Source organism: Streptomyces sp. NPDC021012, assembly GCF_044333355.1.
GTDB lineage: Bacteria > Actinomycetota > Actinomycetes > Streptomycetales > Streptomycetaceae > Streptomyces.
Genome location: NZ_JBIRQU010000002.1, coordinates 450,936 through 507,810, shown reverse-complemented (window position 1 = coordinate 507,810; position 56,875 = coordinate 450,936). Strand labels below are relative to the sequence as shown.

Annotated in this window: 51 protein-coding genes and 1 pseudogene (2 of these 52 only partly in view); 33 read left to right on the top strand and 19 right to left on the bottom strand. The window is 73.2% G+C overall.

Annotation, left to right across the window (positions count from 1 at the left end; genetic code table 11):
- The 9 genes from ACH4TP_RS07665 to ruvB form a co-directional block, all read left to right on the top strand.
- Positions 1–607, top strand: partial view of an MFS transporter gene (locus tag ACH4TP_RS07665; protein WP_398436361.1) — the final stretch only. It extends 677 nt beyond the left edge of the window; the window shows 607 of its 1,284 coding nt (coding positions 678–1,284); its start codon lies off the left edge, out of view; it ends in the stop codon at positions 605–607.
- A gap of 145 nt (positions 608–752) precedes the next feature.
- Complete coding sequence (locus tag ACH4TP_RS07660) at positions 753–1,358, top strand: hypothetical protein (protein ID WP_398436359.1); 606 nt, start codon at positions 753–755, stop codon at positions 1,356–1,358.
- A gap of 66 nt (positions 1,359–1,424) precedes the next feature.
- Positions 1,425–2,345 (top strand): RecB family exonuclease, encoded by a 921-nt coding sequence (locus tag ACH4TP_RS07655; RefSeq protein ID WP_398436358.1) that lies wholly within the window; start codon positions 1,425–1,427, stop codon positions 2,343–2,345.
- A gap of 222 nt (positions 2,346–2,567) precedes the next feature.
- Positions 2,568–3,560 (top strand): ATP-binding protein, encoded by a 993-nt coding sequence (locus ACH4TP_RS07650; protein ID WP_398436356.1) that lies wholly within the window; start codon positions 2,568–2,570, stop codon positions 3,558–3,560.
- Entirely contained in the window at positions 3,557–4,072 is a 516-nt protein-coding gene (locus ACH4TP_RS07645) for a hypothetical protein (protein ID WP_398179455.1), read from the top strand. Before ACH4TP_RS07650 ends, ACH4TP_RS07645 begins: the two co-directional genes overlap by 4 nt.
- Positions 4,069–4,932 carry a hypothetical protein gene (locus ACH4TP_RS07640; protein ID WP_398436354.1) on the top strand — a complete coding sequence of 288 codons (864 nt, stop codon included), beginning with the start codon at positions 4,069–4,071 and terminating at the stop codon, positions 4,930–4,932. Before ACH4TP_RS07645 ends, ACH4TP_RS07640 begins: the two co-directional genes overlap by 4 nt.
- Positions 4,922–5,425 carry a single-stranded DNA-binding protein gene (gene ssb / locus ACH4TP_RS07635; protein ID WP_389237179.1) on the top strand — a complete coding sequence of 168 codons (504 nt, stop codon included), beginning with the start codon at positions 4,922–4,924 and terminating at the stop codon, positions 5,423–5,425. Before ACH4TP_RS07640 ends, ssb begins: the two co-directional genes overlap by 11 nt.
- A 61-nt stretch (positions 5,426–5,486) precedes the next feature.
- Positions 5,487–6,698: a recombinase RecA gene (recA, locus tag ACH4TP_RS07630; protein WP_398436352.1), complete on the top strand. Its 1,212-nt coding sequence runs from the start codon at positions 5,487–5,489 to the stop codon at positions 6,696–6,698.
- Between the two features lie 44 nt (positions 6,699–6,742).
- Entirely contained in the window at positions 6,743–8,020 is a 1,278-nt protein-coding gene (gene ruvB, locus ACH4TP_RS07625; RefSeq protein ID WP_398436350.1) for a Holliday junction branch migration DNA helicase RuvB, read from the top strand.
- On the opposite strand, the gene ACH4TP_RS07620 is transcribed toward ruvB, so the two are convergent.
- The 4 genes from ACH4TP_RS07620 to ACH4TP_RS07605 all read right to left on the bottom strand — a co-directional run bounded on the left by ACH4TP_RS07620 (position 7,983) and on the right by ACH4TP_RS07605 (position 11,878).
- Positions 7,983–9,335: a rhodanese-like domain-containing protein gene (locus tag ACH4TP_RS07620; protein ID WP_398436348.1), complete on the bottom strand. Its 1,353-nt coding sequence runs from the start codon at positions 9,333–9,335 to the stop codon at positions 7,983–7,985. The genes ruvB and ACH4TP_RS07620 overlap by 38 nt on opposite strands.
- A 17-nt stretch (positions 9,336–9,352) precedes the next feature.
- Complete coding sequence (locus ACH4TP_RS07615; RefSeq protein WP_398436346.1) at positions 9,353–10,498, bottom strand: molybdopterin-dependent oxidoreductase; 1,146 nt, start codon at positions 10,496–10,498, stop codon at positions 9,353–9,355.
- A 211-nt stretch (positions 10,499–10,709) separates the two neighbouring features.
- Positions 10,710–10,946 (bottom strand): hypothetical protein, encoded by a 237-nt coding sequence (locus ACH4TP_RS07610; protein WP_389237169.1) that lies wholly within the window; start codon positions 10,944–10,946, stop codon positions 10,710–10,712.
- Positions 10,947–11,137: 191 nt separating this feature from the next.
- Entirely contained in the window at positions 11,138–11,878 is a 741-nt protein-coding gene (locus ACH4TP_RS07605) for an SDR family oxidoreductase (protein WP_398436344.1), read from the bottom strand.
- Positions 11,879–11,949: 71 nt separating this feature from the next.
- Here ACH4TP_RS07605 and ACH4TP_RS07600 point away from each other — a divergent pair, with 71 nt between their 5' ends.
- Entirely contained in the window at positions 11,950–12,882 is a 933-nt protein-coding gene (locus ACH4TP_RS07600; protein ID WP_398179479.1) for a LysR family transcriptional regulator, read from the top strand.
- Positions 12,883–12,935: 53 nt separating this feature from the next.
- On the opposite strand, the gene ACH4TP_RS07595 is transcribed toward ACH4TP_RS07600, so the two are convergent.
- From ACH4TP_RS07595 to ACH4TP_RS07575, 5 genes are all read right to left on the bottom strand, one after another.
- Positions 12,936–14,291 carry a jacalin-like lectin gene (locus ACH4TP_RS07595; RefSeq protein WP_398436342.1) on the bottom strand — a complete coding sequence of 452 codons (1,356 nt, stop codon included), beginning with the start codon at positions 14,289–14,291 and terminating at the stop codon, positions 12,936–12,938.
- Positions 14,292–14,328: 37 nt separating this feature from the next.
- Positions 14,329–16,494 (bottom strand): glycoside hydrolase family 9 protein, encoded by a 2,166-nt coding sequence (locus ACH4TP_RS07590; RefSeq protein WP_398436340.1) that lies wholly within the window; start codon positions 16,492–16,494, stop codon positions 14,329–14,331.
- A 277-nt stretch (positions 16,495–16,771) separates the two neighbouring features.
- Positions 16,772–18,811 carry a fructose-specific PTS transporter subunit EIIC gene (locus ACH4TP_RS07585; RefSeq protein ID WP_398436338.1) on the bottom strand — a complete coding sequence of 680 codons (2,040 nt, stop codon included), beginning with the start codon at positions 18,809–18,811 and terminating at the stop codon, positions 16,772–16,774.
- 121 nt (positions 18,812–18,932) lie between these two features.
- Positions 18,933–19,892 (bottom strand): 1-phosphofructokinase, encoded by a 960-nt coding sequence (pfkB, locus tag ACH4TP_RS07580; RefSeq protein ID WP_389237157.1) that lies wholly within the window; start codon positions 19,890–19,892, stop codon positions 18,933–18,935.
- A complete protein-coding gene (locus ACH4TP_RS07575) occupies positions 19,889–20,650 on the bottom strand; it encodes a DeoR/GlpR family DNA-binding transcription regulator (RefSeq protein ID WP_389237155.1) in 762 nt (253 codons plus the stop codon). Before ACH4TP_RS07575 ends, pfkB begins: the two co-directional genes overlap by 4 nt.
- Before the next feature lie 334 nt (positions 20,651–20,984).
- Here ACH4TP_RS07575 and ACH4TP_RS07570 point away from each other — a divergent pair, with 334 nt between their 5' ends.
- Together ACH4TP_RS07570 and ptsP are read left to right on the top strand one after the other, a co-directional pair.
- Positions 20,985–21,257 (top strand): HPr family phosphocarrier protein, encoded by a 273-nt coding sequence (locus ACH4TP_RS07570; protein ID WP_398436336.1) that lies wholly within the window; start codon positions 20,985–20,987, stop codon positions 21,255–21,257.
- Positions 21,254–22,915 carry a phosphoenolpyruvate--protein phosphotransferase gene (ptsP, locus tag ACH4TP_RS07565; RefSeq protein WP_398436334.1) on the top strand — a complete coding sequence of 554 codons (1,662 nt, stop codon included), beginning with the start codon at positions 21,254–21,256 and terminating at the stop codon, positions 22,913–22,915. Before ACH4TP_RS07570 ends, ptsP begins: the two co-directional genes overlap by 4 nt.
- A 149-nt stretch (positions 22,916–23,064) precedes the next feature.
- Here ptsP and lanL read toward each other — a convergent pair whose 3' ends face one another.
- Together lanL and ACH4TP_RS07555 are read right to left on the bottom strand one after the other, a co-directional pair.
- Positions 23,065–25,656 (bottom strand): class IV lanthionine synthetase LanL, encoded by a 2,592-nt coding sequence (lanL, locus tag ACH4TP_RS07560; RefSeq protein WP_398436332.1) that lies wholly within the window; start codon positions 25,654–25,656, stop codon positions 23,065–23,067.
- 2 nt (positions 25,657–25,658) lie between these two features.
- Positions 25,659–25,841 carry an SflA family class IV lanthipeptide gene (locus ACH4TP_RS07555; protein WP_389237147.1) on the bottom strand — a complete coding sequence of 61 codons (183 nt, stop codon included), beginning with the start codon at positions 25,839–25,841 and terminating at the stop codon, positions 25,659–25,661.
- Positions 25,842–26,345: 504 nt separating this feature from the next.
- Between ACH4TP_RS07555 and ACH4TP_RS07550 the strand changes: the two genes are divergently transcribed.
- Positions 26,346–27,497, top strand: coding sequence for a tetratricopeptide repeat protein (locus ACH4TP_RS07550; protein WP_398179498.1), 1,152 nt, complete (start codon positions 26,346–26,348; stop codon positions 27,495–27,497).
- A 95-nt stretch (positions 27,498–27,592) separates the two neighbouring features.
- Complete coding sequence (locus ACH4TP_RS07545; protein ID WP_398436858.1) at positions 27,593–28,657, top strand: polyprenyl synthetase family protein; 1,065 nt, start codon at positions 27,593–27,595, stop codon at positions 28,655–28,657.
- Between the two features lie 129 nt (positions 28,658–28,786).
- On the opposite strand, the gene ACH4TP_RS07540 is transcribed toward ACH4TP_RS07545, so the two are convergent.
- From ACH4TP_RS07540 to ACH4TP_RS07525, 4 genes and pseudogenes are all read right to left on the bottom strand, one after another.
- A complete protein-coding gene (locus tag ACH4TP_RS07540; RefSeq protein ID WP_398436329.1) occupies positions 28,787–30,538 on the bottom strand; it encodes a glycoside hydrolase domain-containing protein in 1,752 nt (583 codons plus the stop codon).
- 193 nt (positions 30,539–30,731) lie between these two features.
- Positions 30,732–31,466, bottom strand: coding sequence for a D-Ala-D-Ala carboxypeptidase family metallohydrolase (locus ACH4TP_RS07535; RefSeq protein WP_398436327.1), 735 nt, complete (start codon positions 31,464–31,466; stop codon positions 30,732–30,734).
- 198 nt (positions 31,467–31,664) lie between these two features.
- On the bottom strand, positions 31,665–32,231 hold the full coding sequence (locus ACH4TP_RS07530) for a DUF998 domain-containing protein (RefSeq protein WP_398436326.1): 567 nt from the start codon (positions 32,229–32,231) through the stop codon (positions 31,665–31,667).
- Positions 32,232–32,885: 654 nt separating this feature from the next.
- Positions 32,886–33,430, bottom strand: a pseudogene (locus tag ACH4TP_RS07525) (molybdopterin-dependent oxidoreductase); the annotation flags it as partial.
- Between the two features lie 220 nt (positions 33,431–33,650).
- Between ACH4TP_RS07525 and ACH4TP_RS07520 the strand changes: the two are divergent.
- The 4 genes from ACH4TP_RS07520 (at position 33,651) to ACH4TP_RS07505 (ending at position 36,417) form a co-directional block, all read left to right on the top strand.
- Positions 33,651–34,901, top strand: coding sequence for a cytochrome P450 (locus ACH4TP_RS07520; RefSeq protein WP_398436324.1), 1,251 nt, complete (start codon positions 33,651–33,653; stop codon positions 34,899–34,901).
- A 156-nt stretch (positions 34,902–35,057) separates the two neighbouring features.
- Positions 35,058–35,210 carry a hypothetical protein gene (locus ACH4TP_RS07515; protein WP_398436322.1) on the top strand — a complete coding sequence of 51 codons (153 nt, stop codon included), beginning with the start codon at positions 35,058–35,060 and terminating at the stop codon, positions 35,208–35,210.
- 41 nt (positions 35,211–35,251) lie between these two features.
- Positions 35,252–35,638 carry a hypothetical protein gene (locus tag ACH4TP_RS07510; protein ID WP_398436320.1) on the top strand — a complete coding sequence of 129 codons (387 nt, stop codon included), beginning with the start codon at positions 35,252–35,254 and terminating at the stop codon, positions 35,636–35,638.
- An 83-nt stretch (positions 35,639–35,721) separates the two neighbouring features.
- Positions 35,722–36,417, top strand: a complete 696-nt coding sequence (locus ACH4TP_RS07505) for a DUF6766 family protein (RefSeq protein ID WP_398436318.1) — start codon at positions 35,722–35,724, stop codon at positions 36,415–36,417.
- A gap of 202 nt (positions 36,418–36,619) precedes the next feature.
- On the opposite strand, the gene ACH4TP_RS07500 is transcribed toward ACH4TP_RS07505, so the two are convergent.
- The gene (locus tag ACH4TP_RS07500; RefSeq protein WP_389237127.1) at positions 36,620–36,850 is read right to left on the bottom strand and encodes a DUF6480 family protein; all 231 of its coding nucleotides are present in this window, start codon (positions 36,848–36,850) and stop codon (positions 36,620–36,622) included.
- A gap of 346 nt (positions 36,851–37,196) precedes the next feature.
- Here ACH4TP_RS07500 and ACH4TP_RS07495 point away from each other — a divergent pair, with 346 nt between their 5' ends.
- The 7 genes from ACH4TP_RS07495 (at position 37,197) to ACH4TP_RS07465 (ending at position 44,142) form a co-directional block, all read left to right on the top strand.
- Positions 37,197–37,550 carry a hypothetical protein gene (locus ACH4TP_RS07495; RefSeq protein WP_398436316.1) on the top strand — a complete coding sequence of 118 codons (354 nt, stop codon included), beginning with the start codon at positions 37,197–37,199 and terminating at the stop codon, positions 37,548–37,550.
- A gap of 281 nt (positions 37,551–37,831) precedes the next feature.
- On the top strand, positions 37,832–39,448 hold the full coding sequence (locus tag ACH4TP_RS07490; protein ID WP_398436314.1) for a purple acid phosphatase family protein: 1,617 nt from the start codon (positions 37,832–37,834) through the stop codon (positions 39,446–39,448).
- A 133-nt stretch (positions 39,449–39,581) separates the two neighbouring features.
- Positions 39,582–39,785, top strand: coding sequence for a DUF6229 family protein (locus ACH4TP_RS07485; protein ID WP_086827200.1), 204 nt, complete (start codon positions 39,582–39,584; stop codon positions 39,783–39,785).
- A 141-nt stretch (positions 39,786–39,926) separates the two neighbouring features.
- Positions 39,927–42,776 (top strand): type 2 lanthipeptide synthetase LanM family protein, encoded by a 2,850-nt coding sequence (locus tag ACH4TP_RS07480; protein WP_398436312.1) that lies wholly within the window; start codon positions 39,927–39,929, stop codon positions 42,774–42,776.
- Positions 42,777–42,883: 107 nt separating this feature from the next.
- Positions 42,884–43,123 carry a hypothetical protein gene (locus tag ACH4TP_RS07475; RefSeq protein ID WP_398436310.1) on the top strand — a complete coding sequence of 80 codons (240 nt, stop codon included), beginning with the start codon at positions 42,884–42,886 and terminating at the stop codon, positions 43,121–43,123.
- Between the two features lie 125 nt (positions 43,124–43,248).
- The gene (locus tag ACH4TP_RS07470) at positions 43,249–43,437 is read left to right on the top strand and encodes a hypothetical protein (protein WP_398436309.1); all 189 of its coding nucleotides are present in this window, start codon (positions 43,249–43,251) and stop codon (positions 43,435–43,437) included.
- Between the two features lie 375 nt (positions 43,438–43,812).
- The gene (locus tag ACH4TP_RS07465) at positions 43,813–44,142 is read left to right on the top strand and encodes a hypothetical protein (protein WP_389237119.1); all 330 of its coding nucleotides are present in this window, start codon (positions 43,813–43,815) and stop codon (positions 44,140–44,142) included.
- A gap of 348 nt (positions 44,143–44,490) precedes the next feature.
- On the opposite strand, the gene ACH4TP_RS07460 is transcribed toward ACH4TP_RS07465, so the two are convergent.
- From ACH4TP_RS07460 to ACH4TP_RS07450, 3 genes are all read right to left on the bottom strand, one after another.
- Positions 44,491–46,296 (bottom strand): SulP family inorganic anion transporter, encoded by a 1,806-nt coding sequence (locus tag ACH4TP_RS07460; protein ID WP_398436307.1) that lies wholly within the window; start codon positions 46,294–46,296, stop codon positions 44,491–44,493.
- A gap of 566 nt (positions 46,297–46,862) precedes the next feature.
- Positions 46,863–47,273 carry a three-helix bundle dimerization domain-containing protein gene (locus ACH4TP_RS07455; protein ID WP_389237114.1) on the bottom strand — a complete coding sequence of 137 codons (411 nt, stop codon included), beginning with the start codon at positions 47,271–47,273 and terminating at the stop codon, positions 46,863–46,865.
- Positions 47,274–47,892: 619 nt separating this feature from the next.
- Positions 47,893–48,276: a hypothetical protein gene (locus ACH4TP_RS07450; protein WP_389237112.1), complete on the bottom strand. Its 384-nt coding sequence runs from the start codon at positions 48,274–48,276 to the stop codon at positions 47,893–47,895.
- 260 nt (positions 48,277–48,536) lie between these two features.
- Here ACH4TP_RS07450 and ACH4TP_RS07445 point away from each other — a divergent pair, with 260 nt between their 5' ends.
- The 8 genes from ACH4TP_RS07445 to ACH4TP_RS07410 all read left to right on the top strand — a co-directional run.
- Entirely contained in the window at positions 48,537–50,237 is a 1,701-nt protein-coding gene (locus ACH4TP_RS07445; RefSeq protein ID WP_398436305.1) for an enoyl-CoA hydratase-related protein, read from the top strand.
- 56 nt (positions 50,238–50,293) lie between these two features.
- Positions 50,294–51,376 (top strand): hydrogenase expression protein HypE, encoded by a 1,083-nt coding sequence (locus ACH4TP_RS07440; protein WP_362564614.1) that lies wholly within the window; start codon positions 50,294–50,296, stop codon positions 51,374–51,376.
- A 91-nt stretch (positions 51,377–51,467) separates the two neighbouring features.
- Positions 51,468–53,252, top strand: a complete 1,785-nt coding sequence (locus ACH4TP_RS07435) for a nickel-dependent hydrogenase large subunit (RefSeq protein ID WP_389237107.1) — start codon at positions 51,468–51,470, stop codon at positions 53,250–53,252.
- Positions 53,249–53,806, top strand: coding sequence for a hypothetical protein (locus tag ACH4TP_RS07430; RefSeq protein WP_398436302.1), 558 nt, complete (start codon positions 53,249–53,251; stop codon positions 53,804–53,806). The genes ACH4TP_RS07435 and ACH4TP_RS07430 overlap by 4 nt, the downstream gene beginning before the upstream one ends.
- Positions 53,803–54,462: a DUF5947 family protein gene (locus ACH4TP_RS07425; protein ID WP_389237103.1), complete on the top strand. Its 660-nt coding sequence runs from the start codon at positions 53,803–53,805 to the stop codon at positions 54,460–54,462. Before ACH4TP_RS07430 ends, ACH4TP_RS07425 begins: the two co-directional genes overlap by 4 nt.
- Positions 54,459–55,097 (top strand): DUF6084 family protein, encoded by a 639-nt coding sequence (locus ACH4TP_RS07420; protein WP_041127340.1) that lies wholly within the window; start codon positions 54,459–54,461, stop codon positions 55,095–55,097. Before ACH4TP_RS07425 ends, ACH4TP_RS07420 begins: the two co-directional genes overlap by 4 nt.
- Complete coding sequence (locus tag ACH4TP_RS07415) at positions 55,094–56,491, top strand: hypothetical protein (protein ID WP_398436300.1); 1,398 nt, start codon at positions 55,094–55,096, stop codon at positions 56,489–56,491. Before ACH4TP_RS07420 ends, ACH4TP_RS07415 begins: the two co-directional genes overlap by 4 nt.
- On the top strand, positions 56,488–56,875 hold the 5' portion of the coding sequence (locus tag ACH4TP_RS07410) for a hydrogenase maturation protease (protein WP_398436298.1). 143 nt of this gene lie beyond the right edge of the window; only the first 388 of its 531 coding nucleotides appear in the window; its start codon is at positions 56,488–56,490; its stop codon lies beyond the right edge, outside the window. Before ACH4TP_RS07415 ends, ACH4TP_RS07410 begins: the two co-directional genes overlap by 4 nt.

Here is a 56,875-nt window from a genome sequence, read left to right as displayed (position 1 = left end):
GGACACGGGCCTGAAGGCCGCCTTCGCCCGCACCTCCTGGCGCGACCGCTCCCTGCGCGGCGCCAGTCAGGCAGGCCTGGTGAACAACCTCAACGACGGTCTCACCTGGGGCGTCTTCCCCCTCCTGTTCACCGACCACGGCCTCGGCCTCGCCGCCGTCGGCCTGATCAAGGGCCTGTACCCGATCCTGTGGGGCCTCGGGCAGATCCCCACCGGTCATCTCGCCGACCGCATCGGCCGCAAACCGCTGATCGTCCACGGGATGCTCGTCCAGGCCGGCGGTTTCGTCATCGCCCTCGCGCTGCTGGACCGGCCCCTGCTCGCCGGCGTCCTCTCCGCCGTCGCACTCGGCCTCGGCACGGCCATGGTCTATCCGGCCCTCATCGCCTCCGTCTCCGACCACGCCCACCCCGCCTGGCGTGCCAACGCCCTCGGCGCGTACCGCTTCTGGCGCGACATCGGCTACGCCGTCGGCGCCCTCGTCGCCGGCCTCCTCGCCGACCTCCTCGGCCTGAACGCCACCGTCATCGCCGCCGCCCTCCTCACCGCCGCCTCCGGCCTCCTCGCCGCCCACTGGATCACCGAGCACCGGTCCGGCCCCGGCTGAACCCCCCGGCCCGCCCGCCTCACGCCTCGTTCGCCCGAACGGTCCGTCCGCGTTGCTCCCGGCCGCGCGGGCGTCTCGGATGGGAGTGGTGAGGACGAGACCGCCGTCCCGGCGGGCGTCGGCCCGATGAACAGGAGCGCACCCCATGTACGTTCGCACCATCTACGCCATCGGTGATCCCGCCAGGATCGACGCGTGTGTGGACGCACTCCGCGAGGAGGCCCCCAGGGCGTTGGCCGGCCAGCCCGGATACCGGGGCTTCGCCCTGTTCGTCGACCGCGAGCTCGGCAAGGTCCTCACGGGTTCCTGGTGGGAGGGCGAGCGGGCGATGCGGGACAGCGACGACCAGCTCAAGGAGCGGCGCGCGACGATGCTGGCGCCGTTCGCGAACACCGTGACGGTCGACGGCTGGGAGGCGGCGGTGTTCGCTTCTCCCGCGCAGGTCGGAGCCGGCGCGGGCTTCCGCCTGACCCGGTTCGAGATCGACCCGTCCGGCGCCGACCTGCTGGTGGAGACGTTCCGGAACGCCACGCTGCCCAAGCTGCAGGCCATCGAGGGCTTCGAGACCGCGGCGATGCTCCTCGACCGGACCAGGGGCCGGGGCAGCGTGGGTGTGGTCTACGCCGATCAGGCCGCGCTGGCGGCCTCCCGCGGCAAGCAGTCGGCGGCCCGCGGCGAAGCGGTCACGAAGACCGGGGTGGCCATCTGCGGCCTTGAGGAGTTCGAGGTGGTCACGCTCGAACGCCGGTAGGCCGTCCACGGGGGAGCGGGTGTCGGAGTACGGCGCGGCGCCGGCCTCCGGCGTAAGGTCGGGAGCGTGCGGCCGATCGACACATCCGGCGCACCGGCCCCGCCCGCAGCACCCCGGCCCGCCGCGCCGCCGTCGTCGCTGTCGCCTTCGCGGGCGGGCGACTTCATGCGGTGTCCGCTGCTCTACCGGCTCCGGGTGATCGACCGGCTGCCGGAGAAGCCGAACGCGGCGGCGACCCGGGGCATCCTGGTGCACGCGGTGCTGGAGCGGCTCTTCGACCTCCCGGCGGCGGAGCGCACGGCCGCCAGGGCCCGGGCCATGGTGACGGGCGAGTGGGAGCGGCTGCTGGCGGCGCGGCCGGAGCTCGCGGAGCTGTTCGAGCGGGACGGGGACGGGGCGCCCGCCCCGGAACGGGTCGCGGAGTGGCTGGCCACGGCGGAGCAGCTGGTCGAGCGGTGGTTCACCCTGGAGGATCCGACCCGGCTGGAGCCCGCGGAGCGGGAGCTGTCCGTCAGGACCACGCTGGACTCCGGGCTGAGGCTGCGCGGGATCATCGACCGGGTGGACGTGGCGCCGACCGGCGAGGTGCGGATCGTCGACTACAAGACCGGCCGGGCGCCCCCGCCCGCGTACGCGGCGGACGCGCTGTTCCAGCTGAAGTTCTACGCCCTGGTGCTGTGGCGGCTGCGCGGCACCGTGCCACGCGGTCTGCGGCTGGTCTACCTGGGCAGCGGGGACGTGCTCACCGACGACCTGACGGAGGCCGATCTGCGGGCAGTGGAGCGCAAGCTGCTGGCGCTGTGGGACGCGATCGGGCGGGCGACGCGGACGGGCGACTGGCCCCCGAGCCCGAGCCGACTGTGCGACTGGTGCCCCCATCGGGCGCTGTGCCCGGCCTGGGGCGGCACCCCGCCGCCCTATCCCCTGACCGTCGCCGCGGACCCGGCCGCGGGGGAGGGCGAGCGCCCGGCCGACGGCGCCGGCTGAGACCGGAGGCGCCCGACACCCGCATGCGTGCGGGAGGGCATTATACGCTTCTCTGCTGACATTTCCTCCCTTTCTGGATTTTTCTCACCAAAAAGGGTGGATTGTTCCCCCTTGGGTACCTAGGCTGGATACAGGTAGTAATTCGAATACACATTCGATACGAGGGCGGTCGTGCGGGGCACGTCCTGCCGGAACCGCCATCGCAGACGCCAGGAGAACGGCGTGAACCTCACCTTCACCCCCGCCACCAAGGAACAGGCCAAGGCCCGCATCGCGCTCGCCGGCCCCACCGGGTCGGGCAAGACCTACACCGCCCTGGTCACCGCCACCGGACTCGGCGAGCGGGTGGCCCTGATCGACACCGAGCACGGCAGCGCCGCCAAGTACGCCGACGAGTTCGCCTTCGACACCCTCCCGCTGACGACGTTCCAGCCCACCACCCTCGTCGACGCGCTCGCGGTGGCCGCCCACGACGGCTACGACGTCATGATCGTCGATTCCCTGAGCCACTTCTGGTCCGGCACCGGCGGGATGCTGGAGCAGGTCGACAACGCGGCCAAGCGCCTCGGATCGGGCGGCAGCTTCGCCGGCTGGAAGGAGGCCCGCCCCCAGGAGCGGGCGATGATCGACGCCCTGCTCGCCTACCCCGGCCACCTCATCGTCACCATGCGCACCAAGACCGAGTACGTGGTGGAGGCCGACGAGCGCGGCCGCAAGGTGCCGCGCAAGATCGGGCTCAAGCCCGAGCAGCGGGAGGGCATCGAGTACGAATTCGACATCGTCGGCGATCTCGACCACGAGAACACCCTGGTGATCTCCAAGTCCCGGGCGAAGCCGCTGTCGGGGACGGTGCTCCACGCGCCGGGCCCGGAGTTCGCCGAGGCCGTCCTCAGCTGGCTGGAGGCCGGCAAGCCCACCCTCTCCGTCTCCGACTACGTCACGGCGGCCACCGCGCCGGGCGCGGGCCACGAGGAGCTGCGCGCCCTGTACGAGGAGGCCCGCCGGCACAACCTGCTCGGCGCCGCCGTCCTGGACGACGCCGGGGAGACCTGCACCCTCGGCCAGCTGATAGTGCGCCACGGCACCGCGGCGGCCAGGAACAGGGTCGCCGAGGACGTCCAGTCCGGGGCCGGAGCCAAGCGGGAGAACGGGACCGAGCGGGAGAACGGGACCGAGCGGAAGAACGGGAACGAGCGGAAGGGCGCGTCCGCATGAGCCTGAAGGAGCACGCCACCCGGGTCGCCGTCCTCCGGGTGCTGCGCGACGCCGTCGACACCGAGTACCGGACCGAACGCCACGAGGTCCTCGAAGGGCTGCGTGCCGCCCGCGCCGAGCTGAACCTGAAGTCGGTCCGGGTGACCCTGCCGGACGACACGCCGATCGCCACCCTCACCCTCGTCGACCCCGGGCCGACGGTCGTGGTCGCCGACGAGGAGGCCTTCACCGCCTGGGTGGCCGACAACCACCCCGGCGAGGTGGAGACGCTGGTCCGGGTGCACCCCGGCTGGCAGCGGCAGTTCCTCGCCCGGCTGACCTGCCTCGACCCGGTCGCCGACCCGTACACCGGCGAGGCGATCCCGGGGCTGGGCGTGCTGTCCTCCTCCGAACCGCGGTCGTTCAGCCTGCGCCCCCTGCCTGGCGGACGGGAACGGATCGCCCGCGCCTGGCGCACCGGCATGCTCGACCTGAGCCGTCTGCTCCCCCTCGGGGGCGGTGAGGACCCATGACCGCCGTCACCGCCCACTCCGACCGGGACACCCTCGGCACGGTGTGGTTCCTGGTCTCCCGGGCCGGTCACCTCGATTGCGGCCGTTGGACGCTCGAGGACGACAAGCGGCTGCGGTGCGCCTGCGGGGCCGTCCTGTACGTGTACCGGCAGCCGGTGGAGGCGGGGGGAGGCGGCGCGCCGGCGCCGGCCGGGACGTCCCCCCGCGGAAGGGAAGAACGCATGCTGCCGGCCGAGACGGCCGAACTCGTCGCCCTCGTCGCGGCGATGTGCCCGTCGATGCACCTGGAGGACACCACGACGGACGCCTGGCACCTGCTGCTCGCCGACCTGGACGTCGCCGATGTACGGGCGGCCGTGACCAGACTGGGCAGGCAGCGGTCCCGTATCGCAGCCTCCGACATCCGCGCCGAGGTACGGGCGATCCGGGAGGAGCGGCTCGCCCGCAACCCGCTGCCGCTCCCGGACAGCGACCCCGACGACCCCCGCCGTTATCGCGCGGAACTCCTCGAACTGGTGACCGCGATCGCCTCGGGGCGGCGGACCCCGGGGCGGCGAGCCGAGCGCGTACCCGCCGCCCCGGGCGGCCCGCCCTCCCACCTCACCGGCCCGGAGCACGACCCGCGCGTCCGCGTCCTCCGCGTGCCCTGTCCCTGGTGCGGGGCCGCCGCGGGCCGTCCCTGCGTCGTCCCCGGGCTCGGCATCCCGCTGAGGAGGGCCCCCGCCCACCGGGCACGGCTCCTCGCCGCCGGGCTCCCCGAACCCCCGCCGAGGCAGGAGCACGAGGCCACCCGTCGAACTCGCACAGGCACGGGTGAGGAATCCCCCGTCGCACGAGAGGAAAGCCACCATGGTCGGTGAAACCGTCATCACCGTCGTCGGCAACCTGACCGACGACCCCGAGCTGCGCCTCACCCCGTCCGGCGACACGGTCGCGCACTTCACCGTCGCGTCCACACCCCGCACCTTCGACCGGCAGAGCAACGAATGGCGGGACGCCGAGACGATGTTCCTGCGCTGCTCGGTCTGGCGGCAGGAGGCGGAGCACGCCGCCGAGTCCCTGACCCGCGGCACCCGCGTCATCGTCCAGGGACGGCTGCGCCAGCGGACGTACGAGACCCGGGAGGGCGAGAAGCGGACCGTCATCGAGCTGGAGGCCGACGAGATCGGCCCGTCGCTGCGGTTCGTCTCCGCGACGATCACCAAGCCCCCGCACACCGGCGTCCCCGCCGGTTCCCGCGGCGGCACCCGTCCTTCCGCCGAGGACCCGTTCACCCGGCCCGACGGCGACGAGCGGCCGGTCCCCGCCGGGGACGGACGACACGCCCCCCGCGAGGAGACGCACCCCTTCTGACGGGCCGGCGCACCCGTGCGCCGGCCGCGACCCCACACCGCACCCATCCGAGGCGGACCCCATGAAGGAACAGGACCGCGAGGAAGCGCTCGAAATCGCCCTCGCCCAGATCGAAAAACGATTCGGCACGGGCTCGGTGATGCGTCTGGGGGACGAGCCGGAGGTCCCCGTCGAGGTCATCCCCACCGGCTCGATCGCCCTGGACCTCGCCCTCGGCGTCGGCGGCCTGCCGCGCGGCCGCGTGGTGGAGATCTACGGCCCGGAGTCCTCCGGCAAGACGACCCTGGCCCTGCACGCCATGGCCAACGCGCAGAAGGCGGGCGGGACCGCGGCGTTCATCGACGCCGAGTACGGCCTCGACCTCGACTACGCCAGGAGGCTCGGCGTCGACACCGACGCCCTGCTGGTCTGCCAGCCGGACAACGGCGAACAGGCCCTGCAGATCGCCGACACCTTCATCCACTCCGGCGCCCTGGACCTCATCGTCGTCGACTCCGTCGCCGCGCTGGTGCCGCGCGCGGAGATCGAGGGCGAGATGGGCGACCCGCACGTCGGCCTGCAGGCCCGGCTGATGAGCCAGGCGCTCCGGAAGATCGCCGGCGCGCTGGGCCACGCCGGAACCACGCTGATCTTCATCAACCAGCTGCGCGAGAAGATCGGCGTGATGTTCGGCTCGCCGGAGACCACCCCCGGCGGCCGGGCGCTGAAGTTCTACGCCTCGGTACGGCTCGACATCCGCCGCATCGAGACCCTCAAGGACGGCACCGAACCGGTCGGCAACCGCACCCGCGTCAAAGTGGCCAAGAACAAGGTCGCCCCGCCGTTCAGGCAGGCCGAGTTCGACATCCTCTACGGCCGGGGCATCAGCCGCGAGGGCGAGCTGATCGACCTGGGCGTCCAGCAGGGCCTCGTCCGCAGGTCCGGCACCTGGTACACGTACGAGGGCGACCGGCTCGGCCAGGGCAAGGAGAACGCCCGCAACTTCCTGAAGGACAACCCCGACCTCGCCGCCGAGATCGAGAAGAAGGCCAGGGAGAAGCTGGGCATCGGGACGAAGCCGGAGGCCCCGGCGGCGGAGCCCCGGGCGGGCACGGCGAACCGAGCGGCCGCACCCGGCGGCACCGCGCCGTTCGACCTGGCCGCGACCGGTCGGCGCCTCACCGGGTCGACCCCGCCGGCCCCGACCGGTCGGCGCCCCACCGGGTCGACCCCGCCGACCGCGAGCGGCCCGGCCCCCCGCGTCCTCCTCGACGGCACCCCGGCCGAGCCGTGAAGACCAGCCCGCCGCTCCCTCACCCCGGCGCGAGGCGGACGCCGGTGGACCGGGGCGGCACCGTGTTCCCCGGCACCGCCCCGCCCAGGGACGCCCCGCCCAGGGACGAGGCGCCGGCCCCGGGCAGGACCGCCCTCGGCCGGACCGTCGCCGCGGAGCGGGCCCACCCGCCGGTCGCGGCCCCCGCCAACGGCGAGGACCGGGCCACCGAGGCGGCGTTGCGCCCCAAGGACCTGGACGGGTTCATCGGCCAGGAACGGGTCCGTGAGCAGCTCGACCTCGTCCTCAGGGCCGCGCGGCAGCGGAGCGCCACCGCCGACCACGTGCTGCTCTCCGGGGCCCCGGGACTCGGCAAGACCACCCTGGCGATGATCATCGCCGCGGAGATGGGAGCCCCGCTGCGCATGACCTCCGGCCCCGCCATCCAGCACCCCGGGGACCTGGCTGCGGTCCTGGCCTCGCTCACCGGGGGCGAGGTCCTCTTCCTCGACGAGATCCACCGCATGTCCCGGCCCGCCGAGGAGATGCTCTACCTGGCGATGGAGGACTTCCGCGTCGACATCGTCGTCGGCACCGGCATCGACGCGACCGCCATGTCCCTCGAACTGCCCCCGTTCACCCTCGTCGGCGCCACCGTCCGGGCCGGCATGCTGCTCCCGCCGCTGCGCGACCGCTTCGGCTTCACCGGGCACATGGAGTTCTACGAGCCGGCCGAACTGGAGCGCGTCATCCACCGCTCCGCCCGGCTGATGGAGGTGGAGATCGAGCCCGCGGGCGCCGCCGAGATCGCCGGCCGCTCCCGCGGCACGCCCCGCATCGCCAACCGCCTGCTGCGCCGGGTACGGGACTACGCCCAGGTCACCGCGGACGGAGTGGTCACCCGCGAGATCGCCTCCGCGGCCCTGGGGGTCTACGAGGTCGACGGCCGGGGCCTGGACCGCCTGGACCAGGCCGTGCTGCACGCCCTGCTGAAGCTGTTCGGCGGCGGACCGGTGGGCCTGGCCACCCTCGCGGTCGCCGTGGGAGAGGAGCGGGAGACGGTGGAGGAGGTCGCCGAGCCGTTCCTGGTCCGGGAGGGGCTGCTGGCCCGGACGCCCCGGGGGCGGGTCGCGACACCCGCCGCCTGGGCCCACCTCGGGCTCCTACCGCCGCCCGGACCGTCCTGGACCGCATCCCCGGCACCCCACCGGAACGGCGATTCCGCACAGGACGGCCCGCCCGGAGCCCGCACCGGACCGACCGCCTCCCCGGCCGCCCCCCGGCCCCCGTCTGCGCCCTTCCCCGTCACGCAGGTGCCGTCAGGTCCCCCACACCACCCCTGACCACCGCCGTCACGGAGATGCCCGCCCGGTCGAGGAGGCTCGCCGCGAGGGCGGCCCGGCGCCCGCTCCCGCAGACCGTCCATATCTCGCGGTCCCGGGGCATCTCGCCGAGTCGCCCGGGCAGTTCGGCGAGCGGCACGGCGAGCGTGCCGGGAATCCCGCCCTCGGGGCGCTCCGGGCGTACGTCGAGCACCCGCCTCCCGGCGACGCGCCCGGCCAGCTCGGACGCGTCCGCGGTGCGGAAGGCCCGCAGCGGGCGGCCGGCGGCGGCCCAGGCGTCCGTACCGCCCGCCAGATACCCCGCGACGTTCTCGTACCCGATCCGCAGCAGCTGGAGCACCGCCTCGGCGGCCGCCTCCCCGGCGGGTTCCGGCAGCACGAGCACCAGGCGCGTACCGAACGGCACGACCTCGCCGACCAGGCTCGCGAAGCGGTCGTCCAGCTCGTCGCAGAGCGAGCCGGGCAGATGGGCGGCGGCGAACGTTCCGCGCTCGCGACCGTCGACGATCTGCGCGCCGCCCCCGGCCAGGCCCTCCACCGCGGCCGGCGTGAGCGGCCGGAGCACGGGCGGGCCGCCGAGCACGTCCGGCCCGGACCGGTTGATCCCCGCCATGTACCGGTAGTAGGCGGGGTACGGCGGCAGGTCCGTCATGCGCCCGCTGACGAACTCCTCCTCGTCCCGGGTGGTCAGCGCGGGGTTGGCGCGCCGCTCGGCGCCCATGACGGTCGTCCTGGCCCCCGCCACCGGGCCGGCCGCGCAGGAGCTCCCCGCTCCGTGCGTCGGCAGCACCCGCGTGGCGTCCGGCAGCAGCGCCAGCCGTCGGAGCGAACGGAACTGCGCCCGGGCGAGCTCCTCCGTGCGGTCCTTCCCGGACAGGTCGGTGCGGCCGGCCTGGCCGACGAGGAGGCTGCCTCCGGTGAAGACGGCCGTCGGCGGCTGCCGCGTGTCGTCGAAGACGAGGTACGAGGTGTGCTCCGCGGTGTGCCCGGGCGTCTCCATCGCCCGTACGGTCACGTCGCCGAAGACGATCTCGTCCTCCTCCGCCAGCCCCAGGTGAGCGAACGCGTACGCGGCGCGGGCAGGGCCCGCCACCGTGGCGCCGGTCGCCGCACGGACCTCCAGAGCACCGGAGACGTAGTCGTTGTGCACGTGCGTCTCCAGGACGTACCGGATCCGTACGCCCCTGGAGGCGCAGGACTCCATCAGCCCCCAGCTGTCCCGCTGCGGGTCGACCAGCGCGGCCTCGTCGCCGCTGACGAGGAGGTAACTGGTGTCACCGAGCGGCACGGTCGTCATGATCTCGATCTCGCTCATGCCGTCTCCCGGGGCCCTCACACGACGACCACCCCGACGGACGCCACGGGGTTGCAGCCGTAACCCCCGGCGTTCCACGGCGCCCGGGCCGGCTGGGTGTCGCCGTGCCCGTCGGTCGCGCGGGCCAGCAGCCGGTACGGGCCGGGCCGGCGGGGCGTCCACCGGTACGACCAGCCGGTCCAGGCATAGGGCCCGGACGGCGGCTCCAGGACGGCCTCGTGCCACTCCTCGTCGCCGACCCCGCCGTCGCCGGAAGGGCCTTCGCCCCCGAGGCCGTCCTCACCGCCGGCACCGTCCACGTCCTCGTACGCGGCCCGTACCTCGACCCGCCGCACGGGAACCCCGTCGCCCGACCAGGCCCGGCCCCGCACCAGGGTCTCGTGGCCTCGGCGGACCGCCGCGTCGGGTTCGGGGGCGGTGATGAAGGACTTGACCCGGAGGGTCGTCACGGGCCCGTCGGGGGTGCCGCGCGACGCGCGGTAGACGTACTCCTCGGCCTGGAAGACCCCGGCGAAGGGCTCCCTCACGGCCCGCGCCTCGACCAGCCACTTCACGTCGGCGACCGCGTACCGCCCGGGGACCACCAGCCGGACCGGCGCCCCGTGCTCGGGCGCGAGCGGCTCGCCGTTCATGTGGGTGGCGAGCAGGGTGTCCGGGTGGAGGGCCACGGCGAGCGGGAGGCTCCGCTCGAAGACCGCCCGGCGGCCGTGCACGGTGCCGGAGTCGGCTCCGGCGAAGACGATCTCCGCGGCCGCCCGGTCGATCCGGGCCAGGGCGGCGAGCCGCTGGAAGGGCACCCCCGCGAAGCGCGCGCATCCGACGGCCCGCTGCCCCCAGGGCAGCCCCGGCGGCCGGGGCGACATCTGACCGCGACCGTTCCCCGCGCATTCCACGACGACGTCGAACTCCCGGCGCTCCATCGTCAGCAGCTCGTCGTAGCCGATGTCGAACGGCTCGGCCACGGCTCCACGGAGCCGCAGCCGCCACCGACGGGGTGCCGTCCGCGGGATGCCGAAGTGGTCGCGTACGAAGAGGGCGCCCACGGGGGTGACGGGCTCGGCGAGCGCGGCCCACGGGGTCTGGGCGTTGTACGGATCGGCCGTGACCGTCTCGGGTGCCCAGACCGTCGCACCGGGCCCGCGGAGTATGGGCCATGTGGTCACGGCGCCCCCTTCCGTCGGGCTCCTGCCGGGCACGACGCGGGTCGCTTCCAGTTTACGTCCGGGCCCCGGTTCCCGAGAGCCTTCCCATGACGTCCGGGAGGGGGGCGGTCGGGTGCGCGCCGGTCCACAGCCCGGCCGACGGACCGCCGGCCGGGCGGCCGAAGCCGCCGGGTTCCCCCGGCACCGTCCCCCGGCCCTACCCCTACGGCGATCACAGCCAGCCGGCCCAGCCGAAAGCGAGGAGGTAGGCGCGCGTGACCGCGGCCCGCCCGCGGCGCCCGCCACCGACCACCAGGATCAGGGCGGCGGTGAACCAGAACACGACCGCTCCACCGACGACCAGGGCCCACACGGCGCCGCCGACGGCGGCGAACAAGGCCACGACGAGGATCGCCAGGGCGAGCCCGGCATGTGCGCCGCCGACACTCACACGGAGCATCTCGCGCACGACCCGACGGTCCTCCGCGAGAACCCGCTCATACGCGTTCAACTCCCGCCCTGGACCGCCCTGTTCCTCCACGCCCCGCCCCACAAGCCCCCCTCGCCACAGCTCGGCCGAGCCGAGTCCGACATTCGTGTGGACGCACCGGCCCGCCACGACGTTGCCTCTCAGCGGCTTTCGCAACACGGCTCACGGTCTCACCAGGGAATCGGCCCGTCCTCGGCCAGGAAGGCGCCCGTCGGGCCGTCCTCGCCCGCAGTCGCCAGGTCGACCGCGACGGCCGCGCCCTCCTCCGCCGTGCGCATCCCGCTGTGGCGGTTGAGGTCGGTCGCGCAGTAGCCGGGGCTCACCGCGTTGACCAGGATCCCTTCGGCGCGCAGTTCCTCGGCGTAGAGCACGGTGATCGCGTTCAGCGCGCTCTTCGAGGTGCAGTAGGGGAGGAGGACCGAGGAGTAGGCGGACCACGGACTGCCAGGGTCGGCCAGGTGGGTGAGGGAGCCGAGTTCGCTGGACATGTTGACGATGCGTGCGGCGGAGGAGCGGCGGAGCAGGGGGAGCATGGCGTGGGTCACCGCGATGACGCCGAACACGTTGGTCTCGTAGACCTGCCGGACGGTGGCGGCGGGGGTTTCACTCGGCTTCTGCTGTCCGGTGGCGATCGCGGCGTTGTTGACCAGGATGTCGAGGCGGCCGAACGTGGCGTCGATGTGCTTGGCTGCGGCCTGGACCGAGAACTCGTCGGTGACGTCCAGCGGTACGAACCGCACGTCGGCACCGTCGGCGCGAAGCTCCTCGGCCGCCGCCTCGCCGCGCTCGGCGTCGCGGGCGCCGATCAGCACGGTGATGCCGAGGGCCGCGAGCCCGCGCGCCGTTTCCTTGCCGATGCCCTTGTTCGCGCCGGTGATCAGAGCGGTCTTCTGCGAAGTCGAAGTCGTCATGGCACCCAGCCTCCCCTCACCCACGGGCGTCGGGGAAAGACCAGAAGGCTCTGGATCTATAGTCCACAGATATGAGTGAGTTGGAGGTACGGGAGCTGAGGTACTTCGTCGCGGTCGCCGAGGAACTGAACTTCAGCCGGGCCGCGCAACGCCTGGGGATGGCGCAGCCCCCGCTGTCGAAGGCGATCGCCCAGATGGAGTCCCGGCTCGGGGTACGCCTCCTTGAGCGCACCACCCGGCAGGTGAGGCTGACCGACGCCGGTCAGGTGCTGCTCGACCAGGCCCGGATCGCGGTCGACGCGGTGCACGCGGCGGCCCGGCGCGCACGCCGGGCCGGTCAGCCGACACCCCAGCTCGTCGTGGCGGTCAAGCCGGGAGGCGACGCCGGGCTGCTGCGGGAGGTCCTCGCCGCCTACCGGGGAGCGGGCGCGCATCTGCCGCCGCCCGAAGTCGTCGTCGGCGGCAGCGGAGAGCCGATCGCCATGCTGCGGGACGGCCGCGCCGACGTGGCGCTGCTGCGCAGCCCGTTCGACGGTCGGGGGCTGGATTCCCAGACGCTCGTGGTCGAGCCGCGACTGGCCGTCCTCCCCGCCGCGCACCGCCTGGCCGGACGCCGGCGACTGCGGCTGACCGACCTCAAGGGCGAACCGATCCCGCGCTGGAAAGGGGCCGTCCCCTCCGCCACCGCCTACTACACAGGATGCGACGGAGCGGAAGCAGACGATGGCCGCACCGACGCCCCCGAGGGGCCGCTCGTGGCCAGCGTCGAGCAACTCCTGGAGGTGGTCGCGCTGGGCCAGGCGGTGGCCTTCCTGTCCCTCTCCACCACCAAGCTGCACCAGCGCCCGGACATCGCCTACCGGCCGGTCACCGGCCTCACCCCCAGCACGGTCATGGTCGCCTGGCCGGAGACCTCACGCTCCCCAGCCGTCGCCGCCTTCGTCCAAGCCGCCCACGACGTCGCCGCCCACCACCCCGACCACATGACCGCACCGACCTACTGACCGACGGCACCCCTCGCGAGGAGTGCGCGGGCCGGCCGCTGCGGGCGTCGTCGTCAGCGGTGGGTCTGGATGAAGCCGATCTTGTCGATCTCGTCGCCCGCGCGGCCGTGGAAGCCGGTGATCTGCCAGCCGGGGGATGCCGTGCGGGTGACGCAGTCGGGGGTCGTCGTGCCGCCGGTGAGTGTGCGGCCGTGGTTGGTGGTGAACCTGGCGTAGAAGATTCGGGTGTGGCCGTCCTTCTGGGCCTGGCACAGGGACGCGGTGGTCACGTATTCCTCGCTGCCGAGGGTGAGGGAGGAGGGGGTGCCTCCGGTGCCGCCGTGGGTGAGGGTGGTGCCGTTGTCGAGGGTCAGGCTCAGCCGGTCGACGCGGGAGCCTGCGCTCAGGGTGATGGTGGTGGCGCGGGAGCCGGTGGGGATGCGGTCGATGTCGTTGAAGGGGGCGCCGTGCGGTCCGCCGAACTGCTCGCTCAGTCGGAAGTCCGGGTTGAGTGACCAGGAGAAGCCGACCGTGAGGGGGTCGTGGTCGGAGAGCATGAGTCCGTCGCCGTTGAGGAACGCGGAGTGCTCGTTGTCGTAGGAGGTGGCATGGAGCGAGACGAGCTTGCTGCCGCGGTAGAGGACCTTGTCGACGACTTCGCAGGTGTTGGGCACGGTCGGCGGGGACTGGTCGCAGAGCAGGGGATCGCTGCCTTTGGCGGGCGCGGTGCCGCCGCGGATCAGCTCGACCCAGGCGTCGGTGAGGCCGCTCGCGGCGGCGAACTCGGCGATGGTGTCGCCGGTGCGGGTGTAGCGGGTGTTGGTGTCTCCCATGACGACGACGGCGTTGCCCGCCGAGTGGGTCCTGATGAAGGCGGCGAGCTGGTTGAGGTTGTCGGCCCGTGCCGCCAGGTCCCCGGCGTTCGTGCCCGCGTTGGTGTGGAGGTTGTAGAAGTCGATGTAGACGCCCTCGGCGAGGCGCTGCCGGGCGTAGGTGAAACCCTTGGGGGTGAGGCAGTCGCCGGAGTCGTACTGGCAGGCGTTCCAGCGGACCCGCTCGAAGTCGTCCACGTCGTACGGGGTCTTCGACAGGGTGTTGAGCCCGCTGCCGATGCCCGCCCCGCCGCTGGTGGGGGTGCGGGCGGGGTGGGTGGTGTCGGCCGCGTACAGGAGGGCGTGGTAGTTGAAGTCCTCCTGCACGTGGACGATGTCGTACGGAGCGATCCGTCGGCCGATCTCCGTCGTGCTGGGCTCACGTGGTGTCGGGGCACTGGAGATGCTCTCGGGCAGGCCGGCCACGTTGTAGGTGAGCACGCTGAAGGTGCCTGAGTCGGAGGTCGCCGCCGCCGCTGTCGCCGTCGCCGACGGCGCCATCGCGGTGAGCCCGGCCAGAGCGGCCGCCGCCGTCAGGCAGGCGAGGAGTCTGCGCATCGTTGTCTCCTGAGGGGTGGAGGGGTTCGGCGGTGGATCAGGCGCAGTCGCTCGCGTTGAGCGTGAAGGCGGTGGGGGAGGGGTTGGTCCCGCTGTGGGTGCCCTGGACTCCGAAGCTCGTGGTCGCGCCGGGGGCGAGGGTGCGGTTCCAGTCGGCGTTGCGGGCGCTGACGGCGGTGCCGTTCTGGGTGACGGTGGCGTTCCAGGCGCTGGTGACGCGCTGGCCGCCCGGGTAGGTCCAGGCCAGCTGCCATCCGTCGACGGCCGTCGGCCCGGTGTTCTTGACGGTGACGGTCGCGGTGAAGCCGGTGGTCCAGACGTTGTCCACCGTGTAGGTCACCGCGCAGGCCGAGACCGGCTGTTCGCCGGTGGCGGACCGCTCGGCGGTGTACGCGGCCAGCCACGCCAGCGGGGCGTTCCAGTTGATCGCCACCTCGTTGGTCGAGTACGAGCCGATGTCGTCGACGTAGCAGGCGGCGGGGGCGCAGCCGGCCAGCTTCTCCTTCGCCACCGGGTCCTGGAGGCCGCTGTTGGGACCGCCCGCGAGCGAGCCCGCCGGCGGGTGGGGCAGTGAGGCGTCCAACTGGTGTGCCCAGAAGCGGTGGTGCTGGTTCTGGGAGGACGTCTCGCCGTAGCCGGTCACGTAGGACCGGCCGAGGGCGTTGCGGCCGAGCAGGTAGTCCATCGCCTCCAGCGCGCCGGCCCGGTAGCGTCCCTCGCCCGTCAGCTCCCCGGCGACGGCCATGACGATCGCGTTGTCGGCGACCTCGCTGTTGGAGCCCCAGAAGTAGCCGTCCGCGGGGGCCGGCACCGCGTAGCCCTGGGCGGCCATACGGGACAGGTGGCCGTCCGCGGCCGACACCACCGAGGCGCGGACGCGGGCCAGGTCGGTGGCGGGCAGTCCGTTGGGCACCGTGGCCAGGGTGAGCCGGCCGAGCGCGGCCGTGTCCGCCCAGCCGAAGCCGTACGGGCTGAAGGCGTCGGCGGAGGTGTGCCAGGACGAGGAGGTGACCGCGTCCCGGTAGGCGCTCTCGCCGGTCGTCGCGTACAGCTCGGCGGCCGCCCAGTAGAACTCGTCGGTGACCCGGGCGTCCTCGTAGGCGCCGCCGCCCGTGCTGTCCGAGGCCGGCGCGTACAGGGCCGGGTTGGCCTGCGCCGCCGTCCAGGCCCGGCGGGCCGCCGAGAGGCAGCGGTCGGCGAAGGCGGGGTCGTACGGGCGGAAGACCCGGGCGCATTGGGCCGCGGCCGCCGCGAGGTTGAGGGTCGCCGCCGTGGACGGGCGGTGCAGCTCGCGGGGCTGCGCGTCCTGGTCGGGGCGCATCGGCATGCCGGTCCAGGCCGCGTCGTGGACCTTGTGGAAGGCCATGCCGGCGTACGGCTTGCCCTCGGGCACCTGCATCCGCATGAGGAAGTCGAGTTCCCAGCGCGCCTCGTCCAGGACGTCCGGTATGCCGTTGCCGCGCTCGGGGACGCGCAGGGTCGAGTCGCCGAGCGCCGCGTCCTTGCCCGCCCGCTTGGCCCGCTCGAAGGAGTTGACCACCAGCCAGCTGGAGATGCCCCCGTTCACCACGTACTTGCCCTGGTCGCCCGCGTCGTACCAGCCGCCCCTGACGTCCTGGGCGTAGTCGCACACGCCGGCCTGGCACGGGACGGACGTGTCGCCCTGGTTGGGCGCGATCCCGAGGTGGCCGGCCGGGCGGGCGTACGCGGTGCCCACGAGCGAGGCGTCGATGGCGATGCCGCTGCGCTGGTGGTGGAAGAACGCCATGGAGTCGGAACGCAGGGTGTCGTAGAGGTCCGCGCGGATGTCGAAGGGCGCGCTGTCGCTGCCGTCCACCGCCAGGACGTATCCCGAGCCGGTGCTCCGGTACGAGGAGAAGTCGGCCACCTGGACCGACTGCCCGGAGGGGGCGTCGGCGCCGCGCGGGACGGTCGAGCCGGAGGCGACCACGGTCCCGGACGCGTTCCGCAGCCGCCAGGTGAGCGCCTGCGCGGCCGTGGTGACGACGGTGGCGCGCTTGGGGCCGTCCGGTAGGTAACCGACCTGGTTGACCCGTACCGCCGTGGTCGCCACCACCGTGGTGGGGACGCCTGCGGCGGCCGGCGCGCTCGTGAGGCCGCCCAGGAGGAGGGCCGCCGTCAGGAGGGGGGCGGAGAGGCGTAACGGGCGCCCTCGCCCGCTCGATCGCAATGAAGTGCGCATGTCAATCTTCTCCTCGCCCGGCGGGTGTGCCCCGCCGTATCGACATCTCGATGGGAGCGCTCCCAAGGGGCGGAACGCCGAACGATGGTCAATGGGGTGGAATCTGGAGCGCACAGTAGTGACGCCCCTCGCCGCCGTCAACGGCGGACAGAAGCCGATCGACCCGCGCCGCAGCACGGAGTGCGAGGCCCGAAGGGCCGGGGTCCGGGACTCCCGGACCCCGGCGACCTCCGGTCTGCCGTGGCGGCATCCCGGAGGCGTCCCACGACCCGGAGGGTCAGACGGCGGCCGGCTGCTTCCCGGCGAGGGAGGAAGGAGCCGCCGGGGCGGTGGACTTCCGCATCCCCTTGAGCAGGACCACCACCGCCGTGGTGACCACCGTGCCCGCCGCGATCGCGACCAGGTAGAGGAACGGGCTGCCGATCAGCGGGAGCACCCAGATGCCGCCGTGCGGGGCCCGCAGCGTGGAGCCGAAGGCCATCACCAGGCCACCGGCGGTCATGCTGCCGGCGATGCCCGCCGGGATGACCCGCAGCGGGTCGGCCGCCGCGAACGGGATCGCGCCCTCGGTGATGAACGAGGCGCCGAGCACCCAGGCGGCCTTCCCGTTCTCCCGCTCCTCGGGGGTGAACAGCCCGCGCCGGACGACGGTCGCCAGGGCCATGCCCAGCGGCGGGGTCATGCCGGCGGCCATCACGGCGGCCATCACCTTGAGGCTGCCGGCGTCCGGGGTGGTGCCCGCGGTGGTGAGCACGCCGGCCGCGAAGGTGTAGGCGACCTTGTTGAGCGGACCGCCCATGTCGAAGGCCATCATCGCGCCGAGCAGCACGCCGAGCAGGATCGCGTTGGAGCCGGAGAGGCCGTTCAGCCAGTCGGTCAGGCCGTTCATCGCCGAGGCGATCGGCGAGCCGACCACCACGAACATCAGGAAGCCGACCGCGGCCACCGACAGCAGCGGGATCACCACGACCGGCATGATGCCCCTGACCGCCCGGGGCACGTTCCAGCGGATCATCCACAGCACCAGGAAGCCCGCGGCCAGGCCCGACACGATGCCGCCGAGGAAGCCCGCGCCGACCGCCACCGAGACGGCACCGCCGGCGATGCCGGCGGCCAGGGCGGCCCGGTCCGCGATCGCCCAGGCGACGTACCCGGAGAGGACGGGGACCAGGAAGCCGAAGGAGGTCTTGCCGGTCTGGAACAGCATCGCCGCCCAGCTGTGCGAGGAGGTCCAGTCGAAGTGGCCGAGCACGGACGGCGCGGAGGCGATCTGGTAGCCGCCGATCGCGAAGGCGAGCGCGATCAGCAGCCCGCCGGCCGCGACGAACGGGATCATGTAGCTGACGCCCGTCATCAGGTACGTGCGCAGCCGCTGCGCCCAGTGCTCGCCCGAGGGTGTGCTCGGCGCGGCGACCGGGGCGGTGGCGGTACGCGTACGCGCGCCGCCGGCTTCGGCGACCAGTCCGGCGGCCTGCGCGATCAGGTCGTCGGCACGGTTGACCCCGGCCTTGACGCCCACGTCCACGGTCGGCTTGCCGGCGAAGCGGGCCCGGTCCCGTATCTCCACGTCATGGGCGAAGATCACCGCGTCGGCTGCCGCGATGACCTCGGGGTCGAGCGGCGTCGTCCCGGCCGAGCCCTGGGTCTCGACCTGGATCCGCGCGCCCGCCCGTGCGGCGGCCAGTTCCAGGGCCTTGGCGGCCATGTACGTGTGGGCGATGCCGGTCGGGCAGGAGGTCACCGCGACGAGCCGCAGCTCGCCGTCGGAGGCGGCCGTCTCCGGAACGGCGGCCGTCCTCAGGTCCGCGACCGCCTCCGGAGCCCCGGCCGTCCCAGGAGCGGCGGTCGGCGCCTCCTCGCCGTTGATCCGCGCCGCGACCGCGCTCGGGCTCTCGGCGTCGCGCAGGGCGCCGGTGAAAGCGGGGTCCATGAGGCGGCGGGCCAGCGCGGCGAGGATTTGCAGATGGGTGTCGTCCGCACCGGCCGGTGCGGCGATCATGAAGATCAGGTCGGCGGGCCGTCCGTCCGGGGCGTCGAAGTCCACGCCCCTGGCGCTGCGGCCGAAGGCGAGGCTCGGCCGCGTGACGTGGGGCGACCGGCAGTGCGGGATGCCGATCCCGTCGCCCATTCCGGTCGGGGCCTGGGCCTCGCGGGCGGCGACGTCGGCGAGGAAGCCGTCGAGGTCGGTGACCCGGCCCTCGGCGACCAGCCGCTGGGCGAGGACGCGGAGGGCTTCGTTCTTGTCCTCGGGGGCGAGGTAGAGGTCGACGAGTGCGGGTGTGATCAGCCCGCTGGTCTCGCTCATCGTGTCGCTCATCGTGTCGATCCTTCGACTGGTTCCTGACAGTGTCCCTTGCCCCCGGGAATCGGTGCCCTTCCGTCCCACACGGTCGGGCGTACCGCCTCCTGAGGACGACGCCGTCCTCAGGAGGCCGTTCTCAACCGCGGAGCGGCCGGTCGAGCGGGAGGTCCGCCGTCACGACCACCGCGGCCGGGTCCAGATGGGCCGGGGTCGGCATGACGCTCCCCGGCAGTTGTACGGCGGCGGCGCCGTGCGCCAGGGCCGCCACGAGGGCCTCGGGGCCGGTGCCGCCGGCGCCGAGGAAGCCCGCGAGCGAGGCGTCGCCCGCTCCCACGTCGCTGCGGACGGCGGCGACCGGCGCGCTGCCGTACCAGCTTCCCTCCTCGGCGACCAGCAGCATCCCGTCCGCACCGAGGCTGGCGAGGACCTGCTGGGCGCCGCGCTCGCGCAGCTCCCCGGCCGCGTCCACGGCGTCGCCGACGGTGCGGACCGGGCGGCCCACGGCCTCCGCGAGCTCCTCCCGGTTGGGCTTGACCACGTCGGGGCGGGCCGGGAGCGCGGCAAGGAGCGCGGGACCGGAGGTGTCGAGGGCGATCCGGGCGCCGCCCGAGTGCACCTGGGCGACCACCTCCGCGTACCACTCGGGTGCGAGGCCGCGCGGCAGGCTGCCGCAGCAGGCGAGCCACTCCACTTCGCTCCCGGTGTCCTGTCCGGTCTTCTGGGCGTCGCGGACGAGCGCGAGCAGTGCGGCCGACTCGGCGGCGCTGAGCTCGGGGCCCACGGCGTTGACCTTCGTGAGGCTGCCGCCGTCCTCGGCGATCGAGACGTTGATCCGGGTGTCGCCCGAGATCGCGACCGCCGCGACGTCGATGCCCTGGCGGCGCAACAGGTCGGCGAGCAGCTGCCCGGAGAGGCCGCCCAGCGGGAGGACCGCGCTGGTGCGGTGGCCGGCGGCCGTGAGCGCGCGGGAGACGTTGACGCCCTTGCCGCCCGGGTCGAGCCGGTCGTGTGCGGCCCGGTTGACCTCGCCCGGGACGAGGGTTCCCAGTTCGTAGGTGCGGTCGAGGCTGGGGTTCGGGGTGATGGTGACGATCATGCGCGGATGACTTCCGGTCCGTGGTTCTCGATCTCGGCGGCCTGCTCGTCCGTCAGCCCGGTGTCCGTGACCAGCACGTCCACCTGGTCGAGCGAGCCGAAGCGGGCGAAGTGGCGGGCGCCGTACTTGGAGGAGTCGGCCACCAGGACCACCCGCCGGGCACCGGTGAGCATGGCCCGTTTCACGGCTGCCTCGGCGAGGTCCGGCGTCGAGAGGCCGCCCTCCGGGGAGAAGCCGTTGGTGGCGACCACCGCGACGTCCGCGTGGACGTCCGCCAGGTCGCGCAGCGCCCACGCGTCGACGGCGGCCTGGGTGCGGTGGCGCAGTCGGCCGCCCACCAGGTGGAGGGTGAGTCCGGGGCGGTCGGCCAGCCGGGCGGCGACCGGGAGCGCGTTGGTGACGACGGTGAGCCCGCAGTCGGCGGGCAGCAGGCCGGCCAGCCGGGAGACGGTCGTCCCGGCGTCGAGGATCACGCTGCCCTCTGCGGGCAGCAGGCCGAGGGCCGCCTTGGCGATGCGTTCCTTCTCCGTCGCGGCCGTGGAGTCCCGTTCGGCCAGACCGGGCTCCAGGTGCAGCGCGCCGGCGGGCAGCGCGCCGCCGTGCACCCGGTGCAGCAGACCGGCCCGGTCGAGGGCGCTCAGGTCACGCCGGATGGTCTCCTGCGTGACGCCGAAGTCCTCGGCGAGTGTCGGCACGTCCACCCTGCCCTGCTCCTGCGCGAGGCGGAGGATCTCTTGCTGCCGCTCGGGTGCGTACATGTGGGATTGGGTCCGTTTCATGTCTGTTCGCGCTTGCTTCTGGCCGACCCTACGCGCTCCGACCGAAAAAGCAAGAGGTCGTACGGGCTTTGCGCTCATCTTTGAGTTTGCCCGAATGTGTTGACATGGCTCGACGATCGGACGTAGAACCAATCGAAACAACGCGCTAACGGGCGTGAAACCACGGTCCGCCCGGTCCTCCGCCATCGCCCCCGTACCGCGGAGACCGGGCTCCGATCACCGTGGCCCACGCCCCGGCCGATCCGGATCCCACCCGGGTCGGCGCTCGTCTCCTCCGTTCGTCCCCTCCGCTCGTCTCCTCCAAGGACCTCCCATGCACTCGATCCAGGTCACCGTCGGCTCCCGGAGCGGCCTGCACGCCCGCCCGGCCTCGCTGTTCGTCCAGGCCGCCGCCCGCCAGCCGGTCAAGGTCACCGTCGGCCGCCCGGGGCAGACCCCGGTCGACGCCCGCAGCCTCCTCTCCGTCCTCGCCCTCGCCGCCGGCTGCGGCGAGGTCCTGGAGCTCACCGCGACCGGCGACCAGGCCCAGGACTCGCTGAAGGCGCTCGCCGACCTGCTCGCCTCCGACCTCGACGCAGCGGCATGAGCGATCCGATCCGCGGGATCGGCGTCGGCACGGGCAGCGCGGCGGGCCCGGTCGCCCGGATGGCATCCGTACCCGCGCTACCCGCACCGGGGCCCGTCGCCGACCCGGCCGCCGAGGCGGCGGCGGTCCGCGCGGCCCTCGGCGCGGTCGTCACCGATCTGGACGAGCGAGCCGCCCGCGTGAGCGGCCCCGGCTCCGACGTGCTCGCCGCGCAGGCCATGATGGCCGCCGATCCGGTCCTCGCCGACGCGGCGGCCGCCCTGGCCGAACAAGGCACCGACGGCGCCCACGCGCTCGCCACCGCCTTCGACGGATTCCGCACCGCGCTGGCCGCCGCCGGCGGTCACTTCGCGGAACGCGTCGCCGACCTGGACGACCTGCGCGACCGCGCGGTGGCGCACCTGCTGGGCCTGCCCGTGCCCGGTCTGCCCGACCCGGGACACCCGTACGTCCTCGTCGCCGAGGACCTGGCGCCCGCCGACACGGCGCTGCTCGACCCCGCCCGGGTGCTGGCCCTGGTCACCGTCCGCGGCGGGCCGACCAGCCACACGGCCATCCTCGCCAAGGCGCTCGGCGTGCCCGCCGTGGTCGGCTGCGCCGGTGCCATGGAGCTGGAGGACGGCCGGCAGGTCCTGGTGCACGGCGCGGACGGCGTGGTCGAGCCCGACCCGAGCCCGGAGTCGCTCGGCCGGGCCGCCGAACGGGAGCGCCGTCGCCGCGAGCTGACGGCCCGGGTCCAGGGGCCGGGCCGGACCGCGGACGGCCATCCGGTCGCACTCCTCGTCAACCTCGGAGCGCCGCACGAACTGGCCGGCGCGGCCGCGGCCGACGCCGAGGGAGTGGGTCTGTTCCGCACCGAGTTCCTCTTCCTGGACCGTGCCGAGGCACCGGGCCGTGCCGAACAGGCCGCCGTCTACCGGCAGGTCTTCGCGGCCTTCGCCGGCCGCCGGGTGGTCGTCCGCACACTCGACGCGGGGGCGGACAAACCACTGCCCTTCGCCACGGCCACCGACGAGGAGAACCCGGCCCTCGGCGTCCGAGGCCTGCGGACGGCCGTCCGCGACCCCCGGCTGTTGGAGACCCAGCTCGCCGCGATCGCCGAGGCCGCCGAGGACGGCACCGCACAGGTCTGGGTGATGGCCCCGATGGTGTCGGTCCCGCGTGAGGCCGCCGAGTTCGCCGCCCGGGTCCGCGCGCACGGCCTGCCGCTGGCCGGCGCCATGATCGAGGTCCCGGCGGCCGCCCTGCGGACCGATCGGCTGGCGGAGGTCTGCGACTTCTTCAGCATCGGTACCAACGACCTGGCCCAGTACGCCTTCGCGGCCGACCGCACGCTCGGCTCCCTCGCCGAGTTCCTCGACCCGTGGCAGCCGGCCCTGCTCACGCTGGTCGCCGCCGCCGCTCGGTCCGCGACCGAGCACGACCGCCCGATCGGCGTGTGCGGTGAGGCCGCCGCCGACCCGATGCTCGCCCTGGTACTGGTCGGCCTCGGCGTCACCAGCCTGTCGGCCGCGCCCGCCTCGCTCCCCGAGGTGCGCGCCGCACTCGCCGCCCACACCCTCGCGGAGTGCCGCGAACTCGCCGAGCTGGCCCTGCTCGCCGATGACGCCGCCGATGCCCGCGACAAGGTCCGATCGAGGGCCACGGGAGGCGGATGAGAAGCGGCGCGACTGACGCGGCCCCCGCAGCGGCAACGATGACGGATCGCGGGCCCGTCCACGGGACGGTGAACCGCAGCCCGAAGCGGCCGGCCGATCGCCGTGCCGTCGGCGGCAGCGGTCAGACGGCAGCGGTCAGACGGCAGCGGTCAGGCGACGAGGCCGAGCCGTGGGCCGCCCCGGTCGTGCAGTCGTCTGAAGAAGGCCAGCACGCCCGCGGAGCCGCCGGCCCAGGTGGCGCTCGACCGGGCGAGACCGGTGTCGGGGAACACGGGGCGGGACCAGGTGCCGCCGCTGCGGCTCAGGATGAGCAGGGCGACGGTTTCGGCCGCGTCCCAGAACTCCTCGGACGCGGAGGCCTCTGCGACGTCCACCATCAGGTCGCCCACTCCGGCCAGTCCGCAGCACTGCGTGACCAGCGGCATCCGCGGTGCCAGTGCGGCGCAGGCGCGCGCGGCCCGCTGGGCGAGGTCGAGGTACCCGGGCTCCTCAAGGCGTTCGGCGGCCCGGACGAGTACGGTCCCGATGCCGGCCAGGCCCCGGCACCACGAGCCGTAGCGGCGTGTCGCCCCCGGTTCGGCGGCCGCCGCGATGATGTCCGGTGTCACGGCGGCCAGGCGCGCGGCGGCCTTCTCGGAGCGGCTGATCGCGTCGGGGTCCCCGCTCGCGTCGCCGTACTCGAGCAGGAAGCAGGCGATGCCCGCCTCGCCGTGCGCGATGCCCTCGCGGAGTGCGGCGCTGCCGGCCGTGTCCGCACCGGTCGGGGTCAGTAGGGCGGCGCCCGACGCCAGCATCCGGTCGCAGTCGGCGGCGACGGCCAGGTGCCGGTCCGCGGCATGCCGGTGACCGGACCGGAGGGCGTGGCGGGCGAGCAGCAGCCGGCCGAGGCCGATTCCGGCGGCGCCCGCGATCAGGTCCGCCTCCGGCGGCCCGCCGTCCGGTGCGCGCTCCGGCAGGACGGGGTACCCGGACCGCGGGCCCGCGTACGTCCCCGTACCCGTCCCTGCCTCCGTACCCGTTCTCATCCCCGTACCCGCCCCTGCCCCCGTCTCCGCCTCCGCGAGGAAGAGTTCGACGCCGGTGCGCCCCGTGTAGAAGCCGGGTGGCAGGTTCCTGGACTGCTCCGCCGTCCACCGCGCCAACGCGGCGACGGTGGAACGGACATGGGGCCGGTGCACATGGTGGAGGAGTTCCAGTCCGAGTCCCGAACTGCCGCCGTAGACGTCGATCGAGGTCGGGACGTTCAACTGGGCGGCCTGCACCGGGTCCACGATCGCCCGCGCTTCACCGACGCAGAACGAGGTCGTGTGCTCGATGATCTCGTCCAGCAGGTCGCTGTCGATCCGGGGGCGCGCGGGCCGGGGCGCGGTGACGGCCGTACCGGTGCGCAGGCGGTCGGCGGCGGTGGTGCGTATGGCCGGGTCGAAGCTCAGGAGGCCGGTGATCGACGCCCGGATCTCCCGGTGGGCGCGCCCGGGCAGCGCCGATGCCAGGCAGGCCAAGGTACGGTCCCGGTTGACCTCGTGGTCGGTGTCGACGATCACCGGGTCCATGCCGGTGGCGGCGAAGAAGAGGGTCGCGCCGAGGGAGTAGTGGTCGTCGGCGGGGGCGGCCGGTCCGGTCGCGCGCAGAACCGGCTCGCCGTATCCGGGGGTCGCCCCGCCCGGCCCGGCGCCGTTCCACTCGCTGATCCCGAAGTCGATCACGTGGCAGTGGCCGGGGCCCGAGTCGTCGAGCACGACGTTGTCGGGCTTGAGGTCGCGGACGACCACGTTCCTGCCGTGGACCGCGTCCAGGACGCGCAGGAGCCGGGAGGCGAGGGCGGACAGGGCGCGCGCCGACCGGGTGTCGTCGTCCCGGTAGGGGCCGTTCCGCAGAACCTCCCTGCGCAGGTCCCGGTCGCCGCAGCTGCTCATCACCAGGTACTCGTCGGTCTGGTGAGCGAAGTAGTCCAGTGCGCGGGGCACGCCCGTGACGCCGTCGAGCGCGGTGAGGACCGTGCGCTCGTTGCGCAGCCGGTGGCGGGCGTCCGTACCGGCTTCGTCCTCGCCCACGAAGGCCCTCGCCTGTTTGACCACCACCGGCCGTCCGAGGGTGCGGTCGAGCGCGCGGTAGACGTTGCCCCGGGGCGTACGCGCGATGCCGGCGGTGACCGTGTAGCGTCCGCCGCCGAAGCCGGGAGCTGACGGCTCGTCACCGTGTCCGGAGTCGAGTGCGAAGGGGTCCTGGGCCCAGGGCGGACACCTGTAGCGGCCGACGGCCAGGCCGTCGAAGATCCGGCCGTCCGGCCCGGTCATGATGGATTCGAGCCGCCCGCTCCGGCCGGTCCGGTAGTCGCCCGTGAAGGGGCCGTAGCGGTAGTAGACCGGGGCCCTCGGGTCGACCCGCCGATCGCTGACGACCCGGGGGCCCTCCCGGTCGCGCAGTACGGCGGCGAGTTCCCGGCCGATCTCGACCACGGCGTCGGCCAGGGGGTAGACGGTGATCGCCTTGCCGACGGCCCCGGCGCTCACCACCCCGGAGTTGAGGCGGCGCAGCGTCTCGGGGTCACGGGCGAACTTCGCATGGCAGACGTGTCGGGACAGCACCGGCAGGACGAGCCGGGTCACGACGTCGAGGTCCCCGGGACGCGCCGATACGTGCAGTTTCCAGCCGTGTTCCATCACCGGCATTCGCGGATCGTTCAGATACGACCATGTGCCGTCGGACCAACCGCTGCGGCCGGTGATGGAAACGGCCACCGCTACGAGTTCAGGTCGCAGGCGAAGCGGGTGGTGGCGGTCACCCAGGGGTCGGAGAGACACGCCGAGTATTCACGGTCGCTGCGGTCGTCGTCCTCGAACGCGATCGCCTCGTCGTCGAGCTCCAGCGGACCCGCGTCGCGGAATCCGTCGGCTTCCAGAAGATCCGGCACGGCTAAGGGCATGTGACGCCTCCATGGTGTGTCGTGCACTGAGGAGCAGGTAAGGGCCGACGTGGGCCGGTGGGCCCGCCGGCCCAAGGACTCGCTGAACCAAGGTAGGGAGGGGTGGACCCGCTGACAAGGGGGCGGGCGGGCCTCCTCTAGAGAACTCCCGTCCTGGCCCCGAACCGGCCGAAGACCGCGCAACTCACCCTCGCCCAGCCCCGCTCAGCCCTCGGACGCGAGGAGACCGGTGACCAGGCGGACGACCACCGCCACGACCAGGTGGTGCTCCGGCCGGAACCGGTCGTTCGCCGTTCGGGCCTCACCCCGCGCCGACCGGACCTGCCGGTCCGGGAGACCTGCCGTACATCCCGCTGACGAGTCGTCGACGACCGCGTAGCACTTGAGGACTACCCCGCGTCCGTACGGAGGCGGACTTCTCGATCGAGAGGGAACCCCGGCCCGCGGTCGCCGTCTTGGTTCTCGTGTCGACTTGATCGTCGAGTCGACGCGAGGAGGGGTGTGATGGCAGGTCAGGTGCACAGGACGAGGCGGGCGAAGGCGTCGGCGCCGGAGTACCAGGGTGCTCTCGAATCGTTGTCGGTGAACGCCTCACTGCCCGAGGTGCTGGCCCGGGGCATGGAGGAGCTGCGGGCGGCGGAACGGGCCGGGGACCGGCGGGAGGAGGCGCGCTGCGGGCTGGCCGTGGCGGAGGCCTGCCGCCGGCTCGGGCGAATAGAGGAGGCCGACCGGGCGTGGAAGGCGAGCTATCGGGCGGCGCGTTCGGCCGGTCACGAGGGGGCCATGGCGTGGGCCCTGTGGAGCGGCGGCACGCTGGCCCGGCAGCGCGGTGCGTTCAGGCTGGCGTACCGGTTGCTGGGGCTGGCCGCCGAGACGGGCGAGCGGGGCGGTGACGTCGTCGTGCGCGGCTACTCGCTGGCCGGGCTCGCCGAGACCGGACGCATCCAGGGCGACTACGCGGCGGTGAGGAGGCTGCACGAGCAGCTGCTTGCCGAGGCCCGCCGCCGAGGCGAGGCCCGGCACACGGTGTGGGCCCTGGAGGGCATCGCGCAGATGCACCGCAACACCGGCGAATACGACGAGGCCCTTGCCCTGTTCGAGGAGGCGGCCGACACGGCGTCCCGAGCCGAGGACCGGCGCGGGTGGGCATGGGCGCTGCGCGGCATCGCGGACGTGGTGTCCGTGCGCGACGCCGACGTGGAACGCGCCCTGTCGCTGCTGTCCCAGGCCGAGGAGGCCTGCCGGGAGATGCGGCTGTCCAGCGCGCTCGCCTACAACCACAAGATGCGCGGCAACGTGCTGTACCGGGCCGGCCGCTACGAGCAGGCCCGTGAGATGTACGCGCTGGCCCTTGAGGAGTTCCAGGAGATGGACGAGCCGCGCGGGACGGCGCTGTCGCGACTGGGGCTGGTCAAGGCCTCCGCCCATCTGGGCCGCGACGCCGCGCACACCGCCGCTGACCTGGCCGAACTGCGCTCGACGCTGGACCGCATCGGGCTGCGGCATGCCCGGGACATGGTGGACAAGGCAGCGGCCGAACTGGGGGTCGGGCCGCTGCCGGACCACGGCGGCCGCGAGCAGGGCGCCGCGAGGCCCGTGCTGCCGGCGGTCGGGGCCGAGGCGCTTCGGGCCGCCGATGTGGAGGGCCTGCGGTGAGCGCCGTCCCGACACCGTTCTCGCCGGTGCGCTCGCCGGGCGCCGCAGTCGTGGCCACGGCGCGTTCCTCTCGTGATCACGAGGTCGAGCACCACATTGACCACGCCATTGATCGCGACGTCGATCACGACGCGGCGCCGGCCCGTGTCCTGGAGCGTTGCCGTGAACTCGTCCGGCCTGCGCTGGTGGAGGCGGTGGGCAGCCTCCATCCGTGGACCGGCGAGATGGCGGCGTACGCGCTGGGCTGGTCCGACACGGTCGGTACCCCGGATTCCGGCGGGTCCGAGGGCAAGGGAGTGCGCCAGGCGCTCGCCGTGCTCGGGGCGGAGGCGGTCGGGGCCGAGGGGGCGGAGGCCGTTCCCGGCGCCGTGGCCGTCGAACTCGTGCACACCTTCTCGCTCCTCCACGACGACATCATGGACGGCGACGCCCTGCGCCGGCAGCGGCCCGCGGCGTGGAAGGCGTACGGGACCGGCCCGGCCGTTCTCGCCGGCGACGCGCTTCTCGCCCAGGCCGTGACCACCCTGGCCGAGGCCCCGGGCCGGCACGCGGCGGCCGCGGTCCGCTGCCTCTGCCGGACCCTGAACGCGCTGGTGTCCGGCCAGGCGCAGGACCTGCGCTTCGAACACCGTCCGTGGTACGGCCCCGGCGCGGTCGTACCGGAGCAGTACCGGTCGATGGCCGAACACAAGACGGGCGCCCTGCTGGGCTGTGCCGTCGCGCTCGGCGCGGTCCTCGGTGGGGCCCCCGACCGGACCGTGGCCACGCTCGAACGGGCGGGCCGCCATCTCGGCCTCGCCTTCCAGGCGGTGGACGACATCCTCGGCATCTGGGGCGACCCCGCCGTGACCGGCAAACCCGTCCACGCCGACCTGCGCAGGGGCAAGAAGACCTACCCGATGCTCGCCGCGCTGGCCGGTGGAGGCAGGGCCGCGCACGAACTGGCGGCGCTGCTCGACCCTCCCCAGCCGCTCGACCACGAGGCCGCCGCACACGTCGCGGCACTCGTGGAGGAGCTGGGCGGGCGGACCGCGACCCGGGACGAGGCGCGCCGGCACCTGGACACCGCCCGCCGCGCGCTGCGCGACGCGTCCCTCGCGCACACCGCCGTACAGCAACTGGACAGGCTGTTCACGTACGTGCTCGACCGGACCAGGTGATCACTGTTCCGCCCTGGTGACCCCACCGAGGGCGAGGTGGCGGCGGGCCGCGTCATGGTGGACCGGCGCGCCGGTCAGCCGCTGTCGGCAGACAGGCCGCTCCGGGCGGGCGGTCTCACGAGGTCTTCCTCACCTTCCCGACTGGAGGGCGCCCCAGGTGCCGGAGCCGACGATGCCGTCGGCCGTCAGAGCGCGTGAGGACTGGTAGTCGCGCACGGCCTGGTCGGTGTCCGGACCGAAGGCGCCGTCGACGGCCACCGTCCGGCCGAGCGCGGCGGTCAGGGCACGCTGGAGCCGGGTGACGGCTTCTCCCGTCGAGCCGCTCTGGACGGTGGGGGCGGTTCCGCGGGACAGCAGGGCGGTCCAGGTCCTCGGCCCGATCACCCCGTCCGCGGTGAGCCCCGTGCCGCTCTGGAAGTCCTGGGTGGCGGTGGTCGTGGCGGGGCCGAACGCCCCGTCGGGGGTGCCCGGGTCGTGTCCGGCGGCTTCGAGCAGGCACTGGGCCGCCTTGACCTGGTCGCCGGCCGAGCCGCTCTGGACCGTGGGGTACGCGGTGAAGTCGAGGTTCGTCTCCGCGCAGTCGGACGCGGACGGTGTGCCGGTGCCCACGTCCAGGTAGTCGCGGTCGATGTTGATCGAGTAGCCGCCGTAGGACTCGGTGACATTGCCCGCGTACTGGTGGATGCGCTGGTGGCCGGCCCAGTAGGTGGACGGAACGTAGGAACCGGTGTTGGCGTCGGCGGCGCCGTTCCACCAGCCGTAGAAGATGTGGTCGACCCGCGTGTAGGCGCTGTTGCCGTACTCGCTCGCGGCGTCCTTGACGCCGGAGGACGCGCTGGAGTAGAAGCCCGACAGATAGCCGCCGCTGTGCAGCCGCTCGGTCCAGCCGGACAGGTACGACAGCACGGCCGCCTTGCAGGAGGCAGTGGAGGCGTACCCCTCGATGTCGCTGTAGACGGCGCTGCCCGCGGGGATGCCGAGGTTCGCCGCGGCGGTGAGGGCGGCCGCCGCGGCGGTGACGCCCTGGGACCTGGCCGTGGCGGGGTCGGTGGACATCTTCAGCGAGAAGCTCGTGCACGGGGCCTGGCGGCCGACGTCGATGGGGATCAGCCGCCATCCGTTGCCGGTCCGGCCGGTCACCCAGCTCGCGGTCAGATTCGGCTGCGCGCAGGCGCGGAAGGAGCCGCTGATGTAGACGCCGACCGCGCTGTACGGCGAGCCGGCCTGCCAGGCGTTCATGGCGGCCTGGGAGGGCGCGGCGCAGGTGTCGAAGCCCTTGCCCAGGTAGCCGCCGGGCTGCGGCCCGGCCGCGGCCAGGGGAGCGGCGTCGGGCCGCTGGGCCGCGCGGGGCAGTTCGGTGCGCCTGGCATCCGGGGTGAGCGCGGCCGAGGCCAGAACGTCCCGCACCAGATGCTCGGTCGCCGGGGTGTGGGCGGCGGTGACGAGTACCCCGGCGTCCTCGACCGCGATCTGGATGGTGTCGTTGCTGGACACGGCGGTCGGGGCGGTGGCCTTGCCGCGTGGGGCCCTCGCGGTCGAGGCCGTCGCCTGTCCGGCGGAGCGGGCGGTGAGGGGCTCCACGACGATGCCTGCCGTACGGCCCACGAGGTGCGCGGGGCAGTCGCTCTGCTCGGCGGGCTCGCCCAGGTAGACGGCGGGCCGGTCGAATCGGAGGCAGGCCCGCGGATTCTCGGCCAGATCGACGACCTGCCAGTCGGCGGGGACCTCGACGCGGTAGCCGTGGTAGCTGACGGACTGTCGGCCGGCCCCGGGCGGGGAGGCGGTCGAGGCGGATCCGGGCGCGGCGAACGCGCCGACACCGGCGAGCGCCGCCAGCGTGGCCGTTCCGGCACGGACGCGCCAGGGGATGCGGGAGGACATCAGGGCACTCCTACTCGATGTGGGGAGGGGAGAGAGAGTGAGGGGGCAGGTCTGGTCGGGGCAGGGATGAGCGGTGCCCGTCCGGAGGGAGGGCCGGAGTCTTGCCGGCCGCGCGCCTCGCGGGCGGTGCGGGCTCTCCCCTGAGCCGGAGCCGGTCCGGGGGAGAGCCCGCTGTCCGTGTCGTACGTACGGGTCAGACGCCGCAGTTGGGCGCGGACCAGGATCGGCTGGTGCGCCCGTCGACGTGGGTGTGGTCGTCGTGGTCGGGGTAGCCGGGACCGAAGATTCCGTCGAAGCCGTGGTAGCGGGCCCGCTGGGCCAGCGTGCACAACGACGGGCTGCCGGTCAGGTCGGCGGCATCACCGTACAGGTGCCGGCTGCCCGAGGCGCCGCCCACCGCGCTGTTGCAGGCGTACGAGCGGAATCCGCTGGTCACGGTCAGTGGCACGTCACCCAGGGCGTGTCGCATGGCCTCCAGCTTCCACATCGTCCGCAGGGCGTTGGCCTTGGCCGTCGCGGCGCTGACCGCCCCACCGGACCAGTCGGAGTTGCACTTGTTCAGTTCGGCGTAGGTGAAGTGGACGGGGGTGCAGTCCGGGTCCTGCAGGGCGTAGATCTTGCTGAACGTCTGGGAACCGGCGATCCCGTCCGCGGGCAGCCCGTACGCCTGCTGGAACCGGGTCACCGCGGCCTTCGTGGCCGGGCCGAACGCGCCGTCGACGGCGATGACCTCGCCGTACGCCGCGTGTCCGGCCACGCGGATCTGCAGCTGCGTCACGTCGGGGCCCGACATGCCCTCGGACAGGGTGCGGCCCCAGGTGTAGCACTCGTCGGCCTGGGCGGATCCGGCCGTGAACAGCATCCCGCCCAGTGTTGCCGCCATGACCATGACAAGCGAGAGGGTGAGTCGGATGGTGCGCCGAAGCATCGCGTCTCCGTCCTGGGTTCTGATCCCCCGTCAAGGGGGCTGAGGCGAGTGTGATGCGCGTACGCGGTACGTGTCCACACCGTCACCATCCGCCACAGGACCAGACCTTCGGAACAACCCGTCCGCAGGCCGACCGGCGTGGTGACGCTGATCCCGCGCCGGGCCGGATGTGCGCCGTCCCGCAGGGTCGGGCGACCGTCAGGCATGCAGGAGGTGCGCGGCGAGCAGCGTCTGCCAGGTCCAGCCGACGGAGAGGGAGGCGCGCTGGATCAGTCCGCCGAGGCCCACCCAGCGTTGATGCTGACCGAACGCGACGCTGGACAGCACCATCGTCGCCGCGAAGAGCAGGCCGCTGGCGATCGAGTAGACGGCCCACCCGGGCGAGCCGGACGGGGCGAACACGAAACAGCCCCCCATGAGGGCGAGGAATCCGACGAGGGAGAGCAAGTCGTGCAGCGCTCCTGCGCGGGTGGGGCGCTGGAGCTGATCGGGGGTGCCGGGCGGGTAGCCGCTCACCGGATCCGTCCGGAAGGCGCCCGCGCCCAGCAGGCCCACCGCCCAGGTGGCGATCAGCAGCGCGCCCCGGTGGGAGGGCCCGACGCGCCACAGGCCCACGGCGAAGATCAGCGACAGTGAGCCCGCGACGAGGAAGTTGACGGTCTGCGCCCATCCGCCGCGGCCGAGGGAGAGTGAACTGACCGGATGGCGGAACGGTTTGTAGTCCGCACGGCCGGCGCCTTCCAGGAGGTACGCGAGGGTGAACACGGGGCCGACGGCCGCCCCGCAGGCGAGCAGCGCTTGATTACCCCTCTTGTCAACGTAGATTGACGAGAGGGGCGTGTCAACCCTCGTTGACACGGATGGCATCCCGAGGACGGCATCGTGGCCGACCGGATCCTGAGCACCCACGGGTCCACGCCCGTGGTCCTCACTCCTCGGCCCTCAACACCCCACGCACATCAGCCTTCTGCGACGCGCTTCAGTCTTCGCCCCGGATGATGTTCCCTTCCGATGCGGCGGGCGTTTCCTCGCTGTCTGCGTCGTCGGGCCGCATCGGGCGCACGATGGCGGGGCGACACGTCCGGACGCCTTCGTCGGGAGCGACGCGGCTCCTGCCCGGCTCGGTCGTTGCCTGGGCTTCCATGGCCAAACATCACCATTCACATGTGTGGCGCGTATGCGCGCCCGTAGTCGGCTTACTGATGGCGGCTACCCGGACCGGCGGCAGTCATACCCGTGGCCCTGGTCGTCGGCCCGTTCGACCAGGGCCAGGGCGGCTGCGGCGGTCTTGAACCGCGGCTGCTCGGAGACGGGGTCCCAGGTGGTGGGGATCGCCTCGTTCGCGGCCCGGCCCGGAGTGCCGGGGGCCGGCGCGTTGCCGGCGGGGGTGTCCCGGTACCCGTAGTGGAAGGGAACGAAATGAGGGGTGCCGATCCCGGCACGGGCCAGGACGGCCAGCGTGTAGTACTCCTCCAGGAAGAGCTGTCCGGAGGTGTGGAACGCGACCGATTCCGGCCCAGGGGACGCGAGGAGCTCCCGCGACCTGGCGGCGATCCGCCCCATCGCCGTGGGCCAGTCGGTCTCGACCAGACGCCCGCCCTCGCGGACCAGCGGCCGGGTGAGCCGGTCGGCGGAGCCGTTGGCCTGCCACGCGTACAGGTCCTTCGGCTCCAGCCGGCCCCGGTTGACGCGGTCGCCGGCCCTGCCCCGGACCCCGACGATCCGCCCGTCCGCACGGCGATGTCCATCGCGTCACCGTCGGAACGCAGCAGCGAGGCCGACCGCACCCATGCGTCGACCTCCTCCTCCGCCACCCCCTCGGCCAGGCAGGAGTCCGTCCGCACGGGCCACCGCCCGCCCCGGCCGCAGGGGGTGCGGTCCCCCCACGGGTCGGCGATCCGGTCATCGACCGCACCCCTCGGATTGCGCCTCACGGCCCGCTCCTCTCCACCGTTCGGCGCCATCGGCGCCGAACCCTCGCCGGGGCGCCCACCCGGAAGGCCGCCCCTGACACGGCGCGGGCCACGCGCGACCCATGCGACCCGGGGCAGGCGCTGAAGGCGGGCAGGCCCTCGCCGGCGGCGGTCGCCGCCCGGAAGGGTGACCGGGAGGCCCCGGCGACCCGGACGGGGCGCCAGCCGTTCGGCGGCGCGTGCGCCGGAGGCGACGGGGTAGGCGATCGGCATGGACCTGCTCGCCGACAACACGCTCGCCCTCCTCGCCCGCGGCTACGCCTGGGCACCCGGACTGCGCCGTCGGCACGCCGACAGCCCGGCCGTCCCGACGCTCCTGATGGGCCGGCCCGCCGTCCTGCTGCACGGCCCGGCCGCCGTGGACTTCTTCTACGACGAGCGTCACGTCCTGCGGCACGGCGCCCTGCCCGGCCCCGTCCTGGACACGCTCTTCGGCCGGGGGGCCGTCCACACGCTGGACGGCGAGACGCACCGGGTCCGCAAGGAACTCTTCACCACCCGGCTCATGACGCCCGAGGGCGTCGACGCCCTCGGCCGCCTGGCCCGGGAGCACTGGCTGCGCACGGTCGACGGCCTGCGCGGACGCCGAGCCGTCCTCTTCGACGAGATGGCCGTGGCACTGGCCGGAGCGGTCTGCGAGTGGAGCGGGGTCCCCTTCGCCGACGGACCCACCACCAGGCGCCTGGCCGAGGACTGCGTGGCCATGGTCGACGGGTTCGCCACCCCCGGCCCCCGCCACGTGAAAGCCCGCCGTGCCCGGAGCCGCCAGGAAGCCGGCTTCACCCGGCTCATCCGCGACGTACGTCGCGGAACGGCGGACTCGCGCCCGAGCGGCGCCCCCACCGTGCTGGAGGCGGTCGCCGGGCACCGGGACGCGGACGGCAGTCCGCTCGACCTCCATACGGCCGCCGTCGAACTGCTGAACATCCTGCGCCCCACCGTGGCGATCACCTGGTTCACCGCCTTCGCCGCACACGCACTGCACCGCTTCCCCGAGGTCCGGGAGGAACTGCGCGCGGACGACGGCCCGTACGCCAGGGCCTTCGCCCACGAAGTACGGCGCTGCTACCCGTTCGTGCCGTTCGTCGGCGGCCTTGCGGCCCGCGACCTGCGGTTCGACGGACAAGACGTGCCCGAGGGCACGCTGGTGCTCCTCGACGTCCCCGGCCACCACCGCGACCCCGGTCTCTGGCCCGAACCCGCCCGCTTCGACCCCCGTCGGTTCCTCGGCAGGGAGCCCGGCCCCGGCGAGCTCATCCCCCAGGGCGGCGGCGACGCCCGTACCGGGCACCGCTGCCCCGGCGAGGACATCACCGTCCACACGCTGGCGACCCTGGCCGCGGTCCTGGCGGACCTCGAGCTCGACATGCCCGAGCAGGACCTCGGCATCCCCGTCCGCCGCATCCCGACCCGGCCCCGCAGCGGAGTGGTCGTGCGGATCCCGACCCGGCTCCCCGCATAGCCCGCCGGGCTTCGGAGCGCCCGGCCGATCGCTCCGAGCGCGATCGGCCGCCACACGGGTGAAGGTCCCACCGCCGGCGGCGTGTGCGCGGCCGAGGCGAGAAGCGCCGTGCGAGGGCGCGGGGGCTCTACCACCCCGCCTTTCAGGAGCCAGCCGGTGCTCGAACGCGAACAGCCCAAGGGCCGTACGCAGGCCGTCCTCGTCCTTCCCGTGGACGGTCCCGACGGCCCGGTCGGCGTCGTGGGCGACGTCCACCACCGGAACCCCGCCGCGCACCCGCCGGCTGTTTCCGGCGTCGGTTCCAAGTGATCGGATCGTGGTCCCGGCCGGCCGGGCGCCTCTGGTGCGGGTTGGCCCTCGCGGCTCCGGTGGTGCTCGGAGTGGCCGGGTGCGGGGCACCGGCGGCGCGGCAGGACGCCGCCGCCACGGCGGGAGCCGCCTTCGCATCCGCGGTCGCGGCCGGTGACGACGTCCGGGCCTGCGAGCTGCTGGCTCCGCAGACCCGTGCGCAACTGGAGCAGAACGAGCGGAAGACCTGCCGGACGGCGTTCGCCGCGCAGGATCTGCCGAAGACACGCGGTGTCCAGGAGGTCGAGGTGTACGGGCGGCAGGCGATGGTACGGATGGCGGGCGACACGCTGTTCCTGTCGCTGTTCACCGGGGGCTGGAAGGTGGTGGCCGCCGGCTGCACCCCGCAGCCCGACCGGCCGTACGACTGTCTGCTCAAGGGGGCATGAGCCGTGCGGATCCTGTTCGTGGCGTGCCTGGCGGTCATCCTCGGAGGGCTCGGCTACTTCATGGCCATCGGAGCGCTGCAGCGATGACCGGCAGTCGCGAACCGCGCGGAAACTTCTGGCGGGACAACAGCCTGACCCTCGTGTTCGGCATCGCTTTCCTGGTGGTCCTCGTGGGCCAGGCGGTCTCCGGGAACGCCGAGTTCAACGAGCAGATGACGGTGGACGGCCTCCAGCCGCTCGGCTTCGGCGAATACCTGACGTCCTCGGACTTCGCCGTGGACGTCACCGAGAACTGGCAGTCGGAGTTCCTGCAGTTCTTCCTCTACATCTTCGGCACGGTCTACCTCGTCCAGCGGGGCTCCCCGGAGTCCAAGAAGGTCCACGAGGCCGGCCCCGAGAGCGAGCAGGAGCAGCGCATGGGCGACCACGCGCGCCCCGATTCGCCACGCTGGGCAGGGACCAAGGACTGGCGCCAGTCCCTCTACGCCCGCTCCCTGGGCATCGTGATGGGCACCCTGTTCGTCCTGTCCTGGCTGGCCCAGTCCATCACCGGCACCGCCGCCTACAACGACCAGCAGCTCCGCCAGCTCGAGGACCCCGTCAGCTGGGCCGGCTACGTCGTCACACCCGACTTCTGGAACCGGACCCTGCAGAACTGGCAGTCCGAACTCCTCGCGGTCGCCGCCATGGTCGTGCTCTCCATCTACCTCCGCCAACGCGGCTCCCCCGAATCCAAACCGGTCGGCGCCGCCCACACCGCCACCGGCGTCGAAGGCTGACCCCGGCCGACGAAGTCCCCCGGACGGAGGGGGCGTTCGCGGGCGGCCCGGAGCCGGAGGAGCAGGCGGGATCAGCGGCGGCCGTCCGGCCCGGGACGGTGAGCGGTAAGTGCTCCCTGGCGAAGCGGATGAGGACGTCGAGCCCTTCGGCGGTGCGGACGGCGACCGCACCACCCGTTTCGTATGGCGCTCGGAAGAGGGGTCACAGCGCTACGACGATGCCGTACGCCAGGAAGAACAGCGCCACCAGGACGGCCAAGCCGATGATGAGGGCCAGGGGCACACCCGCCCAGCCGCGCTTCGGCGGCCTGTGAGGCCCGGTGCCTGTTCCGGTGCCGGATTCCGCGGGCGGCGTCTCGCCCGGGGGTACCGCGCCGCCACTCGTCAACCCGGTGGTGCGGCGCGGGTCGGGGTCTGGATTGCTGGTAGTCATACTCCGCTGCTCCCCTGATCCCACCTCTTCATGCCGCGCGACGGACCCGGGTGGGCGGGCAGCCCCTGCGACGTCGTCTCCCGGTGACTCGCGGGAGCCCGGGGCGTCCGTCGGTTGTCAGGCGCCACCGGGTGAGTGCGCGCGGACTGGGCAGAGGCGTGACGTAGGAACCGCCAGAAGACCGGTGGACGTGCATCCGCGCGCTTCCTTCCCACCCGGAGGGTTGGTTCTTCCGCCGGTCGAACAGCTGGGGACCCCCTCCCTGGCCCAGGTCGTTGACGCTGTGGTGACGGCCCCCGTCACGACGTGAACCCGATGACCTGATCTTCCCGCAGCCGGTGTCCCCGTGCCTCCCTTCTTCAAGGACACCGGTGTGCCGGACCGGCGGAAGGCGGCGTCCATGTTCGTGGAGCACGCCGACGAGGGCCGGATCCTGGCCTTGAACGTCCCGGCCGATCTCGATGTCCCCTCCCGTGCCGCCGCGGCGCTGCACGTCCAGCGTCTGCTGCTCGCCTACCGGCCGCGGGGCGTGCGTCTGCACATGGCGGCCGGCCCGGCCAGCGGCGCCGCCCTGAGCGTGCTCGCGCGGGCGCGCCGGCTGTGCGAAGGCCTCGGCATCCCCCTGACACTCACCGACCGGTCCTGGACGCCCCGCACACCACCCGTGCGGACGGCGGGACCCGAGGCGGTCGGTCCCTGACGGAGGCGCGCGCGTCCCGGCCGACCCCTGCCGCATGGGGAGCGGGAGGCAGGGATCCACCACCGTGGTGATCCTCGGCATCGACCCCACCACCGCGCCCGGCACGGTCCTGTACGCACGGTGACCGTTCGTGGGGGCCTGTCGTGCGCGCCGAAGTCCGGGCGCGTCAGACGGTGTACCGGACCGACCCGTGCCCCGAAGGCACCTCCCGTGGATTGATCACGACTCGATGCGCACCCTAGGGTTCTCGCGGTCAACTTCCTTCGAGGAAAGGGGATTTCATGTCGATCCCACGCAGGACCTTACTCGCCGGCTCGACGGCGGGCGTGGCTGCCGCCACCGTCGCGGGTGCGGGAAGCGCCGAAGCCGCCGACCGGCCGGCGGCCGCGACGTCGCCGTTGCTGCAGCGCACACCGAGTCGGCTCGGGGTGCCGGGAGTGGCCGGGCTGCACCTGCAGTTCGGCGCCGATCCCGCCACCGAGATGACCGTCTCCTGGATCAGCCCCCAGTCCGTCCGGCGTCCGCGGATACGCCTCGGGTCACCGGACGGCGGCACCGGGCGGGTGGTCGACGCCGAGACCCGTACCTACCGTGACGCGCTCTCCCGGCAGGAGGTGTACGTCCATCACGCCCGCGTCACCGGGCTGCGGCCGGACACCACCTACCTGTACTCGGCCGGGCACGACGGCGCCGCGCAGGAGACCGGGTCCTTCACCACGGCGCCGCGCGGTCGTGCCGCTTTCACCTTCACCAGCTTCGGCGACCAGGGCACGCCCAACCTGCGCCGGTCCCTCAAGTGGCCCACGGAGGACACGCCGCCGCCCCTCGGTCCTTTCCCGCTCTACACCAGCACCCAGGGGGGCACCGAGGCGTCCGCCGACATCGTGGCCGCGGTGGAACGGGTCGGTCCGCTGTTCAACCTGATCAACGGCGACCTCTGCTACGCGGGCGTGGCCGGCGCCATCGGCGAGGACCGTGTCGCGACCTGGGCCGACTGGTTCATCAGCAACAGCCGCTCGGCGCGGCTGCGTCCCTGGATGCCCTGTGTGGGCAACGGCGAGACCGAGAAGGGCAACGGGCCCCTGGGCGTCACGGGTTACCAGACCTACTTCGCGCTGCCGGACGCGACGACGGCCACCGATGCCGAGACGCGCGGTCTGTGGTACGCCTTCACCGTCGGCGCGGTCCGTTTCATCAGCCTGGCCAACGACGACGTGGCGATCGTGGACAGCGGCGACATCTATCTGCGCGGTTACTCCGGCGGCGCGCAACGACGCTGGCTGGAAAGGGAGTTGCAGGCGGCACGAGCAAGCACCGCCGTCGACTGGATCGTCGTCTTCATGCACCATCCGATGATCTCCAGTCACCGCAGCGGCGGTGCCGACCTCGGAGTCCGCCAGGAGTGGGGGCCGCTCTTCGACGCGTACGGCGTCGACCTGGTGCTCTGCGGCCACGAGCACTACTACGAGCGCTCGCTGCCGCTCCGCGGCACCCTGCCGAACGAGACCCGCACCCCGATCCCGGTCTCCACCGACACCGATGTCGCCGACACCGCGAAGGGCACCGTGCACATGGTCATCGGTGGCGGCGGCAACTTCGCCACCACCCAGGACGACCTGTTCGAGGAACCCAAGGGCCGCGTCGTCGTCGACGTGGGCAAGGTGCCCGAGGGCCGCCACCGCAAGCCGGTCTACCTCACCGAGGACGCCCCCTGGCGCGCCGTCCAGGACCGCGTCCACCCCCATGGCTTCGCCGCCTTCGACGTCGACCCGGGCACCCGCGGCAGCGGACGCACCCGGATGCACGTCACGTACTACACCTTCGACGGCCCCTACGGAGAGCTGACCCCGGTCGACACCTTCACCCTGGAACGCCCCCGCGCGGACGCCCGGGACTGACACCGGCCGGGGGCAGGCCCGGGCGTGTCCGGAATCCCGCTCGACGATTGGCCGGTTCTGGCGGATCCCGGACGGACCGCCTCCGGTGGATTCTGTAGCCCGTGCACTTCCGGCGAATCGTAGGAGGTACCACATGTCCATCATGTCCACCACCCGCGCGGACGAGATCGTCACCGCCTGGCTCCAGGGCGCCGAGACGGCCTTCGGCGCCGACAACCCGGCCGGCCCGCTCTACGTGGGCGGTGCGGCGGGAGAGGCCGCGCTGACCGACGGCACCGAGGCGCTGCTCACCGGGTGCAGCAGCTGTACGGGCTCGCTGCACAGCTACTGCTGCTGACGAACCGCCGTACGCACCGGACGCACCACCCGGGGAGCCCTCAGGGGCTCCCCGGCCCGACCAGACCTGACCAGCCCCGACCACGCGCAGGCCGGCCCCCGTGTGCGGAAACCCGGCCCGGACGTCAGGAGAGGACTCAGCATGGTGGAACCGGTGGCAGCGGCCCGCGCGGCCGACGGACCGCCGCCCGAGGGATGGTTCGCGGGCCCCGTGGACGCCTTCGCGGCCCCGCTGTTCGCGGAGCTGGACGACCGGATCCCGGGGACGGCCGGGCTGGCCTCCGACGAGCGGGAAGTCCTGCGCGAGGCGACGCGCGAGGCCCTCCGCCGTACCCTCCAGCTCCGGCTCAACCGGGTGCTCCTGCTGGAGCTGCGGGCCGCCGCACTCGCCGGCGACCTGCCCGGCCCGGATCCGTCCGCGCGATGGGACGCCTTCCTCCGGCAGGCCTCCGCTCCCGGCTTCTCCGAGACCCTGCACCGGCGCTACCCGGCGCTGCGCCGACGGGCCTTCGCCTCCGGACGCCTGCTGACCGAGGGCGCCCTGGAGCTGGGCGCGCGGCTCGCCGCGGACCGGCGGGCCGTCGCCGGCCTGCTCGGGGGCGATCCCGGACCGCTGCGCGCCCTGGAGCTCGCCCGGGGGGACACCCACCACGGTGGCCGGGCGGTGGCGCTGCTGGTCTTCGAGACCGCCTGCGTCATGTACAAGCCGCGACCGGTGGAGGTGGACGCCGCGCTGCGCTCCTTCCTCGCCGCCGTCCCCGGCGCCGAGGACCTGGGCGTACCGAGGGTGGTGGTACGGGACGGCTACGGCTGGGCCGAGCACCTCGGTCACCGCTACTGCCGGGACGAGGCGGAACTCGCCCGCTTCTACCGCGCCCTGGGCGGTTGGCTGGCGGTGATGCGGCTCCTCGGCGGGACCGACCTGCACGCCGAGAACCTGGTGGCCCACGGTCCGGTGCCCGCCGTCGTCGACGCCGAGGCCCTGTTCACCCCCGATGTCGAGGTGTCGCCGAGCGGGCGCGGCGACGCCGTGGACCGGGCGGCCCGGACGATCCGCAACACCGTGCTGCGCACCGGCATCCTCCCGCTGCGCACCGACGGCTACGCCCTCGCGGGCGTGGACCTCTCGGCCGCCGGTGGTCTGCCCGGTCAGCAGCCGCAGATCCGCGTCCCGGTCATCACGGACGGAGGACGGGACACCGCCCGCATGGAGATCGCCGCGGTGGACCTGCCGCCGGCTCGCAACCACCCCAGCCCCGAGCCGGTGCTGATCCGCCACTGGGACCAGGTGCTGACCGGCTTCGACGGGCTCACCGCGGCCCTGGCGGAGCTCGACGCGGGCGGTGGACTCGCCGCGCTGCTAAGGGTGTTCGACGGCTGCCGGGTGCGCAGGATCCGGCGGCCCACGCAGACGTACACGGACATCGGCCGGATGCTCTGGCACCCGGCTTCGCTGCACGACCCCGACGCCGCCCTGGCCCGGGCCCGGGACATCCTCCACCGCAACGCCCTCGCCGCCCCGGGCGCGCCCCGCGAACCGGCCGTGATCGACCAGGAGATAGCGGACCTCCTGGTCGGAGACATCCCCGCGTTCGGCGAACAGGTGGACGGGCAGCGGCTCGACGCCTTCCTCGCCGGGTGGCGGCGGGCGGACCTCACCCGCGAGCGCGACACCATCCGCAGCGCCCTGGTCGGCGCCTACCTGAACGAACGCAGGCTTCCCGACCGGGTGCGGACGCCCGCCCGCGCGCCGCACGCCGAGGACCTGGACCGGCGGCGCCGCATGCTGGCGGCCGAGGCCGTGCGGACGGTCTGCGAGGCGGCCGTGCGCGGCGCCGACGCCACCGCGACCTGGATCAGTCCCGTACTGACGGACTACGGCTGGGCGGTCCGCCCGCTGGGCGCGGACCTCTACACCGGGCAGGGCGGCGTCGCCCTCGCCCTCGCGGAGTACCGGCGGGAGCAGCGGGCCGGCCGGGCCGATCCGGTGGCCGGTGTCGAGTCCGTGCTGGCCGGCACCCTGGAGGTGCTGTCCGCCACCGAGGACACCACGCCGACCCGTCAGCTCGGCGGATTCACCGGCATCGCCTCGCAGGTGTGGACCTGGGCCGCACTGCACCGCCTCCTCGGTACGCCCGGGCTGCTCGACCGCGCCCGCGCCAGGGCCACGCTGCTGACCCCGGAGGCCATCGCCGAGGACCGTGCCCTCGACGTGCTCGGCGGCGCGGCCGGCGCGGTCGTCCCCCTGCTCGACCTCGCCGAACTCACCGGCGAGGAGAGGTGGTTGGAAACCGCCGCGGAGGCCGGCCGACATCTGGAGCGGACGGCGGTCGTCGACGGCCGCGGAGCACGGTGGTCCACGGTGATGTTCCCCGAGGGCATCGGCGGATTCGCCCATGGCGCCACCGGCGCCGGGTGGGCGCTCACCAGACTCGCCCTCTCGTCCGCCGGGAGCCCGGCCGACCGGCGCCGGTGGTACGAACTCGGCACTCTGGCAAACGACTTCGAGGAGTCGCTGTACGCGCCGGAGGCAGGCGCCTGGGTCGACGCGCGGATCGGAGGAGACGTCGACCACCCCACCGCGTGGTGCCACGGCAGCACGGGCATCGGCCTGGCCGCCCTCGACCTCCACCGGCGCACGGGCGATCCCCGCCACCTGGACACCGCGCTCCGCTCGGGGCCGGCCGGCCTGCGCGAGGGGTTCGGCTGGAGCCACACCCTCTGCCACGGCGACCTCGGACTCTGGGAGCTCCTGCACCACCTGCGCGGCCTGAAGGGGTACGAGGGACCGTCCGCCGCACAGGCGGACGCGGAGCTGATCACCGGCATCGAGCAGCGCGGTCCGGTCGGTGGCCTCGCCAAGGAGGCGTTCGCACCGGGTCTGCTCCCCGGTCTGTCCGGGGTGGTGCACCACCTGCTCCGGATGCACCCCGACGCACGTCTGAGCTCGCCTCTCCTCCTGGCCCACCCCGAGGGCCCGGACCCCACCTGACGCGACCTCCCGCCCCGGCGAGGGACCCCCTCTTGTCCCACGCCGCGGCTGGGAAGCCTCGACGAGGGTGCGGGACGCGATTGTGGCTGAAAGCAGCGTGGGTTGGGGTGAACGCGTACGGCAAGCCGTACGCCCAGCACCACAAGCTGGTCTCGGTGGACGACTCGGCCTTCTCCATCGGCTCGAAGAACCTCTACCCCTCCTGGCTCCAGGACTTCGGCTACGTGATCGAAAGCCCCGCCGCCGCACGCCAACTGGCGCACGGGCTGCTCGCGCCGCAGTGGAAGTACTCGCAGGCGACGGCGACGGCGACGTACGACTACACGCGCGGCGTCTGCCAGGGCTGACACCCACCCGACCGGCACCCGGGGTCCGCGTGCCCGCCGATCCGAGGTGCCGGTCGGCGCCGCGCACGGAGGCTGGTGGGACCGGGGCGCGGAGGCGATTGAGGGTGCGCCGGTCGGCGAGGTCGATGTCGACCGGGCTGCCGGCGACCGGCCGGGTGCACGCGGCGCGGGCCGAGACCATGAACAGGACGGACCCGAGCCGGTTCACCGCGACGATCCACCGGCCGAGGCTGATCGAGGCGCTCTCGGTGGCGTCGCCGGAGCCGAACTGGACGACGCCGGCACCGGCCGCGAAGAGAGGGCCCCGCCGATGACGAAGGCCGTCGCGGCTACGGTGTCGAGCCTGCGCAGGCGGCGGACCGCCACCTCGTCGGCACGAGCATGGTGACCGGCCTCCGAGCCCGCCGCCCGGACGGCGAGAACCGGCGCGCCTCCCGCTCGCTCTGTGGACTTCACTTCGTGGTGCTGCGGTGCCGTCGCGTCGGTCGTCCAGCAGACCGAACACCTCGGCCGTGCCCGGCGCCCGTGCCCTCCCGTGCTCGGCGACGGTGGTGCGGTCGGTCGGGAGCGGTGGCGCAGGAGGTGAGGGACACAGTGACGACCGCGGGAGCGAGATCCGGCGCTGACGCAGCCATCCCGTGGTGCCACGATGGAGAAGAGGGATTGCCAGGTGCTTCAGGGAGGCGATCATGAGCCGGGAGTATCACTTTCATTGCGAGCACGCCGGCTGCTCGGTCACCGTGGACCTGCGGATGGGGCGGACGCGGGAGCTGCAGCTCCTCGTGGACGGGAAACAGGTCGCCGCCGCCCGCGCCCATGGCCACCATGCGCAGACGACGGTGATGACCACCATCCTGCCCACCGACCCTCCGCGCGGCATCGAGGTCGAGGTGACGCTCCCCGGCACTCGCGGCGGTGATCCGGCAAGCACCCTGCTCGCGGGTGGCGAACGCAGGCCCATACCCGCCCGGGAGGTGCCCCGACGGGCGCGGCCGTCGGAGGCCGACTGGTATTCCTGACCGTGCCGGGGCGCCCGGCACGGCGCGTGCTCGGCCAGCCAGAAGTCGCCGTCGGGGCGGACGGGTCAGCGTGCGGGTCGTGGATGGGCGGGGCCCGTTCTCCGGCGAACGCGCGGCGGAACCAGTTCCGCTCGCTTCCGGCGCCCGCCGCGTGCAACGCCCGCAGGGCGACCAGGAGCACACCGATGTCGTCGAGGTGACCGGGGCCGGGATCAGGCCGATCGCTGAGACGGTGCGGACCACCGCCGGCTACGGCGTCGGCCCGCTTCTCGGCTCATCCGCCGTTCCCCTCGTGGATGCCTCCACCGGACCCGAGCCGCACGGCGCCCCGCCGGGGGACCGGCGCGGTCACTGCTCGTGGGTGGGCGGCGGCTCAGCGGTACCGGGGCCGGGCCCGTCGGGCGGGGGCGGGCTCGCGTCGGCCGGGGGCGCCCACCGCGCTCCGGTGCGCAGGCGGAACGCGGCGACCGCGGCCTCCACGGTGGGGAAGAAGTGCCGGGGATCGATGGTGCGGGTGAGCCCGTACCGTTCGATCTTGTGGCGCACGGGGTCCTTGAGCTCGGCGAACACGAGGTGCACGCCGTCCGCGTTGAGCATCTCGTCGAGCTCCTCGAGGACGTCGGCGGCGGTGGTGTCCACGTCGGTCACGGGCTCCGCCGCGATCACGATCCAGCTCGGCCGCGGGTCCGCCTCGGCCAGGCGCCTGATGTCGTCGCGGAAGGCCTTGGCGTTGGCGAAGAGGAGCGGCGCGTCGAACCGGTAGATGACCAGGCCCGGCAGCTGCCGGGCCCGCGGGTACGAGCGGATGTCGTGGTAGCCCTCCAGTCCCTCGACCAGCCCCAGCACGGTGTGGTACGGCCACCAGACGCGGCGGAAGACGTTCAGCACGGACAGGGCGACGGCGATGCCGATCCCGGGCAGCACACCGAGGAGGGCCACGCCGAGGAACGCCGCGCAGCACAGCAGGAAGTCCGTCCGGCGCTGCCGCCAGAGCCGCACGGCCCCCGGGATGTCGGCCAGGGACAGCGACGCGGTGACGACCACGGCGGCAAGGGCCGGTTGGGGGAGATTGCGGAACAGGCCCGGAGCCAGCACGAGCATGAGGACGATGAGTACCGCTCCGACGACCCCGGTGAGCTGGCTCTTGGCCCCCGCCCGCTCCGCGACCGCCGTACGGGAACCGCTCGTGCTGACCGGGAAGCCCTGGAAGAGACCGGCCGCCAGGTTGGCCGCACCGATGGCCGCCATCTCCTGGTTGCCGCGGACCTCCTGTCCGGTGCGGGATGCGAAGGCCGACGCGTTGGAGATCGTGTCCGCCAGGGACACCAGGGCGATGCCCAGCGCACCGCCGAGCAGCGGCGGCAGGTCGGCGAGCCGTACATCGGGGATCGTGAACGGAGGAAAGCCCTCGGGCAGTTCTCCGACCAGGGCGACGCCGTGCGCGCCCAGACCGAAGACCGTGGCCACGGCGATCGCCAGGACCACCATCACGAGCACGGCGGGGACCTTCGGCAGCAGGCGTTGCAGGACCAGGATCAAGACGATCCCACCGATGCCGACCGCCGCGGCGGCCGGCACCACCGCCCCGTCGGCGAGGCCCCGCACGAAGCCGGCGCATCGGCCGATCAGGTCGTCCGCGTCGACCTTGAAGCCGAGCAGCTTGGGCAGCTGACCCACAAGAATGGTCAGGGCCAGACCGTTCATGTAGCCGATCATCGTCGGTTTGGAGATCAGATCGGCGATGAAGCCCAGCTTCGCCACCGAGGCCAGGATCATCACGGCCGCCACCATGAGCGCGAGGACCGACGCCAGCGCCACAGCCCTTCCGGAGTCCCCGTCGGCCGCCACCAGGGGCAGCACGGTGGCGGCGATCATCGGCCCCAGTGAGGAATCGGGGCCCAGCACCAGGATCCGGGACGGCCCGCACACCGCGTAACCGAGCAGGCAGAGAATCGTCGTGTACAGGCCGGTGATGGGCGGCAGTCCCGCCAGCTCGGCGTAGGCCATCCCCTGCGGCACCAGCAGCGTGGTCAGGACGACTCCTGCCACCAGGTCCTTGACCAGCCACTCGCGTCGGTACGACGACACGGCACGTACCCCGGGAACGGCCCGCAACCGACGGGGAGGCCCGCGGCGCTTGTGTTGGGTGGTCACAGACCGTCCTTCCGAGCATCGAAATCCGTCGTCCCGAGGAAGCGGCGGAAGCCGTCCTTCTGGATCGTCACCGGCACCCGCGAGCACGAGCTGGGCCGGCGCCACCCCAGTTCGTCTGCCTGCTGCCGACGGTGGACATGGTCGGCACCGTGTCCGTCTCGCTTTGGCAGTCGGCCCGCGGATTCCTGCCGGGCCGGTACGGGCCGAGTGGGCACCGACTCCCCGCGCGGCATGCGGCGGGGTGAACGGCTCGCCCGCCGTGAAGCTGAGAACGGTGGCCCAGAGGACTGTCGGGACGAAGGCCGCCGGCCGCCCTGACCGCGCCGTTGGCGAGGCACCGGACGACCTGTCACCCGGCGGCACCGACAGTCGAACGCAAGGCTGGTCGAGGAACCGGCGGGGCGCGCGCGTACCCCAGGCCTTCCGAATTCCGAGGCTGTTCACCCGCGGAGCCCGACCGCACCGCCATCGCTCCGCCTCCGATCCGTGGCCGCGGAGCGGCGGACAGGTCGCCCACCGCACCGGCAGGCCGGCCCTGTCCGCGCTTTCCGCCAGGCCGCGCGGTCTCAGTCCCTTTCCGATCCGGGGTGAGCACCGAGCGTCCCGGGGTTCGCCCGGCCGTCGACGGCCTGACAGAGAGCCGCGCGACAGGCGGCTTGGAGCGCCCTCCGGGACCGGCGCTCCACCAGGATCGGGACGTAGGCTCTGACCCTGGCCTCGCGGAACGACTCGTACGCTGTCCTGACCGTCGCCTCTACGTCGACCGAGTCCAGCCAGGGGTAGGCAGCCCCCAATCGGGCCACCGTGTCCCGGAGGGAAGCGAGTTCGTCCTGCGAGCCGCGCGACAGGAGGTCCGATGGACCTGCCGGGCCGGCGCGCTCGACCGGACCGAAGTAGCCGGTCGAACCCTCGACGGGAAGGTTCGCGTCGGCTTGAGAGGGTTGTTCGTCGACCGTGACGGGGGGCACTGATCCCATGTCCCACGACCTCCTGACCGCAGAACCGCACATCTCGCCATCGCCACGAGAAGGCCGGCCACGCTCATTGTCTGCTCGCCCGGGCAAGATCGCCCTCCGGGGCCGGGCCAGGAAAGCGGTGGAAAGAGGCGCCGGCAGGGCCGCCGCAGCGCTGCTCGACGGGCCTCGTCGTCCCCGTGCGACGGACGAACGATTCCGGACGAGGCAGGGTGCGGTCCGAAGGTCGGCGCGGTGGCCGCGCCATGCCGTGGCGCGTCCGACCGGTGGGGGCTCCTGGACGGCAACCGCCCCTTCAGGCGCCCGGGTGCGCCCCACCGGGACGACCCCGGCTTCTTGGAGGAACAGCTCCGCAGAATGTTCCCGGTCTGCTGGTGGTACGGACGAGGCGCCCTTCTGGCCGGCGGGAACGACGGCCCGTGTCGTCCACTGCAGGGTGTGGGACCGCACGTGGTCCGGATTTTTAGGCAGCGCATGCGCCCTGCTGCCATGCCGCGCCTCGGAACGGGGCACACTTCGTTCCACCCGGCGGTGGAGCAGTCCCCGCCGTCTGACGGCCGAAGCGGCGGTGAGGAACGCTCCGTATGGCGTGGTGGCCCTTCGTCTCGTCCTCGGCGCCGCGTCAGCCCGGGCGGGGACCGGAGGAGTCGTCGTCCGGGTTCACGCCGGTGAACGCCGAGTCGTCCTTCGTGCCGCTGGGGCGCTGTGTCCGACCCCTTCGGCCGGTGTCGCGCATGCCCTTCTCCGACGAGCGGCCTCGCTTCTCGCCCCTGGCCGTGTCGCCGTGAACGGTGTCGCCGGGGACGTTCCCTTCTTCCTCCTTGGAGGTCTTCCGTCCCTTGCCGGGCGGGGGCGCGTGCTTCTCGGGGCGGAAGGAACGCGAAGCGCTCGGATTCTCCTGCTGTCGCGTTCCGTCCACGTCAGGGGACCAGCCGTGCTGTCCGGCCATACCGTCGCGGCTCGGCTCGCCGCGCGAGGGCCCGGAGGACTTCGGTTTCTCGGCCATGAGCCGACCTGCCTGTCCGTGCGAGGGGCATGCGTTCGCACACCCCTGGGACTCTGATCTTCCCACGAGGCGCAGGGCGCGTCTCCTGGACGGCGCCCTGCGGCGATCAGGCCGCCAATCGGCCGGACGCACACCTCGAACGGGTGAGGTGCGGGCTCCGCCACCCCGCTGCCCCCCTCGTGCTGCCCGATGATCGCAGGCGGTTGGTGGACCGCGGTTCCCAGGGCCGCAACCCCCTCCGCGCCCCGGAAAGGCCGCCCATGCGCATCCTGCTCGTCGCCAGCAGCTTCAACAGCCTCACGCAGCGCGTCCTGGTCGAGCTGCGCGACCGCGGGCACGTCGTTCCCGTGGAGGTCACCCCCGACGGTGCCGCCGTGCGCGAGGCCGTGGCGCGCCACACGCCCGACCTGGTCGTGGCCCCCATGCTGAAGGCCGTCGTGCCCCGCGACGTGTGGACGGCGCACCGTTGCCTGATCGTGCACCCCGGACCCGTGGGCGACCGCGGCCCGTCCTCGCTGGACCACGCGATCCACGACGGGGTCGAGGAGTGGGGCGTCACCGTCCTCCAGGCCGACGAGGAGATGGACGCGGGCGACGTCTGGGCATCCGCGGCCTTCCGCGTGCCGGAGGTCGGCAAGAGCGACCTGTACCGCAACGAACTGTCCGACGCCGCCGTGGCCGCCGTGCTCCGCGCCGTCGAGAGGGTCGCCGCCGGGGCGGCACCGCGTCCGCAGACCGGCGAGGTCCGCGCCCGTCCCGCTCTCCGCCAGGAGGAGCGCCGGATCTCCTGGGGCGAGGACACCACCGGGACCGTGCTGCGCACCCTGCGGGCCGCCGACTCGCAGCCCGGCGTCCCGGACCGGCTGCTCGGCGCCGAGTGGTTCCTGCACGGCGGCCACGCGGAGGACGGTCTGCGCGGGCGGCCCGGCGCTCTGCTGGCCACCCGGGCGGGCGCGGTCTGCCGCGCCACCGTGGACGGCGCGGTGTGGATCCCCGAACTCCGTGCCCGCACCGGCCCCGGCAGGCCGCGTGCCTGCAAGCTCCCCGCCACCCTGGCCCTCGCGGGCCGGCTGCCGGAGCTCCCCGAACTGCCGGCACCCGTCGGTCCGGCGCCGGGCCGACGGACCTGGACCGACATCTCGTACCGCGAACAGGGGCCGGTCGGCGTCCTTTCCTTCGCGTTCCCCGGCGGGGCGATGAGCACCGACCAGTGCCGCCGCCTGCTGGACGCGTACGAGACAGCCCGTGGGCGTCCCACCTCCGTCCTGGTGCTCGGCGGGCAGCGCGACTTCTTCTCCAACGGCATCCATCTGAACGTCATCGAGGCCGCCGCCGACCCCGCCGCCGAGTCCTGGGCCAACATCAACGCCATGAACGACCTGGTCGAGGCGGTTCTCACCACGACCGACCGGCTCGTCGTGAGCGCGATCGGCGGCAACGCCGCCGCCGGCGGGGTGATGCTCGCCCTCGCCGCCGACGAGGTCTGGTGCCGTTCGGGGTCGGTGCTCAACCCGCACTACCGGCGCATGGGCCTGTACGGATCGGAGTACTGGACCCGCACCCTGCCCGGGAAGGTGGGCGAGGCCCTGGCCGCGCGCCTCACCGAAGAGGCCGCGCCGGTGTCCGCGGCCGCATCGCTCGACATGGGTCTGGTCGACCGGGTCGTCGACTGCGGACCCGGGGAGTTCGCCGCCGAGGTCACCCGATTGGCCCTCCGCCTGGCGTCCCGCGGCGGTCTCCAGCCGCGGATCGCGGCCAAGAAGGCGGAGCACGAGCGCCGGGAGTCCGTCGCTCCCCTTGCGGCCCACCGTGAGCGGGAGCTCTCCCGGATGCGGACGATCTTCGACGATCCCGCCGCGAGCTACCACGCGCGGCGCCGGGCCTTCGTCCGGAAGGAGGCCCCCCGAGCGCCGCTCCCGAACGGCCCAGGTGCGGGCGCGGGCGGATCGGCCGACTGTTAAGCAAGACCCAGGCCCGACATGAGGCCTTCGCCCCATCCCTCCTCAGGAGGCGAACCATGAGCGCAGTGAAGCCGGCCCCGGTCGAGGACCAGGGTGCCGCACCCGGCAGCGAAGAGAAGCCGATCCACATCCTCTGGATCAACGCGGGTCTGAGCTGTGACGGAGACTCGGTGGCCCTGACCGCCGCCATGCAGCCCAGCATCGAGGAGATCGCCCTCGCGGGGCTGCCCGGGCTGCCCAGGATCGCGGTCCACTGGCCACTGATCGACTTCGAGTGCGGTCCGGTGGGCGGCGCCGACACGTTCATCGAGTGGTTCTTCAAGGGGGAGCGGGGCGAGATCGACCCGTTCGTGCTGGTCGTGGAGGGGTCGATCCCGAACGAGGCCATCAAGCAGGAGGGCTACTGGAGCGGCTTCGGCGACGACCCGGAGACCGGTCAGCCCATCACCACCAGCGAGTGGATCGACCGGCTGGCACCCAAGGCCCTCGCGGTGGTCGCGATCGGCACCTGTGCCACGTACGGCGGCATCCACGCCATGGCGGGGAACCCGACCGGCGCCATGGGCCTCCCGGACTATCTCGGCTGGGACTGGAAGTCGCATGCCGGCATCCCCATCGTGTGCGTGCCCGGCTGCCCCATCCAGCCGGACAACTTCGCGGAGACGCTGACCTACCTGCTCTACCAGGCGGTCGGCTCCGCTCCCATGATCCCGCTGGACGACAAGCTCCGTCCGAACTGGCTGTTCGGGGCGACCGTGCACGAGGGCTGCGACCGGGCCGGCTACTACGAGCAGGGCCAGTTCGCCTCGACGTACGACTCGCCCAAGTGCCTGGTCAAGCTCGGCTGCTGGGGCCCCGTCGTCAAGTGCAACGTCCCCAAGCGCGGCTGGATGAACGGTGTCGGCGGCTGTCCGAACGTCGGCGGCATCTGCATCGCGTGCACGATGCCCGGATTCCCGGACAAGTTCATGCCGTTCATGGACGAACCTCCCGGCGGCAAGGTCTCCAGCACCGCCAGCGGCGTGTACGGCTCCGTCATCCGCCGCCTGCGGACCATCACGGCCAAGACCGTGGACAAGGAGCCGAAGTGGCGGCACACCGGCGAGCGCATCACCACCGGCTACCGGCCGCCCTGGTGACCGTGACCGCAAACCGCGCCACCCCGCAGGACCCCCCATCCAACCCACTGTTCGCGTAGACGAAGAGTTGACGAAGGGCATCACAGCGACCATGGCATCTCCGGCGAAGACGACGGGTGACGGCTCCGGCCTTGTGGAGATGGCCTGGGACCCCATCACCCGGATCGTGGGCAGCCTCGGCATCCACACGAAGATCGATTTCAAGCAGAAGCGCGTCGCGGAGTGCTACAGCACGTCCTCCGTCTTCCGCGGCTACAGCGTCTTCATGCGGGGCAAGGACCCCCGCGACGCGCACTTCATCACCAGCCGCATCTGCGGCATCTGCGGTGACAACCACGCGACCTGCTCCGTGTACGCGCAGAACATGGCGTACGGCGTGAAGCCCCCGCATCTCGGTGAGTGGATCATCAACCTCGGCGAGTCCGCGGAGTACATGTTCGACCACAACATCTTCCAGGAGAACCTGGTCGGGGTCGACTACTGCGAGAAGATGGTCCGCGAGACCAACCCCGGCGTCCTGGAGCTGGCCGAGCGCACCGAGGCGCCCCACGCCGCCGAGCACGGCTACCGCACGATCGCGGACATCATGCGCTCCCTCAACCCCCTCGAGGGCGAGTTCTACCGCGAGGCGCTCCAGGTCAGCCGCTACACCCGGGAGATGTTCTGTCTCATGGAGGGGCGGCACGTCCACCCCTCCACCCTCTACCCCGGCGGCGTCGGCACGGTCGCGTCCGTGCAGCTGTTCACCGACTACATGAGCCGCCTCATGCGCTACGTGGAGTTCATGAAGCGGGTCGTCCCCCTCCACGACGACCTCTTCGACTTCTTCTACGAGGCGCTGCCCGGCTACGAGGAGGTCGGTCGCCGCCGTGTGCTCCTCGGCTGCTGGGGCGCGCTCAACGACCCCGAGCACTGCGACTTCACCTACGCCAACATGACCGACTGGGGCCGGCGGATGTTCGTCACCCCCGGTGTCGTCGTCGACGGCAAGCTGGTGACCAACGACCTCACCGAGATCAACCTCGGCATCCGCATCCTGCTCGGCAGCTCGTACTACGAGGACTGGCAGGGCCAGGAGCAGTTCGTCACCCACGATCCGCTGGGCAACCCGGTCGACCCGCGCCACCCCTGGAACCAGCACACGATCCCTGCCCCGCAGAAGCGGAACTTCGACGACAAGTACAGCTGGGTCATGTCCCCGCGCTGGTTCGACGGCAAGGACCACCTGGCACTCGACACCGGCGGCGGCCCCATCGCGCGCCTGTGGTCCACCGCGCTCTCCGGCCTCGTCGACATCGGCTACGTCAAGGCCACCGGGCACAGCGTCGTGATCAACCTCCCCCGGACGATGACCAAGCCGGAGACCACCTTCGAGTGGAAGATCCCGAAGTGGAGCAACGCCCTGGAGCGCAACCGCGCCCGTACCTACTTCCAGGCGTACGCGGCCGCCGTCGCCCTGCACTGCGCCGAGAAGGGCCTGGAGGAGGTCCGCGCCGGCCGCACGCAGACGTGGGAGAAGTTCGACGTGCCGGACGAGTCCATCGGCGTCGGCTTCACCGAGGCCGTACGGGGTGTCCTCTCGCACCACATGGTCATCAGGGACGGCAAGATCGCCAACTACCACCCCTATCCGCCGACGCCGTGGAACGCCTCCACGCGGGACACGTTCGGAACCCCCGGCCCGTACGAGGACGCGGTGCAGAACACCCCGATCTTCGAGGAGAACACGCCCGAGAACTTCAAGGGCATCGACATCATGCGCGCCGTGCGCAGCTTCGACCCCTGCCTGCCGTGCGGCGTCCACATGTACACGGGCGACGGCAGGACCGTGAAGCAGATGCACGTGCCCACCGGCCTGAGCGGTCTGGCCGGATGAGCGCGACCACCGCCGAACAGGCGGGCCGGCGGGTCGAGGAGGTCCTGGACCGGCTGGCCGAGAACGGCGACGCCGAGGCCTGCGCGGCCGCGGAGGAAGTCGTACGCGTCCTCATGGAGTTCTACGGCAGCGGCATCGCCCGCGTCGTCGAGCTCCTCGGGCGCCCCGCCGCCCGTCCACCCGCCGACCCGCTGGGCCCGCTGCTCGCGGACGAACTCGTCGCGAGCCTCCTCAACCTGCACGGACTGCACCCCGAGGACGCGCCGACCCGTATCGACCGCGCCCTGGCCGCCCTGCCGCAGCCCGTGGAGAACGCCGGATTCGACCCGGCGACGGGCGTGCTGCGGCTGCGGGTCACCGCCTCGACCGGCTGCGGCTGCTCCGGCACCCAGGAGTCCGTCCGGCAGGCGGCCGTGGACGCCCTCGCCTGCTTCGCCCCCGAGGTGACCCGCGTGGAGCTGGAGAGCCGCGCCCCGCGCGAACCGGCGCTGCTCCAGATCGGCACCCGTCCGTCGCCCGCGAGCGCGGACCACCGCTCATCGGCCGCCCGGTGAACGGGCCGCCGAACAGCGCCGTGCGGTCCCCGGCGCCCACCGGCCTGCGCCGGTTCACCACCCCCCGCCCGCCCCGCGAGGAGCGCTGCGAACTGTGCGGCGCCCCGCTGGCGGCCGAGGAGCGCCACCCGCATCTCGTCGACACGGACAAGCGGGCCCTGGTCTGCGCCTGCGGCCCGTGCGCACAGCTCATGGACCGCTCCGCCGCCTCTCCCGGGCGGTTCCGGGCGGTCCCCGGCCGCTTCCTGAGCGACCCGGGCCACCGGATCGACGACCGGGCCTGGGAGTCGCTGCGGATCCCGGTCTCGGTCGCGTTCTTCTTCCGCAACTCCGCCCTCGACCGGCCGGTGGTGCTCTACCCGAGCCCCGCCGGCGCCACCGAGAGCGAACCGGAGGAGGACGCCTGGCGGTCCGTCCTCGACGCCACCCGGCTCGCCGCCCACCTCGAACCCGACGTCGAGGCCCTGCTGCTGCGCCGCCACGAGGGCCGAACCGAGTGCTTCCTCGTGCCGATCGACCTCTGCTACGAACTGGTGGGCCGCATGCGACTGCACTGGCAGGGCTTCGACGGAGGCGCGGAGGCGCGGGCCGACCTCGACGCCCTCTTCGCCCACGTCCGCGGCCTGGCCCGCGAGCCGCAGGGGAGCAGGCCGTGACCGAGTTCTCCTTCAGCTGCACCGACGTCCGCGCCGACGCCTACGCGGCCGGACCCACGCTCGTGTTCCGGCTGCGGATCACCGCCACCGGCGGCACGCGGGTCCATGCCATGGCCCTGCGCTGCCAGATCCGTGTCGAACCCGCCCGGCGCGGCTACGACGACCACGAGGCCGCGGCCCTGGCCGACCTCTTCGGCGAACGCTCCCGGTGGGGCAGCAGCCTCAACCCGGTCCAGTTCGCCCAGGCCTCCGTCATGGTGCCCGGCTTCACCGGCGAGATCGAGACCGACCTCGTCGTGCCCTGCACCTACGACACCGACATCGCCGCGTCCCGCTACTTCCGGGCGCTCTCCGACGGCGACGTCCCGCTGCTCCTGCTCTTCTCCGGCACCGCCTTCACCGGCGCCGGCGGCTTCCACGTCGAGCCCGTTCCCTGGGACAAGGAGGTCTCCCACCGCATGCCCGTGAAGGTGTGGCGCGAGATGATCGACCAGCACTTCCCCGGCTGCGGATGGATCAGGCTCCCGGGCGACGCCATGGACGCCCTGCTCGCCTACCGCTCGCGCCGGGCCCTCCCGTCGTGGGAGGCCACCGTCGAGTCCCTGCTCGAAGCGGCGGGGGAGAGGACACGATGACCACCGTCGCCTTCACCTCCGGCACCGAGGCGCGGTTCGCCGTCGCCCGGCACGTCGCCGACGCCGTCCTCTTCGAGGGGTACGTCCTCTACCCGTACCGTGCGTCCGCCGCGAAGAACCGGCTCCGCTGGCAGTTCGGGGTCCTGGTGCCGCCGTCCTGGAGCGCAGCCGCCGAGGAGCACGACTTCCAGCTCACCGAGTGCCTCATGGAGCCCAGGGCCGGCGCCGAACTCGCGGTGGAGGTCCGCTTCCTGCGCGCCCAGCGGCGTACCGTCGAGGAACTCCGTGAGGACGGGACCTTCGCACCGACCGGCGAACTCCGGCTGGCCGACCGGGTCCTGGTGGCCTGGGACGAGGGCGTCGAGGAGCGCGTCACCCTCGTCGTCCCCGTCGCCGGACTGCGGGGCGACGGCACCGCCCTGCCCTTCACCCGCCCCGCCGCCGAGGAGACGGAGGAGGTCACCGACGCCGACGGCCGCGTCCTCGGCCGGCTCGTACGCCGCCGCGAGGAGATCAGCGGCACCCTGCGGATCTCGACGGCCGAACTCGACGGCCCGTACCGCGTCGAGCGCCTCTCGGTCACGGTGGAGAACACCAGCGACTGGACCGCCGAACAGGACACCGACCGCCACGCGGCACTGCCGTACTCCCTCGTCGCCGCCCACACGCTGCTCCACATCGACGGCGGCTCGTTCCTGTCGATGACCGACCCGCCGGAGTGGGCGAAGGGTGCCGTCGCCGCCTGCCGCAACCTGCACACCTGGCCCGTCCTTGCCGGCGAACCCGGACGCGACGACCTGGTGCTCTCCTCGCCGATCATCCTGGAGGACCACCCGGCCATCGCGCCCGAGAGCCCCGGTGTCCTCTACGACGCGACCGAGATCGACGAGATCCTCGCCCTGCGCACGGCGGCCCTCACCGACGAGGAGAAGCGCGAGGCCAGGGGGACCGACGCCCGCGCGGCGGCGGTGATCGAGCTGGCGGACACCATGCCGCCCGAGGTCCTCGAACGTCTCCACGGAGCGGTACGGAGCCTGCAGAGCGTCACCGGGCCCCCGAAGCCGGACGGGAACATCCTCGAACCGGAGACGCCCTGGTGGGACCCGGGCGGCGACACCGGTGTCGATCCGGGCAGCGACCACGTCCTCGTCGACGGACGCGCGGTCCGCGCGGGCAGCAGGGTCCTCCTGCGCCCCCGGCTGCGCCGCACGGACGCCCAGGACCTGTTCCTCGACGGGCGCAGCGCACTGGTCGAGGCCGTCCTCCACGACGTCGACGGCGGAGTCCACATCGCGGTGACCGTGGAGGACGACCCGGGCGCCGACATCCGCCGCGAACAGGGCCGGTTCCTCTACTTCCAACCCGACGAGGTCGAAGCCCTGGAGGACGTGTGAACGGCCCCGCGCCCGAGGCCCCGACGCCCGGCACGGCCCGCACCCTCGTGGCCGGGGTGGGCAACATCTTCCTCGGCGACGACGGCTTCGGCGTGGAGACCCTGCGGCGGCTCACCCGCGAGGAACTCCCCGCCTCCGTCGAACTGGCCGACGTCGGGGTCCGGGGCGTCCACCTCGCCTACGAACTCCTCGACGGCTGGGACACCCTCGTCCTCGTCGACGTCACCGCCCGCGGCGGTGAACCGGGGACGCTCTATCTGATCGACGCCTCGGCGGCCGACGACCGCGGCCGCGGCACGGAGCCCGCGCCGCTCGACGGCCACCGGATGACGCCCGACGCCGTCCTCGCCCTGCTCGAAACCCTGTGCGCGGGAACCGGGGCCG

Coding starts and splice junctions, on each gene's coding strand:
- ACH4TP_RS07590 (WP_398436340.1), bottom strand. CDS start 16,494: ATGCGCACTTCATTGCGATCGAGCGGGCGAGGGCGCCCGTTACGCCTC.
- ACH4TP_RS07645 (WP_398179455.1), top strand. CDS start 3,557: ATGAGCCTGAAGGAGCACGCCACCCGGGTCGCCGTCCTCCGGGTGCTG.
- ACH4TP_RS07480 (WP_398436312.1), top strand. CDS start 39,927: ATGGTGGAACCGGTGGCAGCGGCCCGCGCGGCCGACGGACCGCCGCCC.
- ACH4TP_RS07620 (WP_398436348.1), bottom strand. CDS start 9,335: ATGAGCGAGATCGAGATCATGACGACCGTGCCGCTCGGTGACACCAGT.
- ACH4TP_RS07470 (WP_398436309.1), top strand. CDS start 43,249: ATGTCGACCGGGCTGCCGGCGACCGGCCGGGTGCACGCGGCGCGGGCC.
- ACH4TP_RS07445 (WP_398436305.1), top strand. CDS start 48,537: ATGCGCATCCTGCTCGTCGCCAGCAGCTTCAACAGCCTCACGCAGCGC.
- ACH4TP_RS07555 (WP_389237147.1), bottom strand. CDS start 25,841: ATGCCCTTAGCCGTGCCGGATCTTCTGGAAGCCGACGGATTCCGCGAC.
- ACH4TP_RS07535 (WP_398436327.1), bottom strand. CDS start 31,466: ATGCTTCGGCGCACCATCCGACTCACCCTCTCGCTTGTCATGGTCATG.
- ACH4TP_RS07430 (WP_398436302.1), top strand. CDS start 53,249: ATGAGCGCGACCACCGCCGAACAGGCGGGCCGGCGGGTCGAGGAGGTC.
- ACH4TP_RS07465 (WP_389237119.1), top strand. CDS start 43,813: ATGAGCCGGGAGTATCACTTTCATTGCGAGCACGCCGGCTGCTCGGTC.
- ACH4TP_RS07595 (WP_398436342.1), bottom strand. CDS start 14,291: ATGCGCAGACTCCTCGCCTGCCTGACGGCGGCGGCCGCTCTGGCCGGG.
- ptsP (WP_398436334.1), top strand. CDS start 21,254: ATGAGCGATCCGATCCGCGGGATCGGCGTCGGCACGGGCAGCGCGGCG.
- ACH4TP_RS07660 (WP_398436359.1), top strand. CDS start 753: ATGTACGTTCGCACCATCTACGCCATCGGTGATCCCGCCAGGATCGAC.
- ACH4TP_RS07440 (WP_362564614.1), top strand. CDS start 50,294: ATGAGCGCAGTGAAGCCGGCCCCGGTCGAGGACCAGGGTGCCGCACCC.
- ssb (WP_389237179.1), top strand. CDS start 4,922: ATGGTCGGTGAAACCGTCATCACCGTCGTCGGCAACCTGACCGACGAC.
- ACH4TP_RS07490 (WP_398436314.1), top strand. CDS start 37,832: ATGTCGATCCCACGCAGGACCTTACTCGCCGGCTCGACGGCGGGCGTG.
- recA (WP_398436352.1), top strand. CDS start 5,487: ATGAAGGAACAGGACCGCGAGGAAGCGCTCGAAATCGCCCTCGCCCAG.
- ACH4TP_RS07605 (WP_398436344.1), bottom strand. CDS start 11,878: ATGACGACTTCGACTTCGCAGAAGACCGCTCTGATCACCGGCGCGAAC.
- ACH4TP_RS07640 (WP_398436354.1), top strand. CDS start 4,069: ATGACCGCCGTCACCGCCCACTCCGACCGGGACACCCTCGGCACGGTG.
- ACH4TP_RS07520 (WP_398436324.1), top strand. CDS start 33,651: ATGGACCTGCTCGCCGACAACACGCTCGCCCTCCTCGCCCGCGGCTAC.
- ACH4TP_RS07435 (WP_389237107.1), top strand. CDS start 51,468: ATGGCATCTCCGGCGAAGACGACGGGTGACGGCTCCGGCCTTGTGGAG.
- ACH4TP_RS07485 (WP_086827200.1), top strand. CDS start 39,582: ATGTCCATCATGTCCACCACCCGCGCGGACGAGATCGTCACCGCCTGG.
- ACH4TP_RS07450 (WP_389237112.1), bottom strand. CDS start 48,276: ATGGCCGAGAAACCGAAGTCCTCCGGGCCCTCGCGCGGCGAGCCGAGC.
- ACH4TP_RS07585 (WP_398436338.1), bottom strand. CDS start 18,811: ATGAGCGACACGATGAGCGAGACCAGCGGGCTGATCACACCCGCACTC.
- ACH4TP_RS07505 (WP_398436318.1), top strand. CDS start 35,722: ATGACCGGCAGTCGCGAACCGCGCGGAAACTTCTGGCGGGACAACAGC.
- ACH4TP_RS07415 (WP_398436300.1), top strand. CDS start 55,094: ATGACCACCGTCGCCTTCACCTCCGGCACCGAGGCGCGGTTCGCCGTC.
- ACH4TP_RS07570 (WP_398436336.1), top strand. CDS start 20,985: ATGCACTCGATCCAGGTCACCGTCGGCTCCCGGAGCGGCCTGCACGCC.
- ACH4TP_RS07455 (WP_389237114.1), bottom strand. CDS start 47,273: ATGGGATCAGTGCCCCCCGTCACGGTCGACGAACAACCCTCTCAAGCC.
- ACH4TP_RS07600 (WP_398179479.1), top strand. CDS start 11,950: ATGAGTGAGTTGGAGGTACGGGAGCTGAGGTACTTCGTCGCGGTCGCC.
- ACH4TP_RS07575 (WP_389237155.1), bottom strand. CDS start 20,650: ATGTACGCACCCGAGCGGCAGCAAGAGATCCTCCGCCTCGCGCAGGAG.
- ACH4TP_RS07500 (WP_389237127.1), bottom strand. CDS start 36,850: ATGACTACCAGCAATCCAGACCCCGACCCGCGCCGCACCACCGGGTTG.
- ACH4TP_RS07550 (WP_398179498.1), top strand. CDS start 26,346: ATGGCAGGTCAGGTGCACAGGACGAGGCGGGCGAAGGCGTCGGCGCCG.
- ACH4TP_RS07540 (WP_398436329.1), bottom strand. CDS start 30,538: ATGTCCTCCCGCATCCCCTGGCGCGTCCGTGCCGGAACGGCCACGCTG.
- pfkB (WP_389237157.1), bottom strand. CDS start 19,892: ATGATCGTCACCATCACCCCGAACCCCAGCCTCGACCGCACCTACGAA.